Source organism: bacterium (assembly GCA_030018315.1).
In the GTDB taxonomy this organism is placed as follows: Bacteria; Hydrothermota; UBA3073; order JACQXS01; family JAGMCI01; genus JASEGA01.
This window is the reverse complement of record JASEGA010000004.1, coordinates 1-57671: the sequence shown is the minus strand read 5'-3', so window position 1 is coordinate 57671 and position 57671 is coordinate 1. Positions and strand designations below refer to the sequence as shown.

At 38.1% G+C, this 57671-nt stretch carries 50 protein-coding genes and 1 tRNA gene (1 of these 51 running past the window's edge); 40 read left to right on the top strand and 11 right to left on the bottom strand.

Annotation, left to right across the window (positions count from 1 at the left end):
• From QMD71_02720 to QMD71_02545, 36 genes are all read left to right on the top strand, one after another.
• On the top strand, nucleotides 1-1349 hold the end of the coding sequence (locus QMD71_02720) for a hypothetical protein (protein MDI6839760.1). 1912 nt of this gene lie to the left of the window's left edge; the window shows 1349 of its 3261 coding nt (coding positions 1913-3261); its start codon lies beyond the left edge, outside the window; the stop codon is at nucleotides 1347-1349.
• Nucleotides 1350-1360: 11 nt separating this feature from the next.
• A complete protein-coding gene (locus QMD71_02715) occupies nucleotides 1361-3163 on the top strand; it encodes a hypothetical protein (protein MDI6839759.1) in 1803 nt (600 codons plus the stop codon).
• Nucleotides 3160-4167 carry a PorV/PorQ family protein gene (locus QMD71_02710; GenBank protein ID MDI6839758.1) on the top strand — a complete coding sequence of 336 codons (1008 nt, stop codon included), beginning with the start codon at nucleotides 3160-3162 and terminating at the stop codon, nucleotides 4165-4167. The genes QMD71_02715 and QMD71_02710 overlap by 4 nt, the downstream gene beginning before the upstream one ends.
• 16 nt (nucleotides 4168-4183) lie before the next feature.
• Nucleotides 4184-7429: a S8 family serine peptidase gene (locus QMD71_02705; protein ID MDI6839757.1), complete on the top strand. Its 3246-nt coding sequence runs from the start codon at nucleotides 4184-4186 to the stop codon at nucleotides 7427-7429.
• Between the two features lie 15 nt (nucleotides 7430-7444).
• Nucleotides 7445-9661, top strand: a complete 2217-nt coding sequence (locus QMD71_02700) for a FlgD immunoglobulin-like domain containing protein (protein MDI6839756.1) — start codon at nucleotides 7445-7447, stop codon at nucleotides 9659-9661.
• Nucleotides 9662-9712: 51 nt separating this feature from the next.
• The gene (locus tag QMD71_02695; protein ID MDI6839755.1) at nucleotides 9713-9886 is read left to right on the top strand and encodes a hypothetical protein; all 174 of its coding nucleotides are present in this window, start codon (nucleotides 9713-9715) and stop codon (nucleotides 9884-9886) included.
• Between the two features lie 139 nt (nucleotides 9887-10025).
• The gene (gene mraZ, locus QMD71_02690; protein ID MDI6839754.1) at nucleotides 10026-10460 is read left to right on the top strand and encodes a division/cell wall cluster transcriptional repressor MraZ; all 435 of its coding nucleotides are present in this window, start codon (nucleotides 10026-10028) and stop codon (nucleotides 10458-10460) included.
• A gap of 15 nt (nucleotides 10461-10475) precedes the next feature.
• Nucleotides 10476-11312 carry a 16S rRNA (cytosine(1402)-N(4))-methyltransferase RsmH gene (gene rsmH / locus QMD71_02685; GenBank protein MDI6839753.1) on the top strand — a complete coding sequence of 279 codons (837 nt, stop codon included), beginning with the start codon at nucleotides 10476-10478 and terminating at the stop codon, nucleotides 11310-11312.
• A 279-nt stretch (nucleotides 11313-11591) separates the two neighbouring features.
• Complete coding sequence (locus QMD71_02680) at nucleotides 11592-13049, top strand: penicillin-binding protein 2 (protein MDI6839752.1); 1458 nt, start codon at nucleotides 11592-11594, stop codon at nucleotides 13047-13049.
• Nucleotides 13050-13052: 3 nt separating this feature from the next.
• The gene (locus tag QMD71_02675) at nucleotides 13053-14546 is read left to right on the top strand and encodes a UDP-N-acetylmuramoyl-L-alanyl-D-glutamate--2,6-diaminopimelate ligase (GenBank protein MDI6839751.1); all 1494 of its coding nucleotides are present in this window, start codon (nucleotides 13053-13055) and stop codon (nucleotides 14544-14546) included.
• A 38-nt stretch (nucleotides 14547-14584) separates the two neighbouring features.
• Complete coding sequence (gene murF / locus QMD71_02670; protein MDI6839750.1) at nucleotides 14585-15961, top strand: UDP-N-acetylmuramoyl-tripeptide--D-alanyl-D-alanine ligase; 1377 nt, start codon at nucleotides 14585-14587, stop codon at nucleotides 15959-15961.
• Nucleotides 15962-15966: 5 nt separating this feature from the next.
• Nucleotides 15967-17049 (top strand): phospho-N-acetylmuramoyl-pentapeptide-transferase, encoded by a 1083-nt coding sequence (gene mraY, locus QMD71_02665; GenBank protein ID MDI6839749.1) that lies wholly within the window; start codon nucleotides 15967-15969, stop codon nucleotides 17047-17049.
• The gene (murD, locus tag QMD71_02660) at nucleotides 17046-18419 is read left to right on the top strand and encodes a UDP-N-acetylmuramoyl-L-alanine--D-glutamate ligase (protein MDI6839748.1); all 1374 of its coding nucleotides are present in this window, start codon (nucleotides 17046-17048) and stop codon (nucleotides 18417-18419) included. Before mraY ends, murD begins: the two co-directional genes overlap by 4 nt.
• Complete coding sequence (locus QMD71_02655; protein MDI6839747.1) at nucleotides 18416-19522, top strand: putative peptidoglycan glycosyltransferase FtsW; 1107 nt, start codon at nucleotides 18416-18418, stop codon at nucleotides 19520-19522. Before murD ends, QMD71_02655 begins: the two co-directional genes overlap by 4 nt.
• Before the next feature lie 48 nt (nucleotides 19523-19570).
• Nucleotides 19571-20632 carry an undecaprenyldiphospho-muramoylpentapeptide beta-N-acetylglucosaminyltransferase gene (murG, locus tag QMD71_02650; GenBank protein MDI6839746.1) on the top strand — a complete coding sequence of 354 codons (1062 nt, stop codon included), beginning with the start codon at nucleotides 19571-19573 and terminating at the stop codon, nucleotides 20630-20632.
• Between the two features lie 55 nt (nucleotides 20633-20687).
• Nucleotides 20688-22070, top strand: coding sequence for a UDP-N-acetylmuramate--L-alanine ligase (gene murC, locus QMD71_02645; protein MDI6839745.1), 1383 nt, complete (start codon nucleotides 20688-20690; stop codon nucleotides 22068-22070).
• Nucleotides 22071-22114: 44 nt separating this feature from the next.
• Nucleotides 22115-23344, top strand: a complete 1230-nt coding sequence (ftsA, locus tag QMD71_02640; protein ID MDI6839744.1) for a cell division protein FtsA — start codon at nucleotides 22115-22117, stop codon at nucleotides 23342-23344.
• Nucleotides 23341-24543, top strand: a complete 1203-nt coding sequence (gene ftsZ, locus QMD71_02635) for a cell division protein FtsZ (GenBank protein MDI6839743.1) — start codon at nucleotides 23341-23343, stop codon at nucleotides 24541-24543. The genes ftsA and ftsZ overlap by 4 nt, the downstream gene beginning before the upstream one ends.
• Nucleotides 24544-24732: 189 nt before the next feature.
• Nucleotides 24733-26445 carry a hypothetical protein gene (locus tag QMD71_02630; GenBank protein MDI6839742.1) on the top strand — a complete coding sequence of 571 codons (1713 nt, stop codon included), beginning with the start codon at nucleotides 24733-24735 and terminating at the stop codon, nucleotides 26443-26445.
• A 2-nt stretch (nucleotides 26446-26447) separates the two neighbouring features.
• A complete protein-coding gene (locus QMD71_02625; GenBank protein MDI6839741.1) occupies nucleotides 26448-27833 on the top strand; it encodes a FlgD immunoglobulin-like domain containing protein in 1386 nt (461 codons plus the stop codon).
• A gap of 5 nt (nucleotides 27834-27838) precedes the next feature.
• Nucleotides 27839-30274, top strand: a complete 2436-nt coding sequence (locus QMD71_02620; protein MDI6839740.1) for a tetratricopeptide repeat protein — start codon at nucleotides 27839-27841, stop codon at nucleotides 30272-30274.
• Nucleotides 30275-30337: 63 nt separating this feature from the next.
• Nucleotides 30338-30976: a MotA/TolQ/ExbB proton channel family protein gene (locus tag QMD71_02615; GenBank protein ID MDI6839739.1), complete on the top strand. Its 639-nt coding sequence runs from the start codon at nucleotides 30338-30340 to the stop codon at nucleotides 30974-30976.
• Between the two features lie 108 nt (nucleotides 30977-31084).
• Complete coding sequence (locus QMD71_02610; GenBank protein ID MDI6839738.1) at nucleotides 31085-32077, top strand: MotA/TolQ/ExbB proton channel family protein; 993 nt, start codon at nucleotides 31085-31087, stop codon at nucleotides 32075-32077.
• Between the two features lie 5 nt (nucleotides 32078-32082).
• Nucleotides 32083-32478 (top strand): biopolymer transporter ExbD, encoded by a 396-nt coding sequence (locus tag QMD71_02605; protein MDI6839737.1) that lies wholly within the window; start codon nucleotides 32083-32085, stop codon nucleotides 32476-32478.
• Complete coding sequence (locus tag QMD71_02600) at nucleotides 32478-33488, top strand: energy transducer TonB (GenBank protein MDI6839736.1); 1011 nt, start codon at nucleotides 32478-32480, stop codon at nucleotides 33486-33488. Before QMD71_02605 ends, QMD71_02600 begins: the two co-directional genes overlap by 1 nt.
• The gene (locus QMD71_02595) at nucleotides 33489-34394 is read left to right on the top strand and encodes a hypothetical protein (protein MDI6839735.1); all 906 of its coding nucleotides are present in this window, start codon (nucleotides 33489-33491) and stop codon (nucleotides 34392-34394) included.
• 4 nt (nucleotides 34395-34398) lie between these two features.
• A tRNA-Ala gene (locus QMD71_02590) sits at nucleotides 34399-34470 on the top strand.
• A 361-nt stretch (nucleotides 34471-34831) separates the two neighbouring features.
• Nucleotides 34832-36328, top strand: coding sequence for a DNA polymerase III subunit gamma/tau (gene dnaX, locus QMD71_02585; protein MDI6839734.1), 1497 nt, complete (start codon nucleotides 34832-34834; stop codon nucleotides 36326-36328).
• 2 nt (nucleotides 36329-36330) lie between these two features.
• Nucleotides 36331-36663, top strand: a complete 333-nt coding sequence (locus QMD71_02580) for a YbaB/EbfC family nucleoid-associated protein (GenBank protein MDI6839733.1) — start codon at nucleotides 36331-36333, stop codon at nucleotides 36661-36663.
• Between the two features lie 10 nt (nucleotides 36664-36673).
• Nucleotides 36674-37252 (top strand): 2-oxoacid:acceptor oxidoreductase family protein, encoded by a 579-nt coding sequence (locus QMD71_02575; protein MDI6839732.1) that lies wholly within the window; start codon nucleotides 36674-36676, stop codon nucleotides 37250-37252.
• Between the two features lie 26 nt (nucleotides 37253-37278).
• Nucleotides 37279-37560 carry a pyruvate synthase subunit PorD gene (porD, locus tag QMD71_02570; GenBank protein MDI6839731.1) on the top strand — a complete coding sequence of 94 codons (282 nt, stop codon included), beginning with the start codon at nucleotides 37279-37281 and terminating at the stop codon, nucleotides 37558-37560.
• 2 nt (nucleotides 37561-37562) lie between these two features.
• On the top strand, nucleotides 37563-38738 hold the full coding sequence (gene porA, locus QMD71_02565; protein MDI6839730.1) for a pyruvate ferredoxin oxidoreductase: 1176 nt from the start codon (nucleotides 37563-37565) through the stop codon (nucleotides 38736-38738).
• A 49-nt stretch (nucleotides 38739-38787) separates the two neighbouring features.
• Nucleotides 38788-39726 (top strand): thiamine pyrophosphate-dependent enzyme, encoded by a 939-nt coding sequence (locus QMD71_02560; protein MDI6839729.1) that lies wholly within the window; start codon nucleotides 38788-38790, stop codon nucleotides 39724-39726.
• A gap of 14 nt (nucleotides 39727-39740) precedes the next feature.
• Nucleotides 39741-40988, top strand: coding sequence for a transcription termination factor Rho (gene rho / locus QMD71_02555; GenBank protein MDI6839728.1), 1248 nt, complete (start codon nucleotides 39741-39743; stop codon nucleotides 40986-40988).
• An 11-nt stretch (nucleotides 40989-40999) separates the two neighbouring features.
• On the top strand, nucleotides 41000-41611 hold the full coding sequence (locus QMD71_02550; GenBank protein ID MDI6839727.1) for a PDZ domain-containing protein: 612 nt from the start codon (nucleotides 41000-41002) through the stop codon (nucleotides 41609-41611).
• Entirely contained in the window at nucleotides 41612-41893 is a 282-nt protein-coding gene (locus QMD71_02545) for a TIGR04076 family protein (protein MDI6839726.1), read from the top strand. It abuts the gene before it with no gap.
• Between the two features lies 1 nt (nucleotide 41894).
• On the opposite strand, the gene QMD71_02540 is transcribed toward QMD71_02545, so the two are convergent.
• The 10 genes from QMD71_02540 to rpsF all read right to left on the bottom strand — a co-directional run bounded on the left by QMD71_02540 (nucleotide 41895) and on the right by rpsF (nucleotide 49833).
• Nucleotides 41895-42815: a glycosidase gene (locus QMD71_02540; GenBank protein MDI6839725.1), complete on the bottom strand. Its 921-nt coding sequence runs from the start codon at nucleotides 42813-42815 to the stop codon at nucleotides 41895-41897.
• Between the two features lie 22 nt (nucleotides 42816-42837).
• Complete coding sequence (polX, locus tag QMD71_02535; GenBank protein MDI6839724.1) at nucleotides 42838-44538, bottom strand: DNA polymerase/3'-5' exonuclease PolX; 1701 nt, start codon at nucleotides 44536-44538, stop codon at nucleotides 42838-42840.
• Between the two features lie 4 nt (nucleotides 44539-44542).
• On the bottom strand, nucleotides 44543-44776 hold the full coding sequence (locus tag QMD71_02530; protein MDI6839723.1) for a hypothetical protein: 234 nt from the start codon (nucleotides 44774-44776) through the stop codon (nucleotides 44543-44545).
• Between the two features lie 408 nt (nucleotides 44777-45184).
• Nucleotides 45185-45463 (bottom strand): HU family DNA-binding protein, encoded by a 279-nt coding sequence (locus tag QMD71_02525; protein MDI6839722.1) that lies wholly within the window; start codon nucleotides 45461-45463, stop codon nucleotides 45185-45187.
• Nucleotides 45460-47880 carry an ATP-dependent Clp protease ATP-binding subunit gene (locus QMD71_02520; GenBank protein ID MDI6839721.1) on the bottom strand — a complete coding sequence of 807 codons (2421 nt, stop codon included), beginning with the start codon at nucleotides 47878-47880 and terminating at the stop codon, nucleotides 45460-45462. Before QMD71_02520 ends, QMD71_02525 begins: the two co-directional genes overlap by 4 nt.
• Nucleotides 47877-48347 carry a bifunctional nuclease family protein gene (locus QMD71_02515; protein MDI6839720.1) on the bottom strand — a complete coding sequence of 157 codons (471 nt, stop codon included), beginning with the start codon at nucleotides 48345-48347 and terminating at the stop codon, nucleotides 47877-47879. The genes QMD71_02520 and QMD71_02515 overlap by 4 nt, the downstream gene beginning before the upstream one ends.
• Before the next feature lie 83 nt (nucleotides 48348-48430).
• Nucleotides 48431-48874, bottom strand: coding sequence for a 50S ribosomal protein L9 (rplI, locus tag QMD71_02510; GenBank protein MDI6839719.1), 444 nt, complete (start codon nucleotides 48872-48874; stop codon nucleotides 48431-48433).
• A 2-nt stretch (nucleotides 48875-48876) separates the two neighbouring features.
• Nucleotides 48877-49140, bottom strand: a complete 264-nt coding sequence (gene rpsR, locus QMD71_02505) for a 30S ribosomal protein S18 (protein ID MDI6839718.1) — start codon at nucleotides 49138-49140, stop codon at nucleotides 48877-48879.
• A complete protein-coding gene (ssb, locus tag QMD71_02500; GenBank protein MDI6839717.1) occupies nucleotides 49097-49546 on the bottom strand; it encodes a single-stranded DNA-binding protein in 450 nt (149 codons plus the stop codon). The genes rpsR and ssb overlap by 44 nt, the downstream gene beginning before the upstream one ends.
• Nucleotides 49547-49548: 2 nt before the next feature.
• Nucleotides 49549-49833: a 30S ribosomal protein S6 gene (gene rpsF, locus QMD71_02495; GenBank protein MDI6839716.1), complete on the bottom strand. Its 285-nt coding sequence runs from the start codon at nucleotides 49831-49833 to the stop codon at nucleotides 49549-49551.
• Nucleotides 49834-49961: 128 nt separating this feature from the next.
• Between rpsF and QMD71_02490 the strand changes: the two genes are divergently transcribed.
• The 4 genes from QMD71_02490 (at nucleotide 49962) to QMD71_02475 (ending at nucleotide 56907) form a co-directional block, all read left to right on the top strand.
• A complete protein-coding gene (locus QMD71_02490; protein ID MDI6839715.1) occupies nucleotides 49962-54089 on the top strand; it encodes a C25 family cysteine peptidase in 4128 nt (1375 codons plus the stop codon).
• Nucleotides 54090-54245: 156 nt separating this feature from the next.
• Entirely contained in the window at nucleotides 54246-54647 is a 402-nt protein-coding gene (locus QMD71_02485; protein MDI6839714.1) for a GIY-YIG nuclease family protein, read from the top strand.
• Between the two features lie 11 nt (nucleotides 54648-54658).
• Entirely contained in the window at nucleotides 54659-56266 is a 1608-nt protein-coding gene (locus QMD71_02480; protein MDI6839713.1) for a sodium:solute symporter family protein, read from the top strand.
• Between the two features lie 23 nt (nucleotides 56267-56289).
• Nucleotides 56290-56907, top strand: a complete 618-nt coding sequence (locus QMD71_02475) for a sulfite exporter TauE/SafE family protein (GenBank protein ID MDI6839712.1) — start codon at nucleotides 56290-56292, stop codon at nucleotides 56905-56907.
• 53 nt (nucleotides 56908-56960) lie between these two features.
• Here the strand turns inward: QMD71_02475 and QMD71_02470 are convergent.
• Nucleotides 56961-57671 (bottom strand): hypothetical protein (locus tag QMD71_02470; protein MDI6839711.1); only part of this gene is annotated, 711 nt, incomplete at its 5' end.

The following is a 57671-nucleotide window of genomic DNA, read 5'->3' as shown; positions in this document are numbered from 1 at the left end:
ATATAAAGATTAAAGATAGCAATATAATTCCTGACCAACCCGGTGTTGAATTAGCTCCATGTTCTGGCGATGAGTTTACAATATGGACTTATGAAAGTGAGACAGTAGGTAATGAAACCGGTTTAGAGCATTATTATATTGATACAGATGTTACAAATGGGATGAAGTATTATTACACAGTTACTTCTTTTAGTCGTCCAATTCCGAGGCTTGGTATTGGGTCACTTGAGAGTGGTAAGACAGGCACTTCTTACTGGGCTATTCCGACTAAGGAGGCAGCTGACTTTAAGGGTGCAAGTTGTGAATTAGTAAAATTTGGTATTGGGAATGCGAGAGTTGAAGCAAAAGTAGTAAATCCTACAACTGTCACAGGTGATACCTATACGATTTCTTTCTTTTCTGGTGACACCCTTGACACCATGCGAGTTGATTATTGGAGATTGGTCAATAAAACTACAGGTAGCACATTACTTGACAGTTGCTATTATTTCAATTGGGAGCCTCTCCCAATATTTGATGGCCTAAATATAAAGCTTGCTGCTATTCCGAGGGCAGTTGTTGATACTGAGACTGTAATAGATTCTGAGATAACCAAGTGGAGCAAAGGTAACTCTAATTGGAAATTGTGGGTTGAGGGCAGTCTTAAGCCCGGCTACGACCCATATTATGATTATGAACTTACTATATCTGATACAGGCAGTATTGACCTAAGAGGTAAGCACGGTCTTTTTACACTGTGGAATACCACTCGTGATACAGCTGTTCCTTTCTTATTTACAGTAGATAGACCACCACTTGATACCCTCAGTTATGGAGATAAAATAAGCATTTATAAGTCTGTAGCTGACTACAATGCTAGTCCTGCTAATTGGGCAATGAAATTAGAAGTACCTACAGATACTACTCTTATTCCTCCTGAACTCGGTGACATTTATAAAATAAAGGTACTTAATAAAATAACTACTGAATTAAAGTTTGAGCTAAGGACTACAAAACAGACTGATAAAAGGGGTTATACTCTTGACAGTATTAGAGTAGTTCCAAATCCTTATTATGTACGTGCTCCATGGGACATCAGCAAATTTCAACAAAAGATATGGTTTCAGGGATTACCTTCAGAATGCACTATAAGGATATTCAATGTCGCTGGTCTACTAATAAAGACAATTGAACATAAAGAAACAGAAGTGAGAGGGATGAAAGATAGAACTGAAATTACAGGGACTGGTGCTCATGCATGGGACCTTTTGACTGATGAGAAATTGAGGTGTGTAAGTGGACTTTATATTTATCAGGTTATAACTACTGATGGTAAACAAAAAGTGGGCAAATTTGCTATAATAAGATAAAAGGGGGCAAGATGCTAACTACTAAATGCTTTTTAGTGGCTGTGATAATTGGTATAGGTTTATTTGGATGTAAAAAGAACAAGTCACCTACCCCTCCTACAAGACCTTATGGATTACCAAGGTTAAACCCAAATATTGATAGTATTGGGCGGGGCTGGGTAGATACTACTTATTACCTTTGTACTATTGCTGAGGATCCTGAAAGAGACAATATTAGTTATAAATTTAACTGGGGTGATAACAGTGAGTCTGGTTGGAGTGAATTTGTAGGCTCAGGTGAAGAGATAAGAGTTAAACATTCATATTCAACAGCAGGCACATATTATGCAATGGCAAAAGCAAAAGATATTCACAATGCAGAATCTGACTGGTCATCTCGTTACACAGTTGTTATAACATCAAAATCACCACCACCAGAAACTCCAGTAATTGTAGAAGCGCCTGACTCTGGGTATATTGATAGAGGACTAACATTCAAAGTTGTTACTACAGACCCGGATGGAGATAAAATTCAATATCAGTTTGAATGGGGAGATAACAGTGTATTAGATTGGTCTTGGGAGTTCAATAGTGGAGACACAGCAATGTTGTATCATACCTATTCAGATACCGGAAAGTATGAAGTAAAAGTGAAAGCCAAAGATATTCATGGTTCAGTTTCAGGTTGGTCTGCTCCTTGTACCACTCTGATAATTTTTCCGCCACCCCCTTATCCACCGGGGAGGCCAACTTTACTTAATGTTGGGTATCCGCGTTATTATCTTCAGACCCCATTTGAATTTCAGGTTAGATGTGAGTCATTAGTTGAAGGAGATACAGCACTATCAGTCCAATTTGAATGGGGGGATGGTGAATTTTCGTCGTGGATAATTACTATACCGGGAGCAGGTGGCATAATGACAGCCTCTGCACTGCATGCGTTTGTGAGACCTGGTGCACCTGTTGCAATAAGAGCAAAGGCAAAGGACAGATATGGACAGGCATCAGCTGCATCTGTTCCATGCACCCTTACTATAATCAATAATTTTGTTTCTGAGTGGTTAGGACTTGGAAATCCGTTTGGAATAGCGGTTAGTGGTGACTCAGTATATGTTGTAGACCATTTGAATCACGAAGTCAAAATATTTAGCAGAGATGGAAATTTAGAGACTACAATCGGCTCCACTATCCTTGAGCTTCCAATGTATGTAGCAACAGATGCTGAGTTTGTATATGTGACTGACGAATATAATCAGGTATATAAATTTAGGAAAGCTGATGGTGGACTTGAAACTCATTGGGGTAGTCAAGGTAGTGGGAATGGTCAATTTCGTGTTCCCACTGGAATTGCAGTTGATGATGAGCATGTATATGTGGTCGATTCTGAAAATAAGAGAATACAGAAGTTTAATAAAAATGGAGTCTATGTAGGTCAATGGCCGATTTATGGTAAATATGCGAGAGGGTTGAGTGTTAATAGAGATACTCTCTATTTAGCATCTAATTTTGGTAATAATATCCAAATATTTACTACTACAGGAAATAATATAGGAACTATTGGCAGTTCCGGTAGTGGTGACGGTCAATTAAAGAGCCCATGTGATGTCGCAGTTTATGGAGATTTCATTTATGTAGCTGACTCTGATAACCATAGAATCCAGAAGTTTACAAAAGGTGGAGCTTTCGTTATAAGGTGGGGCTGTAACGGAGTAGAGCAAGGTCAGTTTTTTGAACCCCAAGGTATAACAGTAGACGAGAATGGGTATATATATGTAGTTGATACATGGAATAATAGAGTTCAGAAATTTATTGATACAAGTAAGGAGGCTTTATGAATCGAATTAAGAAAACACTCTTTTCATCATTCGTCATTCTGATTTCGTCATTTTCTCTCCCTTCCATAGGTTTTGCAAGACTTGGTGGTTGTGGTGCAGAATTCCTATCAATTGGAGGTGGTGCAAGAGCTTTATCATTAGGTGGTGCTTATTCTGCATTTGCAGAAGGGGTAGATGCAGTTTACTGGAATCCAGCTGGTATTGCAAAAATAAATCGTACCTCTGCAAGTTTTGCTCATGTTAATTTATTTGCAGGAGAGCTAAGTGAAGAAAACATAGGTGTAGTCATTCCAATAAAAGATGGTGTTATAGGGATAAGTGCAATTGCTCTTTTGTCAGGTAGGATTGAAATAACTACAGTTGAAGACCAAGATGGAACTGGTGATTATTATTCAGCAAATGATTTTGCACTCGGTATTTCATATTCAAGGATGATGACAGATAAGTTTAGTGCTGGATTTACAGTTAAGGGGATAAATCAAAACATTCACAAAGTTTCTGCTAATGGGTATGCAATTGATATTGGTGGCACCTATAATACAAAGATAAGAAATCTTAGATTCGGGTTTGTGCTTCAGAACTTTGGGCCGGACCTTGCATATTCTGGTGAGGGACTGGAATATTCCACAGCTGTAGATACCCCATTTCAAGAATCTGATGTACCCGGGGCTTATAAATCTGAACCGTATCCTCTGCCACTCAGCTTCCAGACAGGGTTAGCATTTGATTTATTATCTACCCCTATTTACAGACTTACTCTAATAGGTGATTTAGTTCACCCTTCTGACCAGGAGGCAACTTATGCCTTAGGTGGAGAGTATTGTTTAGGTAATAAATATTTTGCAAGGCTTGGATATACAGGAAAGAATAATAGAGGATTGAGTGTCGGTTTTGGTGTAATGACACAACTCCCGATTGGTAATCAATTTATCTTTGATTACAGCTACGAGAGTCATGAGTATCTATCAAGTATTCATAGGATATCATTAGGGTTTATACTTTGAAGTAAAGATACAGAGTATGCGATTAATGATTTACAACTTTGCTATCTGTTTATATGTTATTCTTAGAATGAGTTTTGCTTACGGAATGACAGACGAATATATTCCTGGACATGCAATTGTAACACTTAAAAGTGGGTCTCATATATCAGCTCTTAAATCACTAAACCAAGAATTTGGTGTATATGCTATGGAACCCTTAGTAAGAGGTAAACCTGATAGCATTGATAAGAAATTTGGATTAGATAGAGTATGGTTATTTAAATTTTTGGAAGATAAGCAAGTATCTGATTTTATTGAGAGATATAGTGCGAATCCCAATATAGAAAGTGTTGACCCTGACCATTTATGCAAGCTATACAAGACACCTAACGACCCTTACTTTTCAAGTCAATGGAATCTTACAAGAATTGAAGCTCCTCAAGGTTGGGATTATCAGACAGGTGACCCTTCAGTAGTTATTGCTGTTGTTGATGGGGGCTGTGATTGGAATCATCCTGACCTTAAGAATAATATATGGGTTAATCCGGGTGAAGATATAGATGGGGATGGTGTAATATTTGATACAGATGACCTAAATGATGTAGATGATGATAATAATGGGTATGTAGATGACCTTATAGGGTGGGATTGGACGACGAATGACAATGACCCAACCCCTACTTATGGGGGTGAATTTCATGGCACCTGGTGTAATGGGATAGCTAATGCTTGCACTGATAACTCAAGAGGGATTGCTGGTGTAGCATTTAACTGCAAAAGTATAGCTTTTAGATGTACTGCTTCCGGAAATCCGGGTGCTATATCTATCTGGGCTGCTATTAATGCTATGCGCTATGCAAGAACTAAAGGTGCATGTGTGATAAGTTGCAGTTGGGGTAGTTATTCTTATAATTCTAGTTTAAACAATGCTATTCAATCCGCATACGATGCTGGGCTTGTAATTTGTGCTGCTGGTGGGAATGAAAATATATCACAGGCTTCGTATCCGCCTGCTTATGAGAATGTTATTGGAGTTGGGGCTACTAATCAATCGGACAGAAAATCGTCCTATTCTAATTATGGTTGGTACATAGATGTCTGTGCTCCCGGTGATGGGATATATGGATGCACTCCAGGTGGTGGATATACATCTCAGTATGGGACCTCTGCATCATGTCCAGAAGTAGCTGGTCTTGTCGCTCTCGTTAAATGCAGTAATCCGGGTGCTTCTAATACTACAATTGAAAATATCATATTTTCAGCCTGTGACTCTATAGACCATCTTAATCCCGGATATGAGGGACAACTTGGATATGGTAGGATTAATGTTTATAATGCAATAGCAGGGAGTAACTATCCTAAATTAACCTATTATTCACAAAGTGTATATGAAGTAGAAGGGGATGGTGACTCACTTATAAATCCGGGTGAGACAATGGAATTTAATGTAGTAATCCAAAATAGTTCAGGATGGGCAGATGCACTCGGTGTTACAGGGGTTGTACAAAGCCCAAGCCCTTACATAGTGATGATAGATTCAACCTCATCTTATGGTGATATTCTCAGTGGTTCTACTGGGTCGAATTCTACAAGGTTTAAGGCTCAAATCCTATCTGAAACAACCCCTAGTATAATACCATTTGAGCTCATCATTTCTGCTAATCAAAGCACCCCTTATCCTTATTCAGACACTATTGAGTTCGGGATTGAAGTAACACTTAACCAATTTGGGTGGCCAGTTAATTTAGGAACTGGAGTAAGTTCACCGGCTATTGTTGATATTGACAATGATGGAGAACAAGAGATAATTGCTGGCGACCTTCGTGGCAATGTGTGGGTTTGGAATTATCGCGGTGTGGTTGAAGCAGGGTTTCCTGTGAAAACTGGCAACCAAATTCAAGGCGCACCCGCAATCGGCGATGTTGATAATAACGGGACATTAGAAATTGTGGTCGGGTCAAAAGATGATACTCTATACATAATTGAGCCGGATGGAGCAATAGGTTTAAAATTCGGTGCATCTAATTATCTCATGGGAACGCCTACATTAGCAGATTTGGACAACAATGGTGATTTAGAAATAATATTTGGTGATTTTTCTGGCAATCTTTATGTAATAAATCACGATGGGACACAATTTGGTCCATTTCCATACCAATTAGATGGTGCAATTATTGGTGGAGTTGCAGTTGGTGATGTAGATGCAGACAATGTTTTAGACATTGCAGTAGGTACCTATAATAAGAAACTTTATGTTATCTCATCTAATGGAGACACTCTCACTGGTTGGCCAAATGAGGTCAGTGGCCAGATTTGGGCTCCACCATCAATTGCAGATTTTAATGAGGACGAAAAATTAGAAGTTGTTTGTGGATGTGCAGATGGCAATCTATATGTGTTCGATTATCAGGGTAATCCGTTAAATGTTCTACATGCAGGTGGCAACCTTAAGGGCGCACCCTCTTTTTGTGATATTGATGGGGACGGTTTACCTGAAATTTTTTGTGGCTCTACTAATGGCAAAATTTATGCATTCAAATCTTATGGGGATACCATTCCCGGATTCCCTTATAGTACTGGAGGTAGTGTTACTTCACCTATATTTTCTGATATGGATGGAAACGGGAAGCCAGAAGTTGTATTTGGAGCAGGTGATGGTAAATTATATCTACTCTATCAGGATGCAACCCCTATTACTTGTTTTCCAGTAAATACAGGAAGTGGAATCCAATCATCGCCCTCTATTGATGACTTGGATGGAGACAGTGACCTTGAAATTGGGATTGGAAATAATACAGGGATGGAAGTGATTGATTTTAAAGCGAAAGGAGGTGATAACAGGTATTGGAACACATATAGAGGTAATTTACATAGGACAGGTAATTATAAGGATGTACTTACTGGAGTAAATGAAGATGTGGTGCAAGGCTTCAGCCTCGCTAAAGTAAAGCTTACTTGCTTCCCAAATCCATTCACCAATAAGACAGTGATTAGTGCTCAGGGATTAGGTAGGGGTTTGATTAATCAAACCCCTACACTGCAAATTTATGATTTAACTGGCAGATTAGTTAAGTCTTTACCAATTACCAATTACCAATTACCAATTACCGTCGTGTGGGACGGTACTAATGAGAAAGGGGATAAAGTAGCTTGTGGTATATATTTTTATCGGTTAGAAGTATCTGGCTTTGCAAGAGGTATTACCTCAAAAACAAACCTGCCTCGCCGAGCCCGCCTTACTACAAGGTGGGTCAAGGTGGGCAAGATGCTTCTTATCCGATAGGAAAGGAGGTGTAATATGCGTAAATGTATAGCCCCAATTTATATCGGGATGATGTTGCTCTTCGCTATCCCTATTTCTGGGACTCCTATACTGATGAAAAAGGAGATTCCGAGAGATGCGAAGAAACCGGGTATCTTGAGAGAGTATGATTTAAAAGGAGAAGTGGCAGGATTAGCTCCAATTTATTCTACTTTTTCACCAGGTGATACACTCGGTTCCAGTAGATATGACCGGCAATGGAATTTAGCTCCTCATAGACGAATTGTATGTAATCCGAGTGATGGATATATTCATACTCTCTTTATGCATCAAGTCCCACCCCCTGAGCGACATATGTTCTATAACTGCAATGATGGGACGGGCTGGTTATTTGGGACGGGGCTCGGTGGTGGAATACCGGTTCAAGAGGAGGTACGCGATGGTTATGGAACGCTTGATATTAAAAATGATGGAGCTGCAGTTGTAGCTTTACATAGAAAATATGGAGCCGGAGCAAGTGAGTTTCGTAGTTCTGTATGGATAGATGCAATTCCAGGGATGGGGACATTTGATGGATATGATTTACCTTTCTCACCTAGTCATCCAACAGGTCACAGTATATGGCCAAGGATTGCAGTTGATGGTTCTAATAATATGATTGTTGTTGCTAAAGATGATAGTACACCGGGGCAACCTCATACACGTGATAAATGTTACTACTCTCGCTCTACAGATGGCGGAGCAACCTGGTCTAATTGGGTAGTTGTAGACACATTTGGAGGACTTTCCGACAATGCTTTTGCATCTAAGAGCTCACAAAAAATGTGTATAGTATATGGGAAAGATGTAGGACCAGAGCATGGAGTTTACAATGGACACATATTCTATAAAGAGTCACAAGATGGTGGTGCTACCTGGGGAGATAGAGTTGACATTACAAACTTGATACCACTCCCACCTGGTAGGGCTTATCATTTAGATGAGTTACGTAGTTCTATAGGAAACACTTATGGAATATACGACTCAGATGATAACCTTCATATAGTTACTGATGCTTCATTAGGCACACCACAGCCCGGTTATTATTATCCATTCCTTGCAGGTGTTCTTTGGCATTACAGTGTTGAAACTAATGCTATGAGTCTCATTAGTACACACCCATTACCATCTGAAGTAGCAATAGCTGATTTCGGCCATCTCTATCCTTATTACGGACCATGGAATGCTAAACCGCAGATAGGTGAAGACCCTACCACAAAATATCTTTATGCTACTTGGGTTGAATTCCCTTATAATGTGACAAACCCACAAGGTTACGAAGTAGGTGAAATCTATGCTTCATATTCACTTGATAGAGGTGTGACATGGGCACCTAAGATAAATCTGACTATGACACCTCAGAACTGTGAAGTATTTGCTGCACTTGCTCCAGTTGTGAATAGCAATTTGCATATATTTTACGAATGGGATTTAAACAGCCATGATGATATTATAGGTGGTAGCTTGGACCCAAACCAGAATCCTTTTATCTATTTTAGGGTGCCAGTCACTTCAGGAGATGCTGAAGTTGTATCAATTGATGAGCCAATAGGCTATCCACAAGGTGGAGTTACTTACACTCCAAAAGCTACTTATAGGAATAATGGGACTAATCCTATATCATTACAGGCTAGATTTGAGGTGCTTGTCCCAGCTATGACGACTTTCCCAAATAATGACCCACCAGATACTCTTATTGTTCCATATATATTCTATTACAGTATAGTTAATGTAGCAGACCTTGCACCAGGAGCTACACAACAGGTGCAGTTTGATAATTGGACTTGTGACCCAGATATAATAGGGTACGAGATTGATTATTATGCTTCTGCTTCTTTTCTTGCTGATAATAACTTAGCAAATAATAGATTGACAGTTATTGCCGGGATTGAAGAAACTACACATAAGACGGATTCACACGTATTTGCTATATTTCTGGTGTATCCTAATCCTATGAATAAGGTTGTTACTGCCCATTACTCAGTACCTACCGCTTCAGCTGGTCTTGTTACTCTCAAAGTTTATGATATATCGGGTAAGCTTATAGCCACACTTGTTGACGGAATTCAGAGACCCGGGAATTATACTGTAACATGGAATGGACAAGATTCAAATAAGAGAGAGGTCGCTAACGGTATCTATTTCTTGAAACTGACTTGTCATTCTGAGCGAAGTGAAGAATCTATTACTAAGAAGCTTACGGTTTTGCATTGAGATTAGGTAGGGGTTTGATTAATTAATCAAACCCCTACTCTGCCCACATCAATGATAGTTTTAGCGAGAGTTCGCAGAATGCTGTGCAATGGTGAAGTCAGAGGTAGGGGCGTATTGCAATACGCCCCTATTATACGCCTTAGGGTTAAATTTAACGCCCCTACTCAGATTCATGTGCTTGCCCCGCACCTTTTGGAAGGTGCGGGCTTTACATCAATGAATTAAAAAGGTAGAACTTGTCTTACCCTCTTTTTTGTTTCTTTTATTAGGTCTAATCCATTAATTAGAAGTAAATACTACATCCCCAACTATTTTTTTTATTTTTTTCTTGACATGTGGTGAGATGTGGTGGAAAATGGTGAATATGTATAATGGAAAATATAGGTATTCGTTAGAAGAGAAGGGTAGATTGTTTATTCCCGTGAAGTTTAGGAGGGGTCTATCACCCGAGGCAGGGGACACATTTGTGGTAACAAAGGGCTACGATAGTTGTCTTGCTCTATATCCTCTAGATGAGTGGAGGAAAGTGGAGGTCAAGTTAAGTAGCTATCCAACAGATAATCCCAAGGCGAGAAGGGTTGTTCGTTGGTTTTCTGCAAATGCCGAAGTTGTTAAGCTTGATTCTCAAGGCAGGATTAAGATCCCTCAGTATCTTGCTGAGTTTGCAGGCCTTAATAAGGAAGTTGTAATCATAGGTGTTTTAAATCGGATAGAGTTATGGAATCCTGAGTCTTATGAGAGAGAGGAGTCTGAGTCTGACCCAACCAAACTTGGTGGGTTAAATGGATTAGATTTGTGAGGTGATTACCTCGAAATGCATATACCTGTCCTCCTTAATGATGTGCTTTCTTTTCTTAATATAAAAGATGGAGGTGTTTATGTAGATTGTACTTTAGGGATGGGTGGTCATACGAAGGCAATTCTTGAAAGATGTGATAAGGTAAAAGTTTATGGTATTGACAGGGACTTAGAATCTTTGGAACACGCTAAATTATTACTTAAGAATTTTAATAATAGGATAGATTTTTTGTGGTCAAATTTCAGTGAAGTTGATAAACTAATACCTAAAAGGGTTGACGGAGTATTACTTGATTTAGGTATTTCAAGTGCTCAGCTTGACCGTCCTGAGCGTGGTTTCAGTTATCGTAATGATGGTCCTTTAGATATGCGTATAAATCGCCAAAGTGGCGTTCCTGTCTTCAAGCTACTTGAAAAACTTACCACTGATGATATTGAGTTTATTTTAAAAACTTATGGTGAGGAGCGGTGGTCAAGGCGTATTGCAAGGGGTATAGTAGAGAGTAAACCTTGTACTACTCAAGAGCTCAGACATATAGTTGCAGAACTCACACCATGGAAAGGTAGGGATAGAGTTTTAGCTCGTGTATTTCAGGCTTTAAGGATATTTGTAAACGATGAGCTCTCCCATCTTAAGGAAGGTCTAATTTCCGCGTGTAAAATTCTCAAACCAAAGGGTAGGGTCTGTGTAATTTCTTACCACTCTCTTGAAGACAGGATTGTGAAGCAATATTTAAGAACAGAGCCTTCTTTACTTGTACTCACTAAAAAGCCTATCCGTCCATCTAATGCTGAGATTTCAATTAATCCGAGAGCTAGGAGTGCAAAGCTTAGGGTCGCTGAAAAGAAGTAAAAGTCTAAAATGCAAATTACAAAATGAAAATTTTCATAAGATTTAGTATAAAGCAATTAGGTTTGCTGCTCTTTATAGCATTTTTACTCTCACTGCTTTATCTATTTGAGTATTGGCACACTGTAAATCTTGTTTTCCAATACTATAACGAGACTCAAAGGTTTAATCAAATTAGGGAGACAGTGGAAAAATTACGAGTTAAAGAATCCGCCTTAGGTGGGTTGGCTTCAGTGGCACGGCTTTACAAATTGTCAGACCTGTCTGCCGACAGGCAGAGAAATGAATAATAAATTACCTTTAAGGAGACTTATTTTAGTATTTTGTTTTTCAGTAGGGGTTGAATTTTTTGTCCTTGCCAAGCTTGCTACTCTTCAACTTTTTTATCATTCAGAATTCCGATCTAAAATTAAACACCAATCTGAGGCAAAAGTTAAAATTCAACCCCTCCGTGGTAGAATTTATGATAGATATTACCGCATTTTAGCTACTTCAATTGGCTTAAAAAGGGTATATCCTTTTGGAACTCTTGCTAGTAATCTTCTTGGTTTTGTAGGTAAAGATGGGACTGGTTTAGAAGGTATAGAGTATGAATTTGATGCCATCTTAAGTGGTAAACCCAATTTTGTAATCTTTGGTAAAACGCCTCGCGGTAAACTTTATCCTTATCCCGGCTATTGTAGCTTTTTAGGTCAGCCAGTCTCTGAAGGAGCCTGCGGAAACGACATTGTTCTCACCATAGATGCTGATATTCAATCAATTGTGGAAGAGACTCTAAAAAGTAAGTTCCCCAAGATGCGTGCAAAGTCGGGCAGCGTAATAATCATTGAGCCCAATACTGGCGAAATTTTAGCTATGGCTACTATTCCTTGTTGTAGTCCTGGCAATTGGATAAATAGACCAGTACAGGTCCAGTTTGAACCCGGTTCCACATTTAAGGTTGTTCCAATTTCTATTATCATTAAAAATGGGCTTGTTTCACTATCTGATATAGTTGAGGACGGTAGCAGCAAAATCACAGTTCAAGGCAAGACAATCAATGATATACATCCACATGGCCCTCTGACATTTGCTGAAGCTGTATGGAAATCCAGTAATGTAGCCTTTGTTAAACTTGCAAATTTGATTGGCAGAACCAGATTTTACAATGGGGCAAGGTTTTTTGGGTTTGGTGTACCAACTGGTGTAATCCTTCCTGGTGAGGCTAAAGGCTCTTTAGCACCTCCAGCTGATTGGTCAGAGCTTAAATTTGCTAATCTTGCATTTGGGCAAGGACTTTCTTGTAACTTACTTCAACTTACTTTTGCTTATCAGGCGATTGCAAACGATGGCATTCTCCTTAAACCAATGATAGTCAAAGAGATGCTTTCATCAAGCGGAAAAGTAATTTATAAATCAGAGCCTATAAAAGTAAGGGAAATTTTGACCCCTTCTGAAGCACGTAGAGTAAAAAATCTTTTATACGGAGTAATAGAAAATGGGAGTGGTATACTTGCTAAAATTCCAGGTCTCGAGATAGCTGGTAAAACAGGGACTGGCCAAAAGTGTGTAAATGGTAAATATACAGAGGTTACTTCAAGTTTTATAGGCTTCCTTCCAGCTCAACATCCTAAACTCTTAATTGCCTGTGTTATTGACGAACCAGGGACTTTAAAATTAGGTGGTGATGTATGTGCTCCTCTTTTTAAGGAGATTGCTCAAAATATTATACTTTTGCAGCCTTATAGAGCCAGTGACTGAAATATGAGACTTAAGGAGTTTATAAAAGATTTATACGACCACGGTTGTCCTTTAGAGTCAAAACAAGTGCAAAACAGGTATCAAGATTTAGATATTACTGGTATTGCTTATGACTCAAGGGATGTGAAGCCAGGATACATCTTTGTAGCACATTGTGGCATACTTACTGATTCTCACATCTATATTGAAGATACCAAAAGCAAAGGGGCTATTTTTTTCGTCCTTGAAAAGAATATACCAATTCCTTATCCAAAGATAATAGTTAAAGATGGCCGAAAAGCGCTTGCAGTCTTAGCTCAAAGGTTTTACGACAATCCATCAAAGAAATTGAAAGTGATAGGAGTTACCGGCACTTATGGAAAAACGACTTCTACTTGGCTTTTAAAATCAATATATGAAGCCGCAGGGTTTAATGTAGGTCTTATTGGCACAATTGGATACTGGACAGGTTCTGAATATAAACCTGCACTCCACACTACTCCTGAGTCTCTTGACCTTCAAAGATTATTTTTTGAACTATTAAATAAAGGAATAAATGTAGCTGTTCTTGAAGTTTCTTCTCACTCTCTATCTCTCTATAGAGTTTATGGTACAGATTTTGACATTGCTTGTTTCACAAGGTTTGACAGAGACCACCTTGATTTTCACCATACTCTAAGTGAATATGAAAATGCAAAACTCAAACTTTTCTCTAACTTAAAGAGTGATGGGATTGCTGTTTTAAATCGTGATGACCAAACTTTTGACAACTTTAGTAGCCATACAAGAGCATCAATTATAACTTATGGAATAACTCCTGCCAGCGATGTTACCGGTAAGCTTTGTTCTTCTACTCTTCGTGGGCTCGAAGTAGATGTGAGATGGGATAACAGAGAAGAGCATATTTTCTCACCCCTAATTGGGTCGCACAATCTAAGCAACATTTTGCTTGCAGTGAGTTGTGCACTAAAGGATGGGATAAATTTTGACACTATCTATGCTGGAATAAAAAATTTAAAGCAAGTTCCTGGCAGATTCGAACTTGTAGGCGAGCCTGCCTTGCCGTCAGGCAGGTTCGCAGAACGCTGTGCATATGTAATTGTGGACTATGCTCATACTCCTGGCAGTTTAGAGTCAGCGATTCGTTCAGCACGTGAACTTACTTCCGGCAGGCTTATGTGTATATTTGGGTGCGGTGGTGACAGAGATTCTGGTAAAAGGCCTCTAATGGGCAAGATAGCTACTGAGCTCGCCGACTATACTATTCTGACATCAGACAATCCGAGGAGCGAAGACCCTATGCTTATAGCTCGTGATATAGAGAAAGGTATTACAGGTGGCAATTATGAAATTATCCTCGATAGGAGAGAAGCAATTCGTAAAGGGATTGAAAGGGCATCACCCGAAGACCTAATTTTATTAGTAGGCAAAGGACACGAGGATTATCAAATTTACGGTGAATTAAAAATTCCTTGGGATGATAGGAAAGTAGCGATGGAAATACTTTCATTGAGGTAGACTGAAACAACTCTGTTTACATCAATGATAATGATATTATGGAGCCAATAAGAATTGACGATGTGCTTAAAGCTACTTATGGTCATGCGTGTGGCATTGCAGCGAATATGAAAATAAGTGGTATATCAACAGACTCAAGAACTGTAAAACGAGGTGACCTGTTTGTTGCTTTGAAAGGCAATAGGGTTGACGGTCATTCTTTTGTAAAAAATGCTCTCAAAAGGGGTGCAGTGTGTGCAATTGTAGAACCTCATTTCAAAGTACAAAGTGCGAAATGCAAAATGCAAGTGATAGTGGTAGAAAACAGTTTGCAAGCTCTTGGTGACCTAGCCACCTACTACAGGTCACTTTTTTCTATTCCAATTATTGGAATAACTGGCTCAAATGGAAAGACAACTTCAAAAGAGCTTACTGCACTCTGTCTTTCAACTCGTTATCATGTGTTAAAGAGTAAACATAGTTTTAATTCGCTTATTGGACTACCACTTACTTTATTTAATCTTTCAAAAGCTTATGAGTTAGGTGTTTTTGAGATGGGTACAAACCAGCCGGGTGAAATTGAGCGTCTTACAAGTATCGCTAAACCAAGGATAGGCGTGATTACCAACATAGCTCCAACTCATCTTACAGGTTTTAAGACGATAGAGTGTGTTTTACATGAAAAGCTAAAAATTCTAACTGTAGTAGATACGATAATTTTAAATGCTGATGATCCTTTTCTTTTTAAAGTTAACACAGATAAGAATGTCTTTAAGTTTGGGATAAAGCACGGTGATTTAAGAGCTAAAATTATAAACTCAATTAATGGAATAGAATTTGAAGTAATGAGAGTCAATTTTAAGCTCCCTTTATTTGGAATCTATAATGTATACAATGCACTCGTAGCTTTAAGTGTTGGGCTTCAATTTGGGATAGACCTTAAAGAGATGAGCGAGTCTCTTAGTAAAGTTAGAGCACTCCCACATCGAGAAAAAATAATAGATATTAATGGGATTAGACTTATAGACTCTACTTACAATGCAAATCCTGTCTCAATGAAGCTTGCACTCGAGGAACTAAAGAAATACAGTAGCTCACGGCGTATTGCAATTTTAGGCGATATGTTAGAGCTTGGATCAGATGCTTACAAGTTTCATAGGATGATAGGTAAATCTCTTGAAAAGTTTGGTATTGATGTTATAATTGGAGTTGGCGATCTCGCACAAGGTTATGTGGAGGCAAGCGGCCTCAAAGATAGGTTTCACTTTAGTTATTTATCGCAGGCTAAAGCTTGTGAGTGTAAAGTTATTATTAAATTTCTTAAAGGGTTCATAAGGTCGGGTGATATCATCCTTGTTAAGGGATCACGAGCTATGGGCATGGAAAAGATAGTAAAGGAAATTATCTGTACAGGTAAGATAAATTCTAAATACTAAATTAGATGCTCTATCACTTATTATATCCTCTTCATACCAGATTCTTTGTCTTTAATCTTTTCAGGTATATAACTTTTAGAGCTGCGTATGCAGGTATGACTGCCTTAATTCTTTCTTTTATATTTGGTCCAAAACTAATAAAATGGCTATCTGTTCATAAGTTTTTTGCCGGCATTAGAGAAGTAAGTATTCCTAATCAAGTAGATAAAGTCCGTACTCCTACTATGGGTGGGCTTCTTATACTCCTCACTACTGTGATTTCTGCTTTTTTGTGGATAGACCTCAATGAGCAATTTAGCTGGATAGCTTTATTTACAGTTATTTCACTTAGTGCTTTAGGATTCTTAGACGACTTTAAGAAGATAAAATTAGGCAATGGTTTAAGGCCTATTTACAAGATTTTTTGGCAAGCATTAATTGGTGTGTGTATAGGATTATATGTATTTTTATTTCCTAAGAATCCAGCTTTTCGAACTTACACAAGTTTACTTTTTCTAAAGAATATTTTTATTTACTTTAATGGTTTTTACATCCTTTTTGTTGCCCTTGTGATTATAGGGACATCAAACTCTACTAACCTTGCAGATGGACTTGACGGTCTTGCTATCGGTCTTGTTGCTGAAGTTGCGCTTGCTTATACTATACTCGCTTATGTAGTTGGTAATGTTAAGATTTCTAATTATTTAAATCTACTTTATATTCCTGGTAGTGGTGAGTTAGCAGTTTTTTTAGCTTCAGTAGTAGGCAGTTCTTTAGGCTTTTTGTGGTTCAATACTCATCCTGCTCAAGCATTTATGGGAGATACTGGCTCTTTATTATTAGGTGGTGCTATAGGTGTAGTTGCTGTTCTAATAAAGCAAGAGATATTACTGCTTTTGGCTGGCGGCGTGTTCGTTTTAGAAGCACTCTCAGTAATATTACAGGTAGTATATTTTAAGTGTACTCATGGAAAAAGATTGTTCCGTATGGCACCATTTCATCACCATTATGAAAAGATTGGGTTACCTGAGAATAAAATTGTTATTAGATTCTGGATTATTGGTATTTTATTTCTTTTAGCTGCCCTTTCAACACTTAAAATAAGATGAGCTACACAATTCCACAGGATTCTGCGAAAAAACAAGCAAATTATAAAGGTAAGAGAGTTTCAGTTATTGGATTTGGCAGGAGTGGCAAAGCTTGCGTAAAATTATTGCTTGATATGGGGGTAAAAGTTTTTGTTAGCGAACTGATGGACGAGGTGAGCTCGCCCTCACTGTTGTCTACGTTTCCTGGGGTTGAATTTGAATTTGGTAAGCATAGTGAAAAAATCCTTGCCTCAGATATGATTATAATATCACCCGGTGTTCCTTTAAGTCACCCAATTCTCTCAAAAGCGAGGCAGATAGGCATCCCTGTGGTAGGGGAGCTTGAATTTGCATCACAATTTGTTAAAAACCCAATAATTGGGATAACTGGCACGAATGGTAAAACGACGACTGCTTTTCTTATACATGAGGTATTGAAGGTAGCTGGAATAGATACCCTTATGTGTGGCAACCTTGGAGTTCCACTCTCATCAGTAATAGGTAGGGATTTGATTAATCAAACCCCTACAATTCCTGTAATAGTAGAGGTAAGTACATTCCAGCTTGAATCAATAAATTCTTTCCATCCCTGGATAGGTGTACTTTTGAATATAACGCCCGATCATCTTGATAGACATGAGAGTTTTAAAGAATATCGTGAACTAAAATTACGCCTATTTTCAAATCAAACTACTAAAGATTTTGCTGTCCTCAACTTTGACGACCCAGAGGTAAGACAAATTAGTGTAAAGTCACAAAAGTTATTTTTTAGTGCCTGTAGGGGTTTGATTAATCAAACCCCTACAGTATGGATAAACAATGGGAATATCTTATGGCATAGTGATATGTTATTTAGTGTGAGTGACTTAAATCTAAAATGGGAATGTTTACTTGACGATTATTTAGCAACTATAGTAGTAGCTAAGATTCTCGACATCTCCCGTGACTCTATTCTTAATGGGCTTCAGTCGTTCAAATGTGTTCCTCATCGGCTTGAGGATATCGGTATAGTTCGTGGAGTAAGGTTTATAAATAACTCTATGTGTACTAATCCAGCATCATTTGTGAAGACTCTATCAAGTTTCACTACTAATTTGGTTATTATAGCAGGTGGTAAATTAAAGGGAACTGATATAACCTTTATTGCCAAATCAATAAATGAGAAGGTAAAGCATGCAGTTCTTATTGGTGAATCAAGTAAAGAACTATGTAAATTATTAAAAGTAGAATATAGTCATGCTAATAGTATGGACGAAGCTGTAAAGCTTGCCTTCTCACACGCTTCTCCTGGAGATGTAGTTCTCTTATCACCCGGGTTTGCATCGTTTGACTGGTTTACTAATTTCAGAGACAGGGGTGAAAAATTCAAGCAAGCAGTTAAAGCTTTATGAGGAAGACAGATACTAACATTGGACTTATCACTCTTATCCTCATAGGTATAGGTATTATAATGGTTTATTCTTCTTCTGCTTTCTCAGCTTTGAGGTTAATGGATACAAGTACATTTTTTCTAAAAAAGCAGCTTATCCCATTAGGAATTGGTGCTATTTTATGTATAGTGGTATCCAAAATTGATTATCATTGGTGGGGCAAGTATTCCTACCTAATTTTAGGACTCACTTTATTACTCCTTCTATTCGTTCTTTTATTTGGTCCATCTATCCATGGGACACGTAGATGGTTGAGATTTAAATGGTTTTCTATCCAGCCCTCTGAGCTCGCAAAGCTTGGTGTTATAATATTCACTGCTAATTTTATTTCAACAAATGATATAAGTGATTTAAAGAAGGGTATTATTCCACTTCTTAGTGTTCTTGGGATTGTTTTCTTACTTATTGGGTTAGAGCCATCTTTTGGAATGCTTGCCGTTCTTTGTATTACTTGTTTTGTACTTTTGTTTTTGGGTGGTGCAAAGGTGTTACACCTTTTAATTCTTCTATTAATTATTATAGGAATGGGATTTGCTTTTCTCACCCAGTTTGCATATGCAAGATTGCGGTTCTTAAATTTCTTCTCACACGATAGTTACCAATTAAGGCAATCAATTTATGGTGTAGGAGCTGGTGGCTTATTTGGTGTGGGATTAGGTAATAGTAGGGCAAAACTACTATTCCTACCTGAACCTTATACGGATTTTATATTTTCTATAATTGGTGAAGAACTTGGCTTTATAGGGGCCAGTTTGGTTTCAGTTTTGTTTTTACTTCTCTTAATTAGGGGTATAAAGGTTGGGAATCATGCCCCTGACCGATTAGGCTTCTTGCTTGCCACTGGTTTCAGTTTTGCAATCTTTATTTCAGCTATCTTTCATATTGGGGTAACATGTGGTATTTTCCCAACTACAGGGCTACCACTCCCATTCATATCGTTTGGGGGGTCAAACCTTTTAGTTAATTTAATAGGTATCGGTATATTGTTAAATATAAGTCGTATAGGAAATTTAAAGCTTAAAACTCAAATGTTAAGACTGCAACTAAAAAATCAAAACTTTTAAGTTTTTAGTTGTAGATTTGAGTTTTGCATTTTGAGATTTTAGTTAGTTATGAAGATACTCATTGCAACAGGTGGTACTGGTGGTCACATTTTTGCAGGTCTTGCAATAGCTGAGGAAATCAAGCATTTTATGGCGAGTGTAACAATAGTAGGCTCAAAATTTGGTATGGAGAGCGCCCTTGTCCCTATGAATTACAAGCTTTTACTAACTTCTCAAAAACCATTTTTAGGAAAAGGATTAACTAAGAAATTAACATTCCCATTTTTCTTAATAGTTTCATTTATTGAATCTTTATACATAATAGTAAAGGAGAAACCGATGGGTGTGATAGGGACAGGTGGTTTTGGCTCATTCAGTCCTGTATTTCTTTCTGCATTACTTGGTATTCCTACAATAATAATTGAAGTAGACTCAGTCCCAGGGTTGGCGACAAAGATACTATCAAGGTTTGTAGCAGAGGTTTGGCTCTCATTTGAAGTTGCCAAAAATAAGCTACCGGGGTCAAAAATAAAACTGACAGGTATTCCTGTGAGGCGTAGCATTAAAATGGTTATTAAGAGCCTCAATGATTTTGGGCTTACTCCTGGTAAGCCAACTATTCTTATATTTGGCGGCTCAAGGGGGGCTTCTTCCATAAATGAAGTTTTCAGTAAAACTATTCCACTGCTTCCTGACGATTTTCAGTTTATTTGGCAAACCGGCAAACTCAATGAACTCAATAAACTCAAAGAATTCAAAAGGGTATGGACCAGTGAATTTATTGATGACATGGGCAGTGCTTATGGGAACTCACAGCTTGTTATTTCAAGGGCTGGTGCTCTAACTATAGGTGAACTTACAACCGTCGGCATACCTTCAATTCTCATCCCTTATCCTTATGCTACACAAAACCACCAGCTACTGAATGCACAATTTTTAGAAAATAATGGTGCAGCTAAGGTAATTTTAGATAAGGATTTGACTCCAAGTATTTTAGCAAATGAAATAAAATCAATAATTTATAACCCAGTGTTACGCACTCGTATGGCACAAGCTGCAAAAGATTTATGTACTCCAGATGTAGCTGAGAAAATAGCAAAAAGGATACTCAGCCTTTGTGGAGAAACTTAGGTGGAAAAAATAAAATTTCAGTCTACCTCAATGAATTCTGTCTGCATCAATGAGTATGTTTAGGCATATAAGCCATATTCATTTTGTAGGTATCGGTGGAATTGGAATGAGTGGGATAGCTGAGCTTTTACTTAACTCTGGTTATAAAATATCAGGCTCTGATATACATCCCTCCCCTATCACCCGTAGGCTCGAGAAACTGGGTGCTCGTATATTCTATGACCATAAGGCACAGAATGTCTTGCCTGCCGATGTTGTTGTTTACTCTTCAGCTATTCTTAATTCTAATCCTGAGCTCACTGAAGCCCGTTACAGAAGTATTCCATGCATACCGAGAATTGAAATCCTTGGTGAACTTATGCGGATGAAGGAAAGCATTGCTATTGCCGGTACTCATGGTAAAACTACTATAACTTCAATGGTAGGTAAAATTCTTGAACTCGCCGGTCTTGACCCTACAATTATTATAGGCGGTAGATTGAGGTCGCTCGGCACTAATGTGAGACTCGGTAGCGGTGGATTTATTGTATGCGAAACAGATGAAAGTGACAAGTTATTTCTCAACTTATTTCCCATTATTACTGTTATCTCATCAATTGATGAGGACCATCTGGATAATTATAAAGATTTGGATGAAATCATCAAAACTTTTATTAAATTTACAAATAGGGTCCCATTTTATGGATGCAATATAGTTTGCATTGATGATGAGAATATTAAGCAGAGCATTCCAAAGATAAGTAAAAGGTATATAACTTATGGATTTAATAATAAAGCTAATCTTAGAATAAGGCATTATAAATTGGGGTTACCTTCCCATTTCTGGGTCCAATCCAATAGTGAAGATTTAGGTGAATTCACAATTCCGCTACCAGGTATTCACAACATTTTAAATGCTACCTCCGCAATAGCAGTTGCTTTAGAGCTTGAACTACCGCTTAATATTATAAAGAGGGCGATGTCTAAATTTGAAAAAGTTATTAGAAGGTTTGAACTTAAGGGAGAAGTGAGGGGCGCTAAGATTATTGATGATTATGCACATCATCCATATGAGATAGAGGTCACTTTACGAGCCGCCCGAACCCTATATTCTGGCAAAATAATAGTCATTTTTCAACCACATCTGTTCTCAAGAACACTTAAACTTATTGATAGATTTGGCACCTGCTTCAGGGAGGCTGATGAGGTTATAATTACCCCTATATACCCTGCTCGTGAATCTCCTATACAAGGCGTTACTGGCAAGCTTATTGTAGACTCTGCTATTTCAAAAGGATACAAAAACATATCTTATACAGAGTCTAAAGAGGAACTCATCCAGCACATAATGAGGTATTTGTGTGCTGGAAAGCTTAAAAAGGGCGATACCATCTTCACTATGGGTGCGGGTGACATCTATAAAGTAGGCGAAGAAATATTAAAGAAATTAAAATCCTAAATATGAGAAATCCTAAATCCTAAACAAATCCTAATGCTTCAAATATGAGTACTAAAATTATTGCTGGCTTAGATTTAGGGACTACAAAAGTTGTCTGCATTATAGCGAAAGTAGGTGACAATGAGCGTCCTGATGTTATAGGAATAGGAGTCTCAGAATCTACAGGTTTAAGTAGGGGTATTGTAACAGACATTGAGTTATCAGCTAACTCAATTACAACTGCAATTCGTGATGCAGAGCGTCGGTCAAGTGTTAAACTAAGTGAATTATACACTGTGATTACTGGTGAGCATATAAAGAGCGAGAACTCAAGTGCTGTAATAGATGTTGTAGGTCCTAATAAGGAAATTACTTCCAACGATGTAGACCACGTTATTAAGCAAGCTATTAGTCGTCCCGAGTCTACCGAGACTGCGCGTGAGATTATTCATACTATTACACACGAATTTAGAATTGATGATCAACCCGGAATCACAGCTCCAATTGGAATGATTGGCAATCAGCTCGCTGTTAATGTTTGCATAATAACTGGCGCTTATACTGCTGTCCAAAATATTGCCAAATCAGTTAAGTACGCCGGGTTTGGTGTAAGAGATTTTGTCCTTCAATCTATAGCTTCATCCTATGCTGTCCTACATCCAGATGAACGTGAACTTGGCTGTGTACTTATAAATATTGGAGGTGGAACTACAGATATAGCTATTCTCTACGATGGTAATGTAAGAGAGATATTTAGCATTGGGTTTGGTGGCATTGATGTAACACACGATATTTCAGTCGGTATAGCAACTCCGCTACATAAAGCTGAGGAGTTAAAAACAAAGTATGGAGTTGCTTGTGAAGATATTGCAACCGATGAATCAATAAAAGTCCCAATGATTGGAAGTAGAGGGGAGCAAACGATAAATTGCAATTTTTTGGCTTCAATTATTGAAGCACGGCTTGCTGAAATATTTAATCTTGTCTATAAGAGATTGAAATACTCTGAATATATTGACCTTTTACCGGCTGGTATCGTTTTGACTGGTGGTACAGCTAAGATGCGCGGTATAGAGAAGCTTGCAGAACGTATTTTAGGTATACCTACAAGGATAGGCATTCCCAGTGGGATCAATGGGTATAGCGATTTGATAGCAGACCCAGCCTATAGCACAGCAGTTGGACTTATAATTTATGGGTCACTTAATAAGAATGGTAAAGAAATGGGCAAAATTTATTCAAAAAATTTATTTACTAAAATTGCCAATCGTGTGAAGAAATGGCTACTAGAATGAAAGACTCAGCCTTGACTCGCAAGGACAAGGCAGGTAACATGCGATTCCAATTTGCACCCATTTGTGGGGGCGTATCACAATACACACCTACATTAAAGATTAAGGTGATTGGAGTAGGTGGAGGTGGTTGTAACTTCGTTAATACTATGGTTGAAGCAGGAATTGATGGTGTAGATTTTATTGCTACAAACACCGACATTCAAGCCCTTTCAACCTCACGTGCTCCCTATAGAGTTCAGATTGGTGTAAATTTGACAGGTGGACTCGGTGCTGGTGGTGACCCTAACATAGGAAGGAAGGCAATAGAAGAGAATCGTGCCGAAATAATAGAGATGCTTAAAGGTGCAAATTTAGTTTTCATAACTTGTGGTATGGGGGGCGGCACTGGTACTGGTGCTTCTCCTATAATAGCTCAGCTCGTAAAGGAGTTAGGTGCTTTTGCAATTAGTGTAGTAACAAAGCCGTTTGAGTCTGAAGGCATCCATCGTATGAACCAAGCAATGGAAGGAATATGTGAACTAAAGAAATATACAGATGTAGTCATTGTTATTCCTAACCAAAAATTATTCTCTATGGTAAGGATGGATACTCCCTTTTTAGATGCATTTAGAGTTGTAGACCAAGTATTAGCTCAAATAATACGTGGGATATCAGGAATAATCACTCGCCCCGGGCTTGTCAATGTTGATTTTGCCGACATTCGTGCAGTAATGTCAGAGCCTGGCGATATAATTGTAGGGATAGGCAGGGCAAAAGGAAAGGACAGAGCTATTAATGCAGTGAATCAAGCTATAAACTCACCTTTTATTGATGAGACAGGGATAATGGGAACAAAGGGTATTTTAGTAAATATAATAGGGGGTAAAGACCTCACTATTTGTGAAGTAAACGATATTTTATCAACCATCCAGGAAAAGTCCAACTCTACCGCAAACATTGTATTTGGAGCTTGTTTTGATAATAATATTCAAGAGGATATTGAAATTACTCTAATCGCAACGGGTATAAAATTGGAAAGAAAGGTAGAGGAAAATTTTAAAGTCCCCGCATTTAAAAGGAAGATGAAATCTCTTGGAGGACATCTTAATTCTATAAACCGCAACAATCTCGACCGCTCTTCTCTTCATCATCATCAAAATGGTCTCAAATTGCAAGAGTTTAATTTATTTAAGTCAAAAAAGACTTGCTTTGTTGAATAAATATTTTTGGCACCTTTGATTTTCAACCTCTGATTTGGTTTTAGACAATTTTGACCTTGTCATTCTGAACAAAGTGAAGAATCTCATAAATCGGTGTCAATCAAGGTGCTGCAAGTTTTGTAAAGCGAATTACTCAACAAAGCAAAAAAGACTTGACATAATTTAATTAAGAGGTTAATATATATATATATGAGATACAAGTTTTTGTTAGCATTTGTTTTCTTTGCTACCGTAACTTGGGCGCGGCTTGATCATTTTACTTTCACTCCTATAGATTCTATTCAAACTGCAGGTATTCCTTTCTCTATCCATGTAGAAGCGAGGGACTCTTTGGACCAACTCTACACCCAGTTTGACAATGTCTTTACAGATTTACTCCTTAGACTACCCTATTCTATCAGCTATTCTCCGTATAGCCCGTCCCGTCTCTATTTCTTAAGGGGTATTTGTGACACTAATGTAAGCATTTATATCTCAGACTCAGCTCAACTTTGGATACGCGACCCATGGGGGGTAAATATAACAGGTGAAAGTAACTGGTTCTTTGTAAAAAAGTCTAATTATAAAAGGCTACAGCTTTTATTAGATTGCGAGGAGCCATCCCCTGGTGATTTAGCAAACAGGGGTAGACATTATGTTCAAACACCTGAAGCAACGGCTGGCGAACCTTACAAACTTATAGGAAGGTCAACAGATTTATATTGGAATTCTATAGATTCTTCTATTACTGACAGTTTTTCTATTAGTTCAACAGATAGTTTTGCTGTCTTACCACACGATACTTTTTTAACTGCAGGCATTTGCTCTCTTACAGTTTATCTGCGTACCGCAACGGAGATAAAACTTTTTGTTTCAAACCTATCCGATACCTCAATTTTAGGTGATACCTCCCCCCCTCTTAGAGTCAACCCCGGTCAATATAATAGGCTATTATTAATTGCTCCAGGTGAGCAATCCTGCCCCGGAGAAATCGGCAATGGTAAATCAGGTGCACCTGCAATTCTTTGTTCTGGTCTCTGGTATACTTTTAAAGTTTATGGGACAGATACTTGCTGGAATAAAGTTCATAATGCAGTAGATACAGTACGGCTTGTTGAATATCTATCAGCACCGCCTGATAGTATGAATCCTGTTACTTTACCTCTTACTGATGGAGAGGCAAGTTTTAAAGTTCTGTATAACAGATATGGGAAGAAGGGGCTGCAAGCAATCGGGACAGCTGTTCCTCTGTCGGCTCCTGTTTATTTTGATGTGGGGATAGGGAAATACAGAATTATTGTACCAGATACAATAAAGGCATCCATACCATTTTCTATTACTGTGAGATTTGTTGATACAGATGGTAACATAATTCCAAATGATAGTAAGTTCTATTTAAAGGCAGTTAAAGCATATAAAATAGATTCATTGGCTAAAGGTGCACTTTCACCACCAAATGAACTTTTAACTGCTGGCACTTGTTATATAAATAACGCCTCTTATTCCAGCCCAGTAGACGATACGATAAGGATAGCAATTTGGGATAGTTTAGCACTAGATACCGTATTTTTCTCTTATTCTAACCCAATCCTTGTCTGGCATGGTCCGAGTGAGGAAGACTTAATAATTGCAGACCCTAATCCTTTTGGGCCACCGGAGTATCCTCCACCAACAATAATAAAATTCTACCCAATGGGAGGCGAAATAATAGCAAAGATATACGACCCATTTGCTAACTTAGTTCGTTCATTCTCAGAGAATGAGATAGACAAAAGCGACCCCCATTGCTACAAAATTAAATGGGATGGCAGGAACGACCGTGGTATGAGGGTAGCTAATGGTGTCTATCAATTGTGTATAATAATAACTCAAGAAGCACAGCCTGTAGCAGTATGGAGAGAGAAAATAACAGTAGTATGGTAAAAATGAAGTCTAAAAGTCTAAAAGTAAAGAAGTCCAAAAGTTACAGGTTACAATTTTGCATTTTGCATTTTACATTTTGCATTTTGTTTTCCAATCTTGCCCGTGGGGCTGGTGGTGATGCTGGTCAATATGGAGCATTTCTCACTTACTGGGGCTGTGGGGCAAGGTCGCTTGGGATGGTAGGTGCCTTATCTGGGCTTGCAGATGACGTAGAGGCTGTATATTTCAATCCGGCAGGTCTTGTCCAGTTAAACACTCATGAACTGTCTTTTATGCACTCGGTATTGTTTGCAGGGACTGGTACGAGTTTTGATGCATTAACATATGGATGTCCAGTTTCTGCAAGCTCAGCATTAGGAACTTCTTTACTGCAATTATATACACCAGGAATAGGACTCGGCAAGACAGGAATTAAATATACTGACCGTCAAGTTGGATGGTTACTCAGTTACTCTCGTAAGCTATTTGGTTCTCTTTGTGTAGGTGGCAATGCTAAGATTTTCTATCATTCAATTGCTGAATGGAATGGGTTAGGTTGGGGTATGGATTTTGGCTTTTTACTTTTCCCTAATAGCAAATTTTCTTATGGTCTAAATGTCCAAAATGTGATAAAACCAGGAATTAAACTTGCTTCTCAAAGAGTGACATTTCCAACTGTGTTAAACACGGGGCTCTCATTGAGGCCTTACGGAGACAGGTTTTTGCTTGGTATTGATATGCTATGGTCAGAGTATAGGAAGCCAACTTTTGGATTTGGGCTTGAGTACAAGCCTTTCAGCATTTTGCACTTGAGGGCAGGTGTTAATCAAGCAGTTGCTGGTTTCGGATTTGGGGTATGTAAAGACCAAATAAGATATATAGCGAGAATAGACTATGCTTGTGTCCTTCCGTATTCAACTGGTGGTGGCTTTTTGCCAGCTCATAATCTTTCACTCTCACTTACTTTTGGTGGCTATAGAGCGAGAGCTCGTTCCACAACTATTGCTTTTTCACCAATTTCTGGTGAAGGTGAAAATGTAGCCTGGCTTTATCTTGACATTGCACCCAAGACAAAAGTCAAGAGGTGGCAGGTCCTAATAAAAGATGAGACAGGAACTGTAGTCCGTAAAATTGGTGCCTGGGGTGAGCCTCCTTACCGTATTTCATGGGATGGCAAAGATGACAATGCACTACTTGTTCCAGATGGCAGATATTACTACACCCTCCAAGTAGTAGAGAAAACAGGAAAATCATGGGTAGCCGACGGCTTCCTCTCTACCTTATCTACAGTAGGACCACCGGGAACAGTTATTGTAAAGCCTAAAGGTGAGGCTCCTGAATTTATATTAGAACACCGTGAAGAACAAAAAAAGCAACTACCAGAAAAGAAGTCAGAAAAGGGTGAGTAAGAGATATGTGGTTCGCTTGTGTTCTCCTCATTATATCAGCTATAAAGAGTCCAGTTGATAGTTTGAAATCAGTTGAATCTTTATTTATTCGTGAGCAATACAGAGAAGCTATCAAGGGATATCAAAGTCTAACAAAATTTAAAGATACTGCCCCTGAAGCTCTTTATCGTATAGGAGAATGCTATTATAATCTTGATGAATATGAGAAAGCAATTGATGTTTTTGAGTGCATTCTCAAAGATTACAAGGACTCTTACCTCTGCCCTGAGGCAATTTATTCTTTAGGTATGTGTTGGCTTGTTCTTGGTGATATAAAGGAAGCGAAAAGGTATTTAATTGATGAGATAGACAAATTCCCAGGCTATACAGAAGATAAGCGTATCTTAAATGGTAGGGGTATAGCTCTTTTTGTTGAAGGCAAGTATAAAGATGCCCTCACTTATTTAGAGCCTTTACACACAAAAGAAGGCTTATATTATAAAGCAAAATGTTACTCTGGACTAGGAGCTCCACTAAAGGCGGTTAGCGTTTATAAGGAATTAGTAAATAAATATCCTGGTACACGTCTTTCTGAATATGCTTTTTACTCAATGGGTGATGCCTTATTTGAGAATGGTGACTATACAGGTGCTATAAAGAAGTACGAAGACTTTCTCGCCGAGTATCCATGGACTAAGTTAAAACACTATGCAAGGTATAAGTTAGGTTGTTCTTATTTACACGAATCCAAATATGAGAAAGCACTTGAAAATTTTTATTCTGTGGTTAACTTCAAAGACCCATGGCTTGCCTCTCATGCTTACTATCAAATAGCCAATGTACTTATTAAGCTTGGCAGGGTTGAAGAAGCAATCACATGTTATCAGCATGCAAAATCGGACTATCCTGAAATGCGAGTTGCTGCGCTTGCAAATATAATGTATGGACAAACTTATCTTTTAAGACAGGACACACTTGGGGCACAGATTGCGTTTCAACAGATGGCCTCTATTTATCCAACTGGCAATTTTGCTGGTCTTGGTGATTATTTAGCTGGCACTGCTAACTTTGTTCAAGGTAGATATATAGAAGCAATTGAACACTACCAGCGTGTTTTAAAGTTATTCCCTGGCTCAGAAGTTCTTATTCCATCTTATGCGATGATGCTATTTTGCTACAATCAGTTAGGCAGTTACTCAGATGGAGTAGTGACTGGTGCTTCATTTTACAGAATATTAGATAATAAAGAAGGCATATGGGTAGGTAGGGCAAAACTTTTCTTAGCTGAATTGTATTATTACCTTGGTAAGTACCAGCAAGCCCAGAATTTGTACGATGAGGTCATAAAGTCTTACAAGGCTTTAGAGGGGCCTGCCTACATAGGTAAAGCATGGTGTATACTTGAGGAAGGTAGGACTGATGTAGCTCATGCTATGCTAAAGGAAGCTTATGATAGATGGGGTGCTACTGATAGCTCTCTTGCAATTTCATCCATTTACGGTTGGGGTATAGCTTCATTTAATGGCGGTAATTTTGAAGATGCATATACTGCTTTTCTATTTGGGGTAGGTGAGCTTTATCCTAAATCAAAGCTTGCCGGCAATGCTTACTATCATGGTGGGAAGGCACTTGCATCACTCGGCAAATATGCAAATACAATACAATACTGGGAGAAAGTGCTTTCAGATTATCCAGATTGTGATAACGCACCTCAGGCTGCATTTGAGCTTGCTCGTACATATTATCTCGCAGGAAAGTATGACAATGCAATCAACTATTATAGGATAATACTTAACAGATACCCTGACTCTCCAATTACACGTGAAGCCCAATTTCAGATAGGTGCTACTTATTACACTGCACACCTGTTTCAGGATGCTATACGAGAATTTCAGAAAGTTGTAGATTTATACCCAGAAGATTCACTTGCGGTTCAGGCAAAGAATCAAATAGAGACTTCTTATTATATGTGGGGACAAGAGAATCCAGATGCTTTAAAGCAACTGATTAAGCTCTACCCCGGTTCCACAGTTGCTGCTGATGCCCAATGGCAAATTGCTGCCCAACTCTACAATGATGAAAAATACGAGGAATCTATCCAAGAATTTCAAAAACTTGTAGTAGACTTTCCTGAGTCTGAAAAGGCGGCTGAAGCCCAATATTTTATAATATCAATCTATGGAATTTTAGGTAATTCAGAAAAGAGAATAGAGGAGTGCCAAAAGTTCTTATATTACTTTCCTAAAGACTCAAAAATTGCCGATGTATACTTCCAGTTGGGTGCTACTTACTTTAATCTTACTAAATATAATGAAGCTATAGGAGCATTTGAAAAAATAGTAAATGAATATCCAAATTACAAGAAATATAAGGATGCAGGCTATTATCTTGGTGTTTGCTATAAAAACATAGGCGAAAAAGATAAGGGCGAGAAGTTAATAGAAAAATTTAAAAAAGAGTGACTTTTACTTGACAAGTCTTAATTTTAGAATATATTATAATATGGAGATATTTAAAACTGTAAAATGCAAATTATAGGTATTCCAATATTAAAGCTTGTAATAAACCCATCGATAGCTATTCTCGAATTCCTGGCAGTAGTTGCTATAGTTATAATAATTGAGAGATGGATTAGTTTAAGGAGAGTAAAGTTTGATACCAAAGAATTTATGGAAAGTATAAAAATTGCGCTTGCCAAAGGTGGTGTCAAGAAAGCCCTAAAAGTATGCGAATCTGCGTATCATCCTCTTGCTAATGTGATTGCAAATGGGCTTGCGCATGCAGAACTTGGGCGTGACGATGTTTACGATGCTATTGAGGAAGCACATACAAAAGAACGTGGAATACTTGAGAAAAGGGTAGGTATCCTATCAATAACTGCGTTCATTGCCCCTCTTCTTGGTCTTTTAGGTACAGTAATAGGTATTATTCAAGCATTCTCTGCTATGGCAGCAGCTGGTGGTGCTGACCCTGCAGCTATGTTATCAGGTATTGCTGTAGCTCTCCTTACAACTGCAATTGGGATTATCATTGCAGTACCTGCTGCTATAACATTTGGTATGTTCTCAGGTAGAGTAGATGCACTTAGTTCAGAAATAGAGATAGGTAGTAAAGAACTTGTTATAACACTTTCTGAACACATTTGGAAGACCCAAAAATCTTAATCCCGATAAATTGGGAAAGAAATAATGCTTGGCGTTCCTTTCTTAAAGTTAGTAAGTAGCCCATCAATCATCATCCTCATTGTTATCTCGGTGATCTCTTTAGGAACTATGTTTGAAAGGTCTGTATACTTTGCAAAACTTAAATTAAAGACTTCGTCCTTCTTAAAACGGATAAGGAGCTTAATTCAGAACGGTGAACTAAAAGAAGCTGTGGAGTACTGTAATTCAACAAATCACCCTATAGGAAGGATGACAAAAGATATAATCCAATTTGCTGGCCTGCCAAGGGGTGAAATTTTAAAAGGGATTGAGAAAACGCAATTAAGGGAAAGAGCATCTCTTGAGTCACATGTAGGTGTTCTCTCTATAATTTCCTTCATTGCTCCATTACTTGGGCTATTAGGGACAGTTATAGGTATTGTACACGCTTTTTCATCTATGGCAGCAACTGGTGGTGGCACTCCAACTGCAATGATGGCTGGGATAGCTGTAGCATTATTAACAACTGCAATTGGTATTATTATAGCTGTTCCATCAGCTATAGCATTTGGGTTCTTCTCTGGTAAAGTAGATGCCGTAAAGGATGAGATGAAAATCGTGGGTAGTTCAATATTAAGGGTTTTATCTCAAGCTAATTTAATAGATAAAACTGTATCTGAGAAAATAAGGAGGAAACTTACTATCATCTTAGAGAGACCAAATCCATCTGAAGCCTCAGAAGCACTTGTTCCAGGTATAAATGTAGCACTCCTTATTATTTGCTTTTTTATGATATTTATCCCTAACATGTATCAGACAAATATAACAGTTTCAGCCCCTGCTTTAACAAGAGCACAACCTGAGCAAGACGAAAAGAAGACAGAGCTTAAACTTAATATTCATATTGATAAAGCTGGTATGGTTTATATAAATAATGAAAAGATGCCACCTGATACTGCAATCCAAAACGAGCTTATACGTCAACTATTGCTAAGGAGTATAGACCGTCTATGTGTAATCTCAGCTGATGAAGGTCTTTACCATTACCAAGTGGTTGATATGATAGACCGTGCAACCCAATGTGGAGCTGAGAAAGTCTGTCTTCTAAAACGAAAAACATAACTAAAATGAAGGTCCGTAGAGCAGTGATGAATCTATCACCTTTATGTGATATCTCCTTTACAATTCTGATGACTTTGATGGTCACCATCCCAATAATAGCAATACCCAGTAAAATAAAAGTTGACCTCCCTGAAGCTCGCACAGTTGAGCAGCGTGAGGAGGATAACATAACTGTAACTGTTTCTGCTGAAGGCTTGATTGCAGTTTGTGATATAGATACCACTATTGAGGAAGCAATGAAAATACTTGAATCTAAAATAAAAGCTGAACCTGACAAAATGGTTATCATTCGGGCAGATAAATACGTTCGTCATGGCGTAGTCCTTGACATTTTGAGGGCTGCAAAAGTTTTTGGTGCTAAAAGAGTGGGAATAGCAACAGAACAAAAAGGTAGAAAATAGTGGATAGAAGATATATCATATGCCTGTCAATTGCAGCATTCCTGCATGGAACAGGTATATTCTTTTTCCAATTCCAAAAAGAGCTGCAGGAACGCTCTAAAAGAAAGATATACGGAATAGAATATGTAGAGGAGCGTGAGAAGAAAAAAGAAATAGAGAAAAAAAGAGAAGAAAGAAAAGAGGAAGAACGTAAACTAATAACTCCAAAGGAACCAACAGTAGGGCTAAAGGAAAAATTAAAGGATATGTTTGAAAAGAAAGAGAAACTTGAACAAAAGATATCTGAAGAGGATTTAAAAAAGCTCGCCCAAATAGCACGTCCGTTAGAAGTAGCAAAACCCGAAGAAATAATAGATGTGTCTAAAATGATAGAACTGCACAAAACCCAAGTAGCTATAAATATAGATCAGTACGAGAAGCTCGATATAGGTGAAACTGGTGAGATAGAGGTTTTAAGAATTAGCAAATCACAGAAGACGACGCAAGAAATATTACAAGAAGATAGAATCGTCCTTCCAAGAGCTGCGACTCTGGAAAAGAGAGTAGGAATATGGACTACGCCAGGAACTGCTTTACCTGGTGGTGAGGGCGGCAAAATAGAACTTGAGCGTGCAAAGGCATCCGACATCCGGAAAGAACAGGAAGAGTTTAAGCGTGCCTTCACTGAATCTAAAAAACCTACTTTATTAGAAGAGATAAAACCGGCTGAGAAACCAAAGCCAAAAACTGAAGTTCAGATATCAGGTGAGCTTAAAGACAGAGAACAACTTGAAGCCCCTCTCCCCCATTATCCGGATTGGGCATTACGGCGTGGTATATCTGCTTTTTTACAACTTCAGTTAAAAGTAGGACCTGATGGCAAAATGATAGGAATGGCACTGGTAATATCTACAACAGGTTATCCTGATTGGGATAATCAAGTGATAAACTGGATAAGGGAACGTTGGAAATGGAAAGAGCTCCCTATAACAACATCGGGCTATATCTCTTTTCGTTTTGTAATTGGTTAGATGAGACACTTATTTTTATTAATTTTTACAATAATTATCTGTATGAGTATATCGCTATACATCCATACCGGGTTTGCACAGGAACCAAAAGAGGAAGTCCCACCTCAAGGTAAAGAAGTACATGAAGTGAAGGGCAAATTTATAGGTAAGATATTAGAAAAGAAACCATATATTAAGTTAGAATTTGACCCGTTTGAAGCAGCCACTTCTTATATAAAGAGGGGCGAATATATTTATGACAGACAACTTGAAATAAACTCAAACTTAGCATCAGCTCTTTTTCCTACTTTATCATCTGACCAATTAATAAAGCTCTGGCTTCAGGGTATTGTACGAGATTACATTGCCCTATTTCATCCTATGTATGGTTATGATGTTGTATCTTGGAAACTCTTCATAACAGATGAGATAGGCAACCAGTTCAGGGTTTACGAGTCAAATGGACCACCACCTAAAAATATTTACTGGGATGGTAGAGGTGATGATGGCAAGATGCTGAATCCTGGTATTACTTATTTTTACTCTGCAGAAGCAAAAGACTCACTCGGCAACTTATCACGAGTAGTGGGGCGTACACTTGTTGTAAAGGGTATCTTATACAAAGAAGGTGGTGAATGGATAATTGCATTGAATGGTAACAGAGTGTGGGAGTCTAAGGGCTCCACAAATATAACTGAAGAGGGTGAGCAATTGCTTCAGGAATCGGCAGATATTGTAAAAAAACTTTACACACGTAAAATTACTGTCCAAGTCTATTCAATTGATGAGTCCATTTCAGGTACTCGTGCTAAGGTAATAGCAGATTGGCTACTAAATCGTATAATTGTGCCTAAGAATTCAATTGTTAATGTCTCAGGTTTTACTGACGAAGTCTATAAGAGTTCGTACATAAAAATCATACTTTGAAATTGGGGGTGTAGCTCAGTGGGAGAGCACCTGCTTCGCATGCAGGGGGTCAGGGGTTCAAATCCCCCCGCCTCCATAATAAAATTTACGGGTTCAAATCTTGTTGGCTTCAAAAATGATGTCCAATAAATTAGGGTTTGATAAACCAAACTCTTATATTGTGAAAAAAAATTTTAATAAAAAACTTGACAAAAATGGTTAATTATAATATAGTAACTATACCCAATAATCAGTTTTCCATAAATGGCGAAGACTTTAATCTATACAAATAATTAATTAAATGTAATCCATTATTTAATCCAGTCTATGTATCTGTCATTGATTTGGACTAAAGGATATTACCTTCAGTTAAAACTGGGTAGAAGGTTGGTTTCACTCTGTCTACCTCAATGAAGTTGATAAGCACTGATTCAACTTAATATAGTCATTTAATTCTCGTGTATCAGGTTTTTGTCCTTAAATACAGACCGCAAACCTTTGATGAGGTAATTGGGCAACCTCATATTACACAGACTATTATAAATGGGATAAGAGCTAACCGGATTGCCTCAGCTTACCTATTCGCTGGTCCTAGAGGAGTAGGCAAGACTACTATGGCAAGAATACTTGCAAAAGCGTTAAATTGTGCTCAAGGGCCAACTCCTACGCCCTGCAACTTATGCAAGTCATGCCAATCGATTCGAGACGGTAGGTCGCTTGATGTTTTTGAAATTGATGGTGCATCTAATCGTGGTATTGATGAGATAAGAGAATTAAGAGAAAGAGTGAGGTATGTACCTACTCACAGCCGATATAAAATATATATAATTGATGAAGTACATATGTTAACTGAACCAGCCTTCAATGCGTTACTTAAAACACTTGAGGAACCACCAAAGCATGTGGTTTTTGTATTTGCTACTACTGCTCCGTACAAAATACCATTTACAATCCTTTCACGGTGTCAAAGGTTTAATTTTAGAAAAATTGGTGTGAATGAGATAATTACCCAAATAAATAAAGTAGCCACACTTGAAGGAGTGGAGATTGAAGAGAGTGCCTCTCATTTGATAGCCCAAAAAGTAGACGGCTCATTACGTGATGCATTGGGTATGTTTGACCAACTTATTCCATATGCTCAAGGCAAGATAAAGGAAAAAGATGTGCAAGATGTATTGGGATTGCCTGAAACTACTATTTTCTTTAAACTTGTGGACTCAATTGTTCAAAGAGATTTGTCTTCTATACTTACCTTAGTCCGAACTACAATAGACCGGGGAGTTGCCCCAAAAGAGTTCATTGATGGTCTTATCGATCATCTACGGACTATTTTTCTCATTAAAGTAGGGGCGTATTGCAATACACCCCTACACGAGGAGCCTGAATTTTTAGACCCGTATATAAAACAAGCAAGTCAGTTTGATTCACACCACATTTTGAGAATTATAAAGTTCTTGTTTGATACAGAAAAAGAAATGCGTGGTGTTTTATCTCCAGAAATATATTTAGAGCAGGCTTTAGTAAGAGTTTCAAGTTGTACCCAGGTCTCAATTGATGAAATTTTATCTCATCTTGGTGAGGTATCACCCCGAGCTGCTGAATCTGTCGAGTCTATCCTCCCAGCCGAATCTGCACCCCAAGAACCATCTTTTGAAGCTATATGGAAATCACTTATAAAGAAGATAGAGGAAGAAAATCCTTCCCTTAGTAGTTTTCTTATTCAGGGTACTCCAGTTGGACTCTCAAATGGAGAGCTCCTTGTTACATATAGGAATGAATTTTTCAAAACTAAAGTAGAAGAAAAACTATCGCTCATCGAAAATAAGCTCTCCGAAATTACTAATGAACCCATTCATATCGTATTTGGGTATCATAGTAAACCAGGTAGCTTATTAGACGAGCCAATAGTTCAAAAAGCAATTAAGATATTTAATGCAGAGCCAATAAAACCATAAAAGTGGCAGATTTTGACCAAATATTTAAGAAGATTCAGGAAGCCCAGCATGTAATTACAACTATCCAATCAGAGTTAAAGAGCAAACGAATTGAGGGCTCTGCTGGTGGTGGCCTTGTAAAAATAGTGGTTAATGGGAATCAGGATGTAATTGAAGTTAACATTTCACCTGAACTTATCAAGTTGAAAGACTTGAGATTCCTTGAAGACCTAATAAAGGCTGCATCAAACGATGCTCGTCAAAAGGCACAAGAGGAAGTTCAAGGCTTAATATCCCGATACATCGGGACTGGACTCAATGTTGAAGACTTAAAGACATTATTTTTAAAAAAATGAGGGAGACAATATGAGCGAGATATTTGAGATAAGGTGGCATGGAAGAGGGGGACAAGGTGCAAAGACCGCAGCTCTATTATTTGGTGAAGCTGCTATATCAACTGGCAAGTATTTACAGGCATTCCCAGAATATGGGCCCGAAAGGACGGGTGCACCTGTCCAAGCATTTAATAGGCTATCTGATTCGCCAATTACCATACATTGTGGAATTAAGGAACCTACAGTGGTGGTTGTACTTGACCCTACTTTATTAGATACTCAACCAATCACTGACGGACTAAAACCGGACAGTACCATTCTTGTGAATACTTCCCTATCTCCTACAGAAATTCGAAAGAAGCTCGGTCTAAAGGGGGGGAAGGTATTTACAGTAGATGCTTCCAAAATCTCTCGTGAAACAATTGGTAAAGAACTACCAAATACACCGATGCTTGGCGCTCTGGTAAATGCGACAAAGATTATAGAAGTTGATGCCTTAGTTGAATACACCAAAAAAGAGCTTGAAAAAAAGTTTAGAGGTGACCCTGAAATTGTCAAGGGAAACATTGAATCAATAAAGAGAGCTTACGGGGAGGTGAAAAAGGGATGATAAAAAACTCAAATGTCAAAACTCAAATGTCAAAACTAAGCTGGAAGGAACTTCCTATAGGCACTATAATTACTGAACCGGGTAGTGCCCGTAAATTTAAGACGGGCGACTGGCGGTCTCAAAAACCTATATGGGATAAGGAGAAGTGTAATTCATGTCTATTTTGCTTTATATATTGTCCGGATTCCTCAATTATTGTAGAAAATGGTGAGATGAAGGGAATAGATTTAGATTATTGCAAAGGTTGCGGTATTTGTGCTGTTGAATGTCCGAAAGGGGCAATAAAAATGGAGTTAGAAAGGAGGTAATAATGCCAATCCGTGCTTTAACAGGTAATGAAGCGATGGCTGAAGCTATGCGGCAAATAAACCCGGATGTAGTTGCAGCATATCCTATAACTCCTGCGACTGAGATAGTCCAACTTTTTGCTTCATTTGTTGCCGATGGGCTTGTAGATACAGAATTTGTTCCCACAGAATCTGAGCATTCTGCAATATCAGCTTGTATAGGAGCAGCTGCTGCAGGTGCAAGGACGATGACTTCAACAGCCTCTCAAGGGTTAGCATTGATGCACGAAATTCTATACATTGCTGCAGGGCTGCGTGTTCCAATTGTAATATGTGAAGTAAACCGGTCACTCTCGTCACCTATAAACATACATTGCGACCATTCGGATACAATGGGGTCGAGGGAAGCAGGCTGGATTCAGATTTATGCTGAAGACTCACAAGATGCGTATGATTCTATAATTCAAGCAGTAAGGGTATCAGAAGAAGCTTTCCTACCATGTATGGTTTCTACAGATGGCTTTATCATATCACATTGTATGCAAAGAATAGAAACACTTGAGGATGTAGAGGTACAGAATTTTATTGGTGAACCTCGCTCACCTTATTCTTTATTTAGTAAAAATCCAATAACAGTGGGACCGTTAGATTTGCAAGATTACTTCTTTGAACATAAACGACAAGAGATAGAGGCAATGTATCTATCAAAGCCGGTCATTAAGCGCGTAGCAGAGGAGTTTGCAAAGAGATTTGGTAGAAAATACGGCTTCTTTGAGGCATACAAACTTGATGATGCTGAGATTGTTCTTGTAGCATGTGGCTCAACTTGTGGGACGGCAAGAGTTGTTATTGACAATTTAAGAAAAAACGGAGTAAAAGTGGGTCTTTTAAAGATTCATGTAATGCGTCCATTTCCACAAGATGAATTATCCCGACTTGTCGGGCTTTCTACAGCTAAACTATTGATTGTCCTTGACAGGTCGGATACAATGAGCACGATGGGCGGTCCTATTTATGTAGAACTACGCTCCGCTCTCTACAATAGTCGTACACGACCACTCCTTGTCAATTACATCTACGGACTCGGTGGAAGAGATATAGATGTAGAACAAATTACCAATGTGGTATTAAAAGGCGAAGAGATTAAGAAAACCGGTAAAATAGATAAACCAGTTGATTATATTGGACTGAGAGAATAATGTCATTGCAAGCGTAAGCGAAGCAATCTCATAAATAAGGAGGTTATTAATGCCAAGTTTAAAAGAGCTTTCAAAGAATGCTGGCCTATTTACAGGTGGACATAGAGCATGTGGGGGATGCGGTGGGACAATAATAATAAACCAAACCATCTGTGTAGCGGGTAAGAACACTGTGTTTGTTCTACCTACAGGCTGTATGGAAGTAGTGACTACAATTTATCCATATACTGCATGGAATATTCCATATATGCATGTAGCATTTGAAAATGCGGCTGCTGTAATATCAGGTGTTGAAGCAGCTTACAAGGCTCTAACACGTAAAGGTAAGATAAAAGATAAATGGAACTTCATTGCAATTGGAGGTGATGGTGGAACATATGATATAGGGATACAAGCTCTATCAGGTGCAATTGAGAGATGGCATAGATTTCTATATATTTGCTACGACAACGAAGCCTATATGAACACAGGGATACAACGCTCATCTGCTACCCCTCGCGGTGCACATACAACTACATCACCTGCAGGTACTGTTATACCGGGTAAGCCACAATTCAGAAAGAATTTAACTGAGATTATCGCAGCACACGGTGCACCTTATGTAGCTCAGGCATCTCCATCTCATTGGGCAGATTTTACACGGAAGGTAGAAAAAGCATTAAATACAGATGGCCCTACATTTATAAATGTTCTCTCCCCATGTCCACTTGGATGGAGATTTCCACCGGATATGACAATTGAGATAGCACGGCTTGCAGTAGAGTCTAAATTCTGGCCCCTTTACGAAGTTGAAAATGGCAAATACAAAATAAATCATCGTCCAAGAAAAGAGGTTACAGTCAAGGAATGGATGAAATTACAAGGTAGATTTAGACATCTATTCACCCCAGCAAACCAAAAAATAATAGATGAAATCCAAGCTGAGGTTGATAAAGAGTGGGAAAAACTCTCTCGTTTTGCCTCGTTGAGTCAAGGCGAGGCAGATTAGAGGGGTGTAAATAAATGGATATTGCAGAACTTCAAAATAAATCTATATCTTTGCTCCAAAAAATGGCTCAAAAAATTGGAGTCCAAGATGTAAAAAAACTTGGTAAAGACGAGCTCATTATTGAAATTATGAAGAACGAGATAGAACGAAACGGATTAATGTTTGGAAGCGGTATACTTGAGACTCTTCCTAACGGATATGGATTTATAAGGTCACCTTCCAATGCGTATCTTGCAAGTCCAAAAGATATATATGTTTCTAACACACAAATTAAACGATTCAACCTACGTACAGGTGATACAGTTATGGGAGAAGTGAGACCGCCAAAGAATTCAGAACGCTATCCTGCTCTATTAAAAATTGAGGCAGTTAATTTTGAATCACCAGAATCTTCTAAAAACAGGGTCCCATTTGATGAGCTTACTCCATTGCATCCTACAGAGAAAATAAAACTTGAAAGGAAGGATGAAGACTTATCAATGAGAATTGTTGACCTTCTCGCACCAATAGGTAAGGGACAAAGGGGGTTAATTGTATCTCCACCAAGGGCAGGAAAAACTATTTTATTGCAGAAAATTGCTAATTCTATAACAGAAAACCATCCAGAGATAATTCCTATTATACTACTTGTTGATGAAAGGCCGGAAGAGGTGACAGATACAAGGCGTCATGTTAAAGCAGAAGTTGTATCTTCAACTTTTGATGAGGCTCCGGACCGCCATGTTCAGGTTGCAAATATAGTATTAGAAAAGGCAAAACGATTAGTTGAACAGAAAAAGGATGTTGTCATTTTACTAGACTCCATAACAAGACTTGCAAGGGCACATAATACAGTGCTGCCTCACTCAGGTAGAACACTATCTGGTGGAGTAGATGCAGAAGCTTTGCGAGGTCCTAAAAGATTCTTTGGTGCAGCAAGAAATACAGAAGAGGGCGGGTCTTTAACCATTATTGCTACTGCTCTCATTGAAACAGGGTCAAGAATGGATGAAGTAATCTTTGAAGAATTTAAGGGAACCGGAAATATGGAACTTGTGCTTGACCGTGGGCTTGCAAATAGGGGGATATACCCAGCAATTGACTTGAATAAATCGGGAACAAGAAAGACTGAGCTCTTATTGCCAGAAAATGAACTTAAGAGAATTAACATCTTAAAACGTATATTGCTTGAGATGAACCAAATTGAAGCAATGGAGCTCATGATAGAACGGATATCAAGAACTAAAAACAACCAAGAATTCCTTGAGACAATGAATGAGTAAGGAGGCGAATTATGCGTACTAAAAAATATGCAGGTCTCCAATTTATTGGACTATTTATCCCGATTATTATTGGGATTATTGCATCTGCGACTTTTGGAGCAGAAAAAGAAGGATGGCTTGGAGTCTATATTCAAGAAATTACTTTGCCTATGCAAGTAGCAATTGGGATAGATTACGGAGTTCTTGTAACAGATGTAGTAGAAGAATCGCCCGCTGATAGTGTAGGAATTAAAGCCGGTGATATAATAATGGAGATAGATAATAAAAAGATAGGCAATTTCGATGACCTCAAGCAAATTATATCGGAAAAACCGTGTAAACCTGTTAAAATAAAACTGTTTAGGAAACGAAAAGTGGATGTATTAAATGTGATATTAGGTGAAAGGGAACCTCGTGAATATGAATGGAAATTTTTCTGGCCACCAACAAAAGAATATATGGAAGAAATTCGTGAACTTAGGCGTGAAATAGAGGAATTAAGGAAAAATCTCAAAAGTCTCCTCAAAGAGCTTGGCAAGGAATACAAAGAAATCTCAAAAGAGAGGATAAGAATACAGTATAAGAGAAAAATCACACCTGATAAGTTCTTAAAAGAAGTTATACCTGAAGAGAGAGAAATATAAGTGAGACTTAGAATAAGGGTTAAAGAGATAAATGGGCAGTGTCCAGTTTATAGAGTAAGAGATGAATTCTTTATTGAAGAAGGCTATAAATTAAACTCCCCTATTACTCTATGCATGCATTCACTTACCTCAATTATGCCTTATTATGTTGCACTTTCAAGAGGTACAAACCCACAAGACTTAGGACTATCAACTAACTCATCACACGCTTATATCCAATGTCTTAATCCATGTAAATACACCCGTGGTGGGACTGTAATATTTGAAATAACTTGCGTGTAATCTATTTCAAAACCAAATCCAAAAGGTCTGAAACTTTGGCAGTAGCTACACAAATGACAGTATCTGCCCCACCATAGTAAAGAAATAATGTACCATCAATCACAACTGCACCGCATGTGAAAATAACATTAGAGACATTACCATACTTTTCATAAGGTTCCTTTGGCTCAAGTAGTGGCTCCTTACACCTTTTAATTATCTTCTCAGGATTTTTAATATCTACAAGAGCAAGTCCAAGCCGGTAGTGGAAATCACGGCTTACAGCATGGTATATGAATAGCCACCCCTTATCTGTCTTAATAGGAGGACAGCCAGCACCAAGCTTGAAGTATTCCCAATCCCCTCGTGGACTCATCACTATTTTCAAGCCATCCCACTCTTTTAAATCATCCGAATAAGCGACCCATATATGCGGAGGTATACGATGATACATAACCCACTTACCGCCAATTTTTTCAGGAAAAATACAAGCGTCTTTGTTATCAACTCGCGGGAAAGGGTAAATCCTCTCGCCCCAATTCCATCTATGATTTATAAAATCATTGACTGAAATAGAGGTTATACCTATCTGAATTGCACCAACCCTCCTTGATATGCCAGGAACTAAACCATACGCAGTATAACACATGTAAAATCTATCACCAATCTTAGTAAGCCTCGGATCCTCACACCCAAAGCATTCAAAATCACTAGCAGGGTCACCACAAAAGATAGGCTCAGCTAACCTTTCATCTATATGGAAGCCATCCTTACTTGAGGCATACCCAAATCTTGAGGTACCACCATCTACACCACGTGCTCTGTATACGAGATGAACTTTACCCCCCTCATGCACTGCTGCACAATTATACACCATTCGCGATTCCCATGGATGTTCACTAATAGGCTTGAGAATCGGATTGCCTTCGTATCTTATCAACATGTTCTACCTCCTAATAACATGTTTATAAAAAGTCCCTTTTACTATGTTTCAAGTATTTCCAGGGCTCTTTTGAAGCATTTATTATGTCATCTTTACTAAGCCATGCCCTACGAGCTACACCTACTCCAAATCTTATTGAGCGAAGCATCCCAAGGCTATGGGCATCAGAGCCAAGCACAAGTTTTACTCCACCATCTTTTGCTCGTTTTGCATTTATATCAGAGAGGTCAAGCCGGTCGTAGTAACAATTTAGCTCAAGAAGTGTATTAGTTTCTCCTGCCGCCTTTATTACCTTATCCATGTCCACTTTATACCCTTCCCTCCTTGATATAAGTCTCCCTGTAGGATGAGCAATAATGTCTACCCATTGATTTCTGCAAGCAGCTATTATAGCGGGAGTCATGTCCATCTCTTTAGGGAAGGTGTGAATTGCGGCTATCACTATATCAAGGTTCTCAAGTATTGAATCAGCGAAGTCAATTGTGCCATCTTTTTTAAGCTCAACTTCAATCCCTTTTAAAATCCTAATCCCAAATTTTCTTTCGGCTTTTTCTATTTCTTCGGCTTGGCGTTTAAGTTCTTTTTCATCAATTCCGCCTGCATATCTTGCAGACTTTGAATGGTCAGTTATAGCAATGTAACTGTAGCCCAGATTTTTAGCAAACTCTGCAATCTCTTCAATTGAATGTGAGCCATCAGAATATTTAGAATGGATATGCAAGTCACCTTTTATCTCATCGTAGTTCACAATATGAGGTAATTCAGGGATTTCAATCTCACCCCTATCTTCGCGTAACTCAGGTGGTATCCATGAGAGCCCTAATGCTGCATAAACATCAGCCTCATGAATTCCAGCAATCTTCTTATCCCGTTTAAACACACCATATTCGGATATTTTTAGTCCACGCTCCTTAGCAATAGTACGTAGCTTAATATTGTGTGCTTTTGAGCCAGTAAAATACTGGAGTGCCGCCCCATAACAATCTTCTGGGACAACTCTTAAATCAATTTGATGCCCCTCTTTAACAATAATTGAGCCTTTTGTTGACCCTTTTGTAAGCACTCTATCGGCTCTCGGAAACCTTGTAAAGTGCTCAATTATTTCGGAGCCATTTTTACCTGTAGCAAGAATATCTATATCTCCAATAGTCTCTTTCATCCTTCTAAGAGAACCTGCTGGTGAAATATCACCTACTTCACTTTTCTTCATCCATTCAATTATTTCTTCAACAAGTGGTAAAGCAACACCGAGTGAGATACGACGCTCTTCGGCACTAAAAACTTCAAGTCCCTTCTTGATGTTATCAACCTTCTTCTTCCCCATTCCTGGAAGTAATGCAAGTGAGCCATCGTCCAAAACTCTTTTAAGGTCAGAAATTGAAGCCACACCAAGCTTTTCATGAGCAAGTTTCAATGTCTTTGGTCCCATGCCTTGGATTGAAAGTAAAGAAAGTAGTCCATCAGAAATACCTTCCATAGCTTCATCATATTTTTTCATCTTACCTGTGCGAAGGTATTCGTCAATCTTCTTTGCAATACCCTCTCCAACACCGGGGATTGTCATGAGTCTACCATCCTTCCACATGACTTCTACATCTTCAGTCAAATCCTCAATGGCTTTAGCAGCTTTACGATAAGCTCCTATTTTAAACACCATTTCTCCTTTAAGCTCGAGGGCGTCTCCAATTTTATTAAATATGATAGCAAGCTCCTTATTTCTCATCTCACTAAACAGGATTGCAGAGTGATGTTCTCGTTGTACTACAGGATGTAAATTTAAGGACAAAGTCCATTGCATCATTTTCAGTTGGTGCTTCATATATTATTACAAAATCAGGCTTCCCAAATAGCTTCAAAAACTGGTGTACCTTTATACACTCGGGCGGTTTAACCTTTTTAACCAAATAAAACATATCCTCCGCCTTACCCGGTATAATATCAAGCATAGTCATAAAGAGCATAGTTCCTCCTTTTAAGCTAATAGTATTGCAAACTTCTAATTTGTCAAGATTTTTTCCTCTAATATTACTATTTTTACTGGTAGCTTCTCTGCTAACAAGGAGTGCACTGTATTTGGCTTGGGGTTAAAGAACTTGCAAAATTCACCTATTCAATTTATAGTAAAAAACAAAAGGAGCTATTTTAAGTAATTAAAATCTATAAATATAACTCCTGGAGCAAAATATAGTAGTTATAAATCCAATCTCTTTTAATGACCGACCTTAAACTTTTTCTTATGCCTATGCAACTTTCTTTGCTTTTTTCTCTTATGGGTGGACATTTTCCTTTTTTTTCTTTTTTTACCACAAGGCATAATTCACCTCACAACTTTTCAACATCTTTTATATACTTTATAAAATTATCTATCTTCACTTGAGTCTCTCTTTTAATATTTTAGATGGTTTAAATACAGGAACAAACCTTTCTGGCACCATCACAGATTTACCGGTCTTTGGATTTCTTGCCTGTTTTGGGTTACGATGTTTTCGAATAAACACACCAAATCCACGTAGCTCAATTCTATTGTCAGCCAATAAGGTCTTAGAGATTACATTTAAGAATGAATTTACAATAGCCCCAACCTCTCTTTGAGTAAATCCTGTAAGCTTAGCAACCTCATTTACAATATCTTTCTTTGTCCTTGTCATTTCTCAACAGTTACTTTATGAGTAGATTCAACCACGAAATCCAACTTCTCTTTGTTTCGTACCACTATTATTTTGGTCCCTCTCTTAAATCCTATTTCAAGTATTTTCTCAGATACTGGGTCTTCAAGCATCCTCTCCATTGTCCTTTTTAGGGGACGGGCGCCAAAATTGGGGTCAAAACCTTCATCTATCAGTAGCTCTTTCGCACTATTGTCTAAAACAAGGGCTATACCTTTCTCTTTCATACGGAGTTGAAGTTCTGAAAAAAGTAAATCAACTATTTTACCCATCTCAGACCTTCCAAGTGCCCTAAATACAAGAATTTCATCAATCCTATTTAAGAACTCGGGTCTAAAAACTTTTTTTACTTCCTCTAATAATCTACTTTTCATTGATTCATAATCTATTGCTTCATCTTTTGTCTCAAACCCAATCTTTGCTCTCTTAAGCTCCCTTGTCCCAATGTTAGATGTCATTATGAGAATTGCATTCTTAAAGTCAACCCTCCGGCCAAAAGAGTCTGTTAAAATACCTTCGTCAAAGATTTGTAGCAAAATATTAAATACATCAGGATGAGCCTTCTCAATCTCATCGAGTAAAACAACAGAGTAAGGCCTCCTCCTGATACGTTCAGTAAGTTGCCCTCCTTCTTCGTATCCTACATATCCGGGAGGTGCACCTATAAGACGGGAAACATTAAATTTCTCCATATACTCGCTCATATCAAATCTTATTAGGGCGCTCTCAGAGTCAAATAAAAATTCGGCAAGCTTCTTTGCAAGATAAGTTTTGCCAACGCCTGTCGGTCCTAAGAATATGAAACTACCAATTGGACGCCTCAAATCTTTAAGCCCTGTCCTTGACCTTCTTATAGCACGCGTTAATGCCCGAATAGCCTCATCTTGACCTACTACTTTACCTTTTAGCACTTCCTCCATCCTAATTAACCTTTCCTGCTCTTCTTGTTTAAGCTTGAGAAGTGGAACACCAGTCCATACTGAGATGACGTATCTTATATCCTCCTCCCTAACCCTACCAACTGGCTTTTGTTCTTTCTCAAATTGAATCTGTTGCTCAAGTTTATGCTGCTCATCCCTCAGGCGCGCGGCTTCCTCAAATTTTTGGTGATTTACTGCGTCTTCTTTCAATCTTTTGAGCTCTATAAGTTTTTTCTCAAGTAAATTAAGTTGGGATGAACTTTTTGGCAGCTTCCTTAATTTAACTCTACTTCCTGCTTCATCTATTATATCTATTGCTTTGTCAGGCATAAATTTATCAGATATATATCTATCAGAAAGTGTAGCTGCAGCCACAAGAGCACTATCCTCGTATTTCACACCGTGGTGCAGCTCATACTTCTCCTTTAACCCTCGTAATATTTTTATTGTATCCTCTAAAGTTGGTGGTTCAACTTGCACAGATTGAAATCTGCGCTCAAGGGCACCATCCCTTTCTACATATTTCCTGTACTCATTTAAAGTAGTAGCCCCAATACAATGAATCTCACCCCTTGCAAGTGCAGGTTTCAACATATTTGAAGCATCAATAGCCCCCTCAGCTGCACCCGCTCCAACAAGAGTGTGGAGTTCGTCTATAAAAACAATCACATTAGGCGATTTTTGTATTTCATTAAGCACAGCTTTTAATCGCTCCTCAAATTGGCCCCTGTATTTTGTCCCAGCAACAACAGCTGCTAAGTCAAGAGCAAGTACTCTTGAATTCTGAAGCACCTCAGGAACCTTACCAGTTACAATACGTTGTGCAAGCCCCTCAACTATAGCAGTCTTACCGACACCAGGTTCCCCTATAAGAGCGGGATTATTTTTCTTACGCCTGCATAAAATTTGGATCACACGCTCTATTTCTTTCTCTCTCCCTATTATAGGGTCGAGCTTTCCTTCACGTGCTAATTTAGTAATATCACGAGAAAAACGATCTAAGGTTGGAGTCTTTGATTTCTGAGTTTTTGTTTTTACTTCTTCGCCTGCAGAGAGGATTGCAAGAATTTCATCTTTCACTTTGTCAATATCAAGGTCAAAACTAAAAAGAATTTGAGCTGCAACACTTTCAGTATCTTTTAAAATACCCAAAAGAAGATGCTCTGTTCCAACATACCCATGACCAAGTTGTTGTGCTTCCTCTTTTGCATATGAAAGTATCCTCTTCGCCTCTTCATTAAAAGGAGGATCTCCAAGTAAGCTAACACCACCACTCTTTTTATGCGACTCAAGAATAGCTTTGAGAATTTCGTTTGGGTCAGCCCCGAGGTTCATAAGAGCCATCACCCCTACTCCACCGCCTTCTTTTATGAGTCCGATAAGCAAATGCTCACTACCAACCGAATCGTCGCCGAGTCTAACAACCTCCTTCTTTGCAATAAGAACGACCCTCTGTACTCTTTCTGTAAATTGGTTCATAAATTAAATTTACCGAAGTCTTCTGGTTTAAGTTCTTGGAAATGATGCTTTAAATCCTTACTTTCCTTGAGTGTAAATGCCCCTCCTTTCTCTAATACTTCTTCAGCAATGTAAATAGGGGCAGAACTCCTGAGAGCTATAGCGATAGAGTCACTTGGTCTGGCATCAATTTCTACTATAGAATTACCTCGCCCCAAATAAATTCTCGCATAATAGGTGCCATCTTGTATCTCGTTCACTATTATCTTAATTACACTGGCATCAAGTCCATCTACGATGTTCTTTATAAGATCATGTGTAAGTGGTCTCCTCGGTGATATATGCTCACGCACCATCGCAATTGCAGATGCCTCATGGAAGCCAATCCATATAGGGAGTATCCTTTCACCATCTATCTCTTTTAAAAAGACAACAGGCATCTTACTCATACTATCATATGCTAACCCAGAAACTTCCGCTCTAATCATTTATCCCTCATACTACAAACTTTGCAAATCTGCATCCTAAATACTATAATGAATCAATCTATTTGTCAAGATGTTTTTTCCCCTCATTTGCTTACTACCCAAAGTTTTACAGTCCCCTCTACTTCTGGATGGAGTAAGATTCTTATAGAGTAGACACCAAGCTCCTTTATTGGGTCTTCAAGGATTACATTTTTTCTGTCAATTTTATACCCTTCTTTAGCAAGGAGTCCTTCTATATCAATATTTGTGACTGCACCAAATAGTTTACCATCCTCTCCTGCTTGGACAGGAAAAGTTAATGAAAGAGATTCAAGTTCTTCCTTTAATTTTAATGCGACCCTCCTTTCCCTGCTATTCCTCAGCTCTATTATTTTTTTGAATTCTTCAAATCTACGTAAATTTGAATCAGTATGTAGGAAAGCAAGTTTTTTAGGGATAAGATAATTCCTTCCATAGCCCGGTTTTACATCCACAACATCACCCCTTTTACCTATCCTCTCAACATCTTCAAGTAAAATAATTTTCATAATTAATCCCTTCTTAAAAACGGTAGAAGAGCCATAATTCTAGCCCGCTTTATTGCACGTGCAAGTAGGCGTTGATGTTTGGCACAGGTACCTGTTAGCCTTCTTGGAAAAATCTTGCCGCTTTCAGTAACATATTTTTTCAAACGTTCAATATCCTTATAATCTACATTACTTTCCTGAGTACAAAAAAAACAATATTTTTTTCCTCTAACAGTTGGAGCTTCAGAACGGAAGCTCTCCTTTTTCTCCTTTTCTCTCTTCTTCATCTCCTTTATCCTCCACTTCAGATATCGCTTCTTCAGATATTTCCTCTTTCTCACCCGGTAATTTACTTAGGTCTTGAACTCTTAAAGCAGCAATCTCTATGACACTCCTTTTTTGCCCATCAGGAGTTTCCCATGCTCTACTTTGGAGTCTTCCTTCAACATAGACAGCGCTCCCTTTACGAAGCCTTTCGCCCATTCGCTCTGCAGTTTTACCCCAAGATACTACCCTTATAAAAGTGGTCGTCTCTTGCCATTCACTAGTTTTTTTATCCATATACCTACGATTGGATGCAATTTGAAAGTTGCATATAGGCTGACCATCTGGGGTATACCTAAGATCAGGGTCTGCTGTAAGGTGTCCTGTTATGTGGACTCTATTTATTTGTGGCACTTTATATTCTGCCATTCTTAGTCTCCCTTCCTCATAATACAGTATCTCAATACATCTTCATCTAACTTAAGTGTATGTCCTAACTCAGACAAAACCTTACCATCTGCCTCAAATTCAAATAACACATAATAGCCACTCTCTTTTTTGCGTATCGGATAAGCTAGCTGCCTTAAACCCCACCTATCAACATTTATGGATTTACCCCCTTTTTCTATAATCCCTACAAACTTTTCTACCTCCTTATTTATACCTGTTTCACCAATCTCTGATTTAAAAATTACAAGATTTTCGTATCTCATCATCTAAAATTATATTTTAAAACTTTGGCTTGTCAAGTTTTTTCAAGATTTTTGGTATGGTCTTTAAAAAAGTACAAAATTTTGTTGAAAAAAAGAAATTTTATTAGTATATATAACTGAGGAGGTGCAGGATGAGATATAGTGTACTAATTTTATGGCTGATTTTATCAACTCGTTTAAGTGCAGGCGAAATCCAGCATACGGTTACTTTTAACAGAAGCGACTTCATTTTTAAAAAGTTCAAAGGATACGACATACTCGAACTTAAGAATTGCGGCACTACAACTGAAATAGGTTATCCTATGCTACCCGAATTTTCTTGTCGAATCCTTATTCCTGCAGGAGCAACTGTTACAAAGATTGAAGTAATATCCAAAGTTAGCAGTGCTATTCCGGGTGAGTATAAAATCTGCCCAGCTCAACCACCTCAACCTTTCTTATTTGAAAGAGCTATTGAATGGGTAGAACCTGAGGAAACTGTGTATTCTCTTTCAACTCCTTATCCAGCTGAGTTAGTTAAACATTCACATACAGGGTCACTTGGTGGATATAGGATTGCAGGCTTTTTAGTTTATCCTATCCAATACATTCCGAGAGATAAGAAATTAATTTTTACCTCAAAAATTGTATTCCAAATCACCTATGAAAATAGAGTAAATTTTGTACCCCAAAAAACACTAAAAGAGAAGGCTATTTTTGGAGATATAGTAAAAAAGCTTGTGCTAAATCCATATGCAGTTGAAACTTTTAGTCCTCCTACGACATTAGGTCTTCCTTCAGGAGTATTACCTTTTGACACAGTTGAGTATGTGGTAATAACAGCTGATTCATTTGTCCAAATATTTGAGCAACTTACGGATTGGAAGACTAAAAAAGGAGTGCAAGCAAAGGTTGTATCTCTTAATTTTATCTATGATAATTACAAAGGTACAGATAATGCTGAAAAGATAAGGAACTTTATCATTGATGCAAACTCAACTTGGGGCACTATTTGGTTTTTACTTGGTGGTCAATGTGACCGTGAATGGGGCCAAGAGGTTATACCGAGGCGAGATGTATGGTACAAACGCACTGCAGAGTATCCTGTTGATAAGGATACTATTCCAAGTGACTTGTATTTTTCAGATTTGGATGGCACTTGGAATGCAGATGGTGATACAGTATGGGGAGAAAAGGAGGACGCCGTAGATTTGTACTCAGATGTATTTGTGGGACGTGCACCTGTACGTACTAAAACTCAAGTTACTACATTTATAAACAAAGTCCTAACATATGAGCAAAACCCGCCCCCTAATTATCTTAAAAAGGCTTTATTACCTGCAACATATCTATTCGATGAGCCTGAGTATTGGGGCGATCTCGTAAACAACGCTATTGCAGACATAACACCATACGGGTGGGAGGATGCAAAATTATATGAGTCAAATGGGACACTGAGTAGAGCAATATTGATAGATTCACTAAATGCAGGATTTGGCTTCGTCCATTATGCTGCACATGGGCGTCCGGATGGAGTAGGTAGTCCCATCCTTGACTATATACTAAGTTCAGATGATGTTGATAATCTCACTAACGAAAGTAAACTTGGTATTCATAATTCAATCGCCTGTTATATAGGCGCAGTAGACTGGGTACCGGGTGGTGATTGTTTTGCAGAGCATTTACTAAATAAAGATGGTGGTGCAGTAGCTGTGATTATGAATTCAAGAACAGGAGTAGGTAGGCCTTCAGTTGGTATGTATTATTCAGAGTTGCTTGATACATCGTTCTACCATGAGACTTTTCGTAGTACATACTTATATCATGACCATATAGGAGTGGCTCATGCTGTATCCAAAGACTGTTACGTTTCATGGACTACTTGGGAAGACCGTTGGCCCTGGTGTATTTATGAGCTCAATCTATTTGGTGACCCCGAGCTTCCAATGTGGACAGATGAGCCGAAGAACTTAATTGTTGAGCATGATTCTGTAATATGGACGAGACAAACAAGTTTTAAAATTAGAGTTACAGATAATGGGACTTCTGTTGAGAGTGCACTGGTCTGTGTAATGAAAGGAGAAGATAGTGTTTATGTACGAGGTTATACTAATCCAAATGGTGTTGCTATACTATCACTATTACCGCCACCTACCACTTATGGAACTCTATCAGTGACTTGTACAGCCCATAACTTCTTACCTTATATAGGAACTGCTCGTGTAGTGAGTTCATGGAAGATAACCATCAATCCTGACACTGTCCAAGTAAATACTTTAACTCCTGTTGAAATCACAATCTCCGATACTCTTAACCAAGGTGTTCGTGATGTTGAGATAAGAATTTTAGGACTCGGCGTATCGGAATTTGATACCACAAATATTGCTGGACAGTGTATAATAAATATTAATGCAGGGTATGGAGAGGTGTTAAAATGTAATGGCCGTAAGATAGGTGAAAGTTGGGATTTGCTTAAAGACTCAATACGGGTAGTCGGTGGTATGGAGCTAATTTCACCAGATTTGACATCACAAGTCACAGAAATAGGCCTTGTAGATACTATAGCTCGTTATTGTGAAGGAACTATTACTGGAAGTTGCGAAAATTCTGGTTTTACTTTATTTGCTAAAGGGAGTGGGGTTGACACCTCAGTTTATACCAATGAGACATCGGCAGATTTAAGTATAGTGCCTACCCAATTGGGTACTTTATGTAGTTACATTGCTAAGACTGGTTATAGAGTATATAAGGAAACTTTTCCTGTAATACGGGTGTTTGGAAGATTAGTTGGGACTGTAGCTGATGTAGAGACACAAAATCCTATTGAAGGGGTGGTAATTAAAGCTTATGAATCAGGTATAGACACATCGTTAGTCCACCCAGTTTTTATTGACACCTCCGATGTGAATGGGAATTATTCAAGTAAGGACTCAATCCCAGTAAACAAATATGATATCTACACTATGAAATTTTGCTATCTACCTTTTTTTGCTACTCATATTACTAAGTACAATGTAGATACTTTTAATATACAACTCCAACCTGCCCCACCCGGTCTTGTCTATGGAACAGTAACTGATTCAACAGGGCTTTCTTTGAGCGCTGCTATAAAAGTTTGTCATACAGATAATATGGAGCTCTACGAAACTGTCTACACTGATGCTACTGGGTTCTATGAGGTTGTCCTCCCTTATTTTACTTATAAATTCTATGTCTTCTCTCCTTATCACTCTGTAGCCTCTCGTGATGTAATTGTTGACAGTGACAGTTTAGAGTTAAATTTTGTTATGGCTGGCACTCCCAGTATTCTTGTTATTAATGATGACGATGGAACTCAAATCCCGTTCCGTAAGGAAACGGGACAAAGCCTGATAGCCTCGGAACTGCACAAATCTCATATGAAAAAGATAGAGTTAAAGAAGTTATATGTTACCAACAAAAGTAAAGCTGGTGAGTCAGCTTCAAGGATAGCTGCTCTGCTTACAGAATTTGGTTACAATGTGAAACAAGAGCAATCTTCAACTACAGATCCAGTTACTTGGGAGAACTACAACTTCATTGTCTGGAGTGATGGGGATGACATCTCACCACTTGGTAATACTACTCTTCGGGACCTATTAAAAAGATATGTGCGCTCGGGCAAAATATTGCTTATTGAAGGTGGGGAGCTTGGATACAACATGTGCTTATCTGACTTTGATTTTGCAAGAACAGTACTACATATAGATGCATGGTATACTGATGATGCTGGTTCGCTTATCTTACAGAATACTTCGCATCAGTTAGCTACTTACCCAAATACTTTACCAAATACTATACCAGTATTTTATAGTAATTCTGGTGATGAGGATGCACTTCATTTATTAGAGGGTGCAACTCTTATCTATGGGACAGAGGATTATAATAATGCTGCAGGAATATTAGTTCATGAACCTACTCCACCCGGAGGTCAGATTGTATTTTATGCTTTTAATTTTATGGCTATTGATAGTGCAACTGGGGCGAAGTTACTCGAAAATACAGTGCATTATCTTTTGACTCAAGTAGGAGTTGAATTAACCCAGAAGCCACCAAATCTTTTTGAACTCTGTTTACCATTCCCAAATCCATTTACTAAAAAGACGGTTATTAAATATCGGATACCAGAAGTCAAAAATCAGAAACCGGAAATCAGATTACAGATTTACGACATCTGTGGTAGAGTAGTTCGTACATTTCCAATTTCCAATTTCCAATTCCCAATTTCCAATTTCCAATTCTATAATCTGGGATGGTTGTGATTTTTCGGGTAAGGAGGTTGCATCTGGAATCTATTTTTGCCGGCTGAAGACTAACCAATTTCAGACAACAAGAAAAATTGTACTACTCCGATAGATAAAGATGTAGCTGAGCACAGCAACTATTTTTATTGACTTCCCATAAATTTATAGTATAAAATGAGAGGAGTTTATCTTTTGCAGATATTAATTCGTAAACCTATCTCAATCCGTATCGGCTCTTTAGGTAAACTTAAGTTTAGTGAAGGTAAATACATTTATGTAGGGTCTGCTCAAACTGGACTTGAGAATAGAGTTGCAAGACATCTTAGACACAGAAAAAAGAAGTTTTGGCATATTGATTATTTATTGAATAATCCTAATGTAAGTGTAGATAGAATTTTATGTAAAGAGGCTCATAAGGAAGAGGAATGCAAAACTGCTACTCTTTTATCAAAGTACGGAAAGAGCGTCCCGGGATTTGGTAGCTCTGATTGTAAATGCGAGAGTCACCTCTTTATACTCAAAAGCAATTTCTCAAATAATATGCTTAGTAGGCACGGATTTTGCAACTTGACATGAAATTTTTGATAATGTTTGGTTATCTTTTAATCACTTTAGTTATCGGTATTTTGGGGCATAAATTTACTAAAAAGACACTATCAGATTATTTCCTTGCTAATAGGGGTGTGGGCAAGATAGCTTTATTCTTTACTATGGCAGCAACTAATTTCAGTGCCTTCTGTATATTTGGTTTCTCAGGTGCCGGTTATAGGATAGGATACGCATATTATCCTATTATGAGTTTTGGTACAGGTTTTATGGCACTTACTTTCTTTTTAATTGGCGCACGTGTTTGGGCTATAAGTAAAAAGTATGGAATTATAACTCCACCAGAATATATAGGCGTTAGATTTAATAACACTCCACTTAGGCTTATATATTTGGCAGTTATGATTATATTCACTATCCCTTATCTTGCAATTCAGCCAATAGGAGCTGGCTACGCATTAAAAGAATTGTTAGGAATACCGTATTTTTGGGGAGCGACCTTGATTACTGTGTTTATGATAGCATATGTTTTTTTAGGCGGTATGCGCGGTGATGTCTGGTCCGATATTTTACAGGGAACTATAATGTTAACTTTTATGATTATTATTCTTTCTATGGTTGCTCGTGCATTAGGAGGGTTTAGCAGTGCAAACTTAAATGTATTTCGGTCTAATGCGGAACTTTTCTCAAGACCAGGCTTCAACACTGCCTTGCCTATAAAGATTTGGTTCTCTTACATGATACTATGGTTTTTCTGTGACCCTATGTTTCCACAATTGTTTCAACGCTTCTTTACTGCTAAAGACGAAAATGCACTCAAGACTACAATGACTTTATACCCTATAATTACAGGAATTCTATTCTTTTTACCAGTCTCAATTGGTGTATTAGGGCATATTGTATTCCCAGGGCTTGTGGGTGAGGCAGCTGACAAAATCTTACCTATGATGGTAAATGAGTTACTGCCGGGCTGGCTTGGTGCAGTTGTCATTACTGGTGGACTTGCCGCCCTTATGTCAACTGCAGATTCACAACTTTTGACCCTTAGTTCAATGTTTACACGTGATATATACGAAGTTATTTTAAAGAGAAAACAAGAAAAAGATGTACGGGTTGGTAAGGCTGCTGTCATTGTGCTTGCCAGTTTGGGTCTACTTTTCGCTTATAAGCCACCTGCCACTATTTTAGAAATTGCGACAGAGGCATTTACTGGGTTAGCAGTATTATTTCCTATCACACTTGCATCACTATATTTTAGAAGAGTAAACCCTTGGGCTGGTCTTGTTTCAATATTAGTAGGAGAGGGGCTTGTTATTATTTCGCATTTCAACCTTTTGCCTACATTTGGGCTCCTACCAGTTATACCTATTATTATAATCTCAACCTTAATCTTAGCTATTGGGAGTTTCTTATTTCCTTATAAAGTAAATGTAGACGGTTATTTACATTATCCTACCAACTCAAGTAGTTGGATTTGGTTAATTATTTTTGGTATAATATTTATTCTTTCGTGTGATTTTTGGGCCTGGCGTTCATCTCAACCAATCCTCTTTGGTCTACCATGGTGGATTTGTTACTTCTTTGGGTTAAATATCTTACTTGTCATAGCTATGTCAATATTTGCAAAGTTATTCTGGAAACAGGGATGAAGGTATCAACTGATTTGTTTATAATGGGCATTACATTAGGGTGGGGACCCTGTCTTTCTTTTTGTAGCCCTATACTTGTATCCTACATTGCAGGTACACAGAGGGGGTGGCTTAGTGGGTTATGGAACATTTTAGTCTTCTCTTTTGTAAGAGTATCTGCATATATAATACTTGCTGGCATAGCAGCCTCTATTGGACAGCTTGTTGTAAGGAACTATTATGAGAGTGCATTTGGCAGGCTTCTATACCCTATAGTTGGAATCGTCATTGTAATATTAGGGATACTTATTATTCTTAATAAGAGTCCTAATTTTCAATTTTGTAGTAAATTTATAAAAAATACTCTTCAAAATAATTTGAAGGGTGTAATTATCTTAGGCCTACTTATTGGGTTCTCACCTTGTATCCCATTATTTGGTGTTCTCACCTACATTGCATTTGAGGCAAAAACTCTGTTACAGGCTATTTTTTATGGTAGCTGTTTTGGGGCAGGTACTATACTTACTCCATTAATACCAATCGGAATTTTGGCAGGTGGTATTCCATCTATTATATTGAGGAAGCCCAAAGTCTTAGATATCTTCATCCGTATATGTGGCGCTATCTTGGTTTATTTTGGGATAAAACTGATAATTAGATAGTGGATACGTCTAATTTTTATTGTTACTGTTAAGGTAGAATGTCCTCTTTATTGTTAAGCAAGAATGTCCTCATATTCTATATTATACTCTATATCTCTTGCCTTTGCAAGTTTTTTCTTCCCATTTACTGAAAACTCCTGAATAAAACTATCCTCATGAAACACCCTTATCTTCTTTCTGGGTATAATATGTAACTCTATCTCTGCTTTATACCAATTTGATCTACTAATAGTCCCCTCAGTGATCTGGTATACCTCTCCGTCAAACTTAAAAGTATTATCTTTATTCACTTTTCTTTTTGTCCTCAGACAGAAAACATCGTCTAAGTTTATCTCATCAGGTAATGGTTGAAAAATAGAATCTCTGAAAAATCTCTCATCTGGCGTCTCTTTTGTCGTCCAATGAATGTGATTCTTATTCCACCATTCTATTCGCTTTCTAAGCCACTTATTTGCTTCTTCAATAGTTCTTATGTTGTTGTCTCTAAACTCTTTTATCAATCTATCCTGGAACATGCCAAATAGCCTCTCTACCTTTCCTTTGCTTTCCGGATCATCTACCGGAGTGTGAAGTAATTGAATTCTAAGTTCACTCAAAGCCATATCTATTTGAGTCTGGATATCGTCTGGCTCCTTATGATAATTAAAGTAAAGGGAAGGATTCTTCCTCTCATACTTAAATTTAGAATCATTATCAGTATAGAGAGCTCGAAATACTCCATATTTTTCAACCACCCTACGCAAAGCAATGAGATTATTCCAGGT

Bases quoted from the DNA above. Each gene is read 5' to 3' on its own strand.
- QMD71_02715 (MDI6839759.1), top strand. From the start codon at position 1,361: ATGCTAACTACTAAATGCTTTTTAGTGGCTGTGATAATTGGTATAGGT.
- QMD71_02710 (MDI6839758.1), top strand. From the start codon at position 3,160: ATGAATCGAATTAAGAAAACACTCTTTTCATCATTCGTCATTCTGATT.
- QMD71_02705 (MDI6839757.1), top strand. From the start codon at position 4,184: ATGCGATTAATGATTTACAACTTTGCTATCTGTTTATATGTTATTCTT.
- QMD71_02700 (MDI6839756.1), top strand. From the start codon at position 7,445: ATGCGTAAATGTATAGCCCCAATTTATATCGGGATGATGTTGCTCTTC.
- QMD71_02695 (MDI6839755.1), top strand. From the start codon at position 9,713: ATGATAGTTTTAGCGAGAGTTCGCAGAATGCTGTGCAATGGTGAAGTC.
- mraZ (MDI6839754.1), top strand. From the start codon at position 10,026: ATGTATAATGGAAAATATAGGTATTCGTTAGAAGAGAAGGGTAGATTG.
- rsmH (MDI6839753.1), top strand. From the start codon at position 10,476: ATGCATATACCTGTCCTCCTTAATGATGTGCTTTCTTTTCTTAATATA.
- QMD71_02680 (MDI6839752.1), top strand. From the start codon at position 11,592: ATGAATAATAAATTACCTTTAAGGAGACTTATTTTAGTATTTTGTTTT.
- QMD71_02675 (MDI6839751.1), top strand. From the start codon at position 13,053: ATGAGACTTAAGGAGTTTATAAAAGATTTATACGACCACGGTTGTCCT.
- murF (MDI6839750.1), top strand. From the start codon at position 14,585: ATGGAGCCAATAAGAATTGACGATGTGCTTAAAGCTACTTATGGTCAT.
- mraY (MDI6839749.1), top strand. From the start codon at position 15,967: ATGCTCTATCACTTATTATATCCTCTTCATACCAGATTCTTTGTCTTT.
- murD (MDI6839748.1), top strand. From the start codon at position 17,046: ATGAGCTACACAATTCCACAGGATTCTGCGAAAAAACAAGCAAATTAT.
- QMD71_02655 (MDI6839747.1), top strand. From the start codon at position 18,416: ATGAGGAAGACAGATACTAACATTGGACTTATCACTCTTATCCTCATA.
- murG (MDI6839746.1), top strand. From the start codon at position 19,571: ATGAAGATACTCATTGCAACAGGTGGTACTGGTGGTCACATTTTTGCA.
- murC (MDI6839745.1), top strand. From the start codon at position 20,688: ATGTTTAGGCATATAAGCCATATTCATTTTGTAGGTATCGGTGGAATT.
- ftsA (MDI6839744.1), top strand. From the start codon at position 22,115: ATGAGTACTAAAATTATTGCTGGCTTAGATTTAGGGACTACAAAAGTT.
- ftsZ (MDI6839743.1), top strand. From the start codon at position 23,341: ATGAAAGACTCAGCCTTGACTCGCAAGGACAAGGCAGGTAACATGCGA.
- QMD71_02630 (MDI6839742.1), top strand. From the start codon at position 24,733: ATGAGATACAAGTTTTTGTTAGCATTTGTTTTCTTTGCTACCGTAACT.
- QMD71_02625 (MDI6839741.1), top strand. From the start codon at position 26,448: ATGAAGTCTAAAAGTCTAAAAGTAAAGAAGTCCAAAAGTTACAGGTTA.
- QMD71_02620 (MDI6839740.1), top strand. From the start codon at position 27,839: ATGTGGTTCGCTTGTGTTCTCCTCATTATATCAGCTATAAAGAGTCCA.
- QMD71_02615 (MDI6839739.1), top strand. From the start codon at position 30,338: ATGCAAATTATAGGTATTCCAATATTAAAGCTTGTAATAAACCCATCG.
- QMD71_02610 (MDI6839738.1), top strand. From the start codon at position 31,085: ATGTTTGAAAGGTCTGTATACTTTGCAAAACTTAAATTAAAGACTTCG.
- QMD71_02605 (MDI6839737.1), top strand. From the start codon at position 32,083: ATGAAGGTCCGTAGAGCAGTGATGAATCTATCACCTTTATGTGATATC.
- QMD71_02595 (MDI6839735.1), top strand. From the start codon at position 33,489: ATGAGACACTTATTTTTATTAATTTTTACAATAATTATCTGTATGAGT.
- QMD71_02575 (MDI6839732.1), top strand. From the start codon at position 36,674: ATGAGCGAGATATTTGAGATAAGGTGGCATGGAAGAGGGGGACAAGGT.
- porD (MDI6839731.1), top strand. From the start codon at position 37,279: ATGTCAAAACTAAGCTGGAAGGAACTTCCTATAGGCACTATAATTACT.
- porA (MDI6839730.1), top strand. From the start codon at position 37,563: ATGCCAATCCGTGCTTTAACAGGTAATGAAGCGATGGCTGAAGCTATG.
- QMD71_02560 (MDI6839729.1), top strand. From the start codon at position 38,788: ATGCCAAGTTTAAAAGAGCTTTCAAAGAATGCTGGCCTATTTACAGGT.
- rho (MDI6839728.1), top strand. From the start codon at position 39,741: ATGGATATTGCAGAACTTCAAAATAAATCTATATCTTTGCTCCAAAAA.
- QMD71_02550 (MDI6839727.1), top strand. From the start codon at position 41,000: ATGCGTACTAAAAAATATGCAGGTCTCCAATTTATTGGACTATTTATC.
- QMD71_02540 (MDI6839725.1), bottom strand. From the start codon at position 42,815: ATGTTGATAAGATACGAAGGCAATCCGATTCTCAAGCCTATTAGTGAA.
- polX (MDI6839724.1), bottom strand. From the start codon at position 44,538: ATGAGAAATAAGGAGCTTGCTATCATATTTAATAAAATTGGAGACGCC.
- QMD71_02530 (MDI6839723.1), bottom strand. From the start codon at position 44,776: ATGCTCTTTATGACTATGCTTGATATTATACCGGGTAAGGCGGAGGAT.
- QMD71_02525 (MDI6839722.1), bottom strand. From the start codon at position 45,463: ATGACAAGGACAAAGAAAGATATTGTAAATGAGGTTGCTAAGCTTACA.
- QMD71_02520 (MDI6839721.1), bottom strand. From the start codon at position 47,880: ATGAACCAATTTACAGAAAGAGTACAGAGGGTCGTTCTTATTGCAAAG.
- QMD71_02515 (MDI6839720.1), bottom strand. From the start codon at position 48,347: ATGATTAGAGCGGAAGTTTCTGGGTTAGCATATGATAGTATGAGTAAG.
- rplI (MDI6839719.1), bottom strand. From the start codon at position 48,874: ATGAAAATTATTTTACTTGAAGATGTTGAGAGGATAGGTAAAAGGGGT.
- rpsR (MDI6839718.1), bottom strand. From the start codon at position 49,140: ATGAAGAAGAGAGAAAAGGAGAAAAAGGAGAGCTTCCGTTCTGAAGCT.
- ssb (MDI6839717.1), bottom strand. From the start codon at position 49,546: ATGGCAGAATATAAAGTGCCACAAATAAATAGAGTCCACATAACAGGA.
- rpsF (MDI6839716.1), bottom strand. From the start codon at position 49,833: ATGATGAGATACGAAAATCTTGTAATTTTTAAATCAGAGATTGGTGAA.
- QMD71_02490 (MDI6839715.1), top strand. From the start codon at position 49,962: ATGAGATATAGTGTACTAATTTTATGGCTGATTTTATCAACTCGTTTA.
- QMD71_02485 (MDI6839714.1), top strand. From the start codon at position 54,246: ATGAGAGGAGTTTATCTTTTGCAGATATTAATTCGTAAACCTATCTCA.
- QMD71_02480 (MDI6839713.1), top strand. From the start codon at position 54,659: ATGTTTGGTTATCTTTTAATCACTTTAGTTATCGGTATTTTGGGGCAT.
- QMD71_02475 (MDI6839712.1), top strand. From the start codon at position 56,290: ATGGGCATTACATTAGGGTGGGGACCCTGTCTTTCTTTTTGTAGCCCT.